The sequence below is a fragment of the Brevundimonas sp. LjRoot202 genome (assembly GCF_964253355.1).
In the GTDB taxonomy this organism is placed as follows: Bacteria; Pseudomonadota; Alphaproteobacteria; order Caulobacterales; family Caulobacteraceae; genus Brevundimonas.
In genome coordinates, this window is sequence record NZ_CAXUQW020000006.1 from 1 (window position 1) to 54,297 (window position 54,297).

General features: G+C 70.2%; 57 protein-coding genes (1 of these 57 only partly in view). 41 read left to right on the plus strand and 16 right to left on the minus strand.

The features are described 5' to 3' along the window. Nucleotides 1-454 precede the first annotated feature (454 nt). The 5 genes from ACSQ1L_RS11170 to ACSQ1L_RS11190 all read left to right on the plus strand — a co-directional run bounded on the left by ACSQ1L_RS11170 (nt 455) and on the right by ACSQ1L_RS11190 (nt 5,780). The gene (locus ACSQ1L_RS11170; RefSeq protein ID WP_435994820.1) at nt 455-2,554 is read left to right on the plus strand and encodes a malate synthase G; all 2,100 of its coding nucleotides are present in this window, start codon (nt 455-457) and stop codon (nt 2,552-2,554) included. Nucleotides 2,555-2,644: 90 nt separating this feature from the next. Then, complete coding sequence (locus ACSQ1L_RS11175) at nt 2,645-2,974, plus strand: PadR family transcriptional regulator (RefSeq protein ID WP_435994821.1); 330 nt, start codon at nt 2,645-2,647, stop codon at nt 2,972-2,974. 12 nt (nt 2,975-2,986) lie between these two features. Next, nucleotides 2,987-4,105, plus strand: coding sequence for a hypothetical protein (locus ACSQ1L_RS11180; protein WP_435994822.1), 1,119 nt, complete (start codon nt 2,987-2,989; stop codon nt 4,103-4,105). A 66-nt stretch (nt 4,106-4,171) separates the two neighbouring features. Continuing rightward, nucleotides 4,172-5,275, plus strand: coding sequence for a bifunctional transcriptional activator/DNA repair enzyme AdaA (locus ACSQ1L_RS11185; RefSeq protein ID WP_435994823.1), 1,104 nt, complete (start codon nt 4,172-4,174; stop codon nt 5,273-5,275). Continuing rightward, nucleotides 5,256-5,780, plus strand: a complete 525-nt coding sequence (locus ACSQ1L_RS11190; RefSeq protein ID WP_435994824.1) for a methylated-DNA--[protein]-cysteine S-methyltransferase — start codon at nt 5,256-5,258, stop codon at nt 5,778-5,780. Before ACSQ1L_RS11185 ends, ACSQ1L_RS11190 begins: the two co-directional genes overlap by 20 nt. A 6-nt stretch (nt 5,781-5,786) precedes the next feature. Here ACSQ1L_RS11190 and ACSQ1L_RS11195 read toward each other — a convergent pair whose 3' ends face one another. Next, nucleotides 5,787-6,227 (minus strand): hypothetical protein, encoded by a 441-nt coding sequence (locus tag ACSQ1L_RS11195; RefSeq protein WP_435994825.1) that lies wholly within the window; start codon nt 6,225-6,227, stop codon nt 5,787-5,789. A 238-nt stretch (nt 6,228-6,465) separates the two neighbouring features. Between ACSQ1L_RS11195 and nadA the strand changes: the two genes are divergently transcribed. The 6 genes from nadA (at nt 6,466) to ACSQ1L_RS11225 (ending at nt 11,403) form a co-directional block, all read left to right on the plus strand. After that, nucleotides 6,466-7,545, plus strand: coding sequence for a quinolinate synthase NadA (gene nadA, locus ACSQ1L_RS11200; protein WP_435994826.1), 1,080 nt, complete (start codon nt 6,466-6,468; stop codon nt 7,543-7,545). 109 nt (nt 7,546-7,654) lie between these two features. Next, the gene (locus ACSQ1L_RS11205; RefSeq protein ID WP_435994827.1) at nt 7,655-8,512 is read left to right on the plus strand and encodes a metalloprotease; all 858 of its coding nucleotides are present in this window, start codon (nt 7,655-7,657) and stop codon (nt 8,510-8,512) included. Beyond that, nucleotides 8,509-10,011 carry an L-aspartate oxidase gene (locus ACSQ1L_RS11210; RefSeq protein WP_435994828.1) on the plus strand — a complete coding sequence of 501 codons (1,503 nt, stop codon included), beginning with the start codon at nt 8,509-8,511 and terminating at the stop codon, nt 10,009-10,011. The genes ACSQ1L_RS11205 and ACSQ1L_RS11210 overlap by 4 nt, the downstream gene beginning before the upstream one ends. An 11-nt stretch (nt 10,012-10,022) precedes the next feature. Beyond that, the gene (gene nadC, locus ACSQ1L_RS11215) at nt 10,023-10,880 is read left to right on the plus strand and encodes a carboxylating nicotinate-nucleotide diphosphorylase (RefSeq protein WP_435994974.1); all 858 of its coding nucleotides are present in this window, start codon (nt 10,023-10,025) and stop codon (nt 10,878-10,880) included. 74 nt (nt 10,881-10,954) lie between these two features. Then, complete coding sequence (locus ACSQ1L_RS11220) at nt 10,955-11,170, plus strand: hypothetical protein (protein ID WP_435994829.1); 216 nt, start codon at nt 10,955-10,957, stop codon at nt 11,168-11,170. Nucleotides 11,171-11,172: 2 nt separating this feature from the next. Continuing rightward, nucleotides 11,173-11,403, plus strand: a complete 231-nt coding sequence (locus ACSQ1L_RS11225; RefSeq protein WP_435994830.1) for a hypothetical protein — start codon at nt 11,173-11,175, stop codon at nt 11,401-11,403. 4 nt (nt 11,404-11,407) lie between these two features. Here ACSQ1L_RS11225 and ACSQ1L_RS11230 read toward each other — a convergent pair whose 3' ends face one another. Further along, nucleotides 11,408-12,529 (minus strand): cell wall hydrolase, encoded by a 1,122-nt coding sequence (locus ACSQ1L_RS11230; RefSeq protein WP_435994831.1) that lies wholly within the window; start codon nt 12,527-12,529, stop codon nt 11,408-11,410. Nucleotides 12,530-12,974: 445 nt separating this feature from the next. On the opposite strand from ACSQ1L_RS11230, the gene ACSQ1L_RS11235 reads away from it, so the two are divergent. Together ACSQ1L_RS11235 and ACSQ1L_RS11240 are read left to right on the plus strand one after the other, a co-directional pair. Then, nucleotides 12,975-13,160, plus strand: coding sequence for a hypothetical protein (locus ACSQ1L_RS11235; protein WP_435994832.1), 186 nt, complete (start codon nt 12,975-12,977; stop codon nt 13,158-13,160). A gap of 161 nt (nt 13,161-13,321) precedes the next feature. Next, complete coding sequence (locus tag ACSQ1L_RS11240; RefSeq protein ID WP_435994833.1) at nt 13,322-13,684, plus strand: DUF6481 family protein; 363 nt, start codon at nt 13,322-13,324, stop codon at nt 13,682-13,684. 46 nt (nt 13,685-13,730) lie between these two features. Here the strand turns inward: ACSQ1L_RS11240 and ACSQ1L_RS11245 are convergent, their stop codons facing one another. Further along, nucleotides 13,731-17,702: a PAS domain S-box protein gene (locus ACSQ1L_RS11245; protein ID WP_435994834.1), complete on the minus strand. Its 3,972-nt coding sequence runs from the start codon at nt 17,700-17,702 to the stop codon at nt 13,731-13,733. Between the two features lie 225 nt (nt 17,703-17,927). Here ACSQ1L_RS11245 and ACSQ1L_RS11250 point away from each other — a divergent pair, with 225 nt between their 5' ends. The 4 genes from ACSQ1L_RS11250 (at nt 17,928) to ACSQ1L_RS11265 (ending at nt 21,776) form a co-directional block, all read left to right on the plus strand. After that, complete coding sequence (locus ACSQ1L_RS11250; RefSeq protein WP_435994835.1) at nt 17,928-18,407, plus strand: Dps family protein; 480 nt, start codon at nt 17,928-17,930, stop codon at nt 18,405-18,407. A gap of 72 nt (nt 18,408-18,479) precedes the next feature. Continuing rightward, nucleotides 18,480-19,682, plus strand: a complete 1,203-nt coding sequence (locus ACSQ1L_RS11255) for a cell wall hydrolase (protein ID WP_435994836.1) — start codon at nt 18,480-18,482, stop codon at nt 19,680-19,682. Nucleotides 19,683-19,763: 81 nt separating this feature from the next. Continuing rightward, nucleotides 19,764-21,287: a sensor histidine kinase gene (locus ACSQ1L_RS11260; RefSeq protein WP_435994837.1), complete on the plus strand. Its 1,524-nt coding sequence runs from the start codon at nt 19,764-19,766 to the stop codon at nt 21,285-21,287. Between the two features lie 81 nt (nt 21,288-21,368). Beyond that, the gene (locus ACSQ1L_RS11265) at nt 21,369-21,776 is read left to right on the plus strand and encodes a response regulator (protein ID WP_435994838.1); all 408 of its coding nucleotides are present in this window, start codon (nt 21,369-21,371) and stop codon (nt 21,774-21,776) included. Nucleotides 21,777-21,786: 10 nt separating this feature from the next. Here the strand turns inward: ACSQ1L_RS11265 and trxB are convergent, their stop codons facing one another. After that, nucleotides 21,787-22,797 (minus strand): thioredoxin-disulfide reductase, encoded by a 1,011-nt coding sequence (trxB, locus tag ACSQ1L_RS11270; RefSeq protein ID WP_435994839.1) that lies wholly within the window; start codon nt 22,795-22,797, stop codon nt 21,787-21,789. A 39-nt stretch (nt 22,798-22,836) separates the two neighbouring features. After that, the gene (locus ACSQ1L_RS11275; RefSeq protein WP_435994840.1) at nt 22,837-23,286 is read right to left on the minus strand and encodes a hypothetical protein; all 450 of its coding nucleotides are present in this window, start codon (nt 23,284-23,286) and stop codon (nt 22,837-22,839) included. 49 nt (nt 23,287-23,335) lie between these two features. Here ACSQ1L_RS11275 and ACSQ1L_RS11280 point away from each other — a divergent pair, with 49 nt between their 5' ends. Then, nucleotides 23,336-23,560, plus strand: a complete 225-nt coding sequence (locus ACSQ1L_RS11280; protein WP_435994841.1) for a hypothetical protein — start codon at nt 23,336-23,338, stop codon at nt 23,558-23,560. Between the two features lie 20 nt (nt 23,561-23,580). On the opposite strand, the gene ACSQ1L_RS11285 is transcribed toward ACSQ1L_RS11280, so the two are convergent. Beyond that, nucleotides 23,581-24,819, minus strand: coding sequence for a hypothetical protein (locus ACSQ1L_RS11285; protein ID WP_435994842.1), 1,239 nt, complete (start codon nt 24,817-24,819; stop codon nt 23,581-23,583). A gap of 123 nt (nt 24,820-24,942) precedes the next feature. Beyond that, nucleotides 24,943-25,794: a LysR family transcriptional regulator gene (locus ACSQ1L_RS11290; protein ID WP_435994843.1), complete on the minus strand. Its 852-nt coding sequence runs from the start codon at nt 25,792-25,794 to the stop codon at nt 24,943-24,945. A 95-nt stretch (nt 25,795-25,889) separates the two neighbouring features. On the opposite strand from ACSQ1L_RS11290, the gene ACSQ1L_RS11295 reads away from it, so the two are divergent. Both ACSQ1L_RS11295 and ACSQ1L_RS11300 read left to right on the plus strand, forming a co-directional pair. Further along, a complete protein-coding gene (locus ACSQ1L_RS11295) occupies nt 25,890-26,645 on the plus strand; it encodes a class I SAM-dependent methyltransferase (RefSeq protein ID WP_435994844.1) in 756 nt (251 codons plus the stop codon). Nucleotides 26,646-26,715: 70 nt separating this feature from the next. After that, nucleotides 26,716-27,321 (plus strand): YczE/YyaS/YitT family protein, encoded by a 606-nt coding sequence (locus ACSQ1L_RS11300; protein ID WP_435994845.1) that lies wholly within the window; start codon nt 26,716-26,718, stop codon nt 27,319-27,321. Here the strand turns inward: ACSQ1L_RS11300 and ACSQ1L_RS11305 are convergent. Continuing rightward, a complete protein-coding gene (locus tag ACSQ1L_RS11305; protein ID WP_435994846.1) occupies nt 27,296-28,927 on the minus strand; it encodes a peptide chain release factor 3 in 1,632 nt (543 codons plus the stop codon). The genes ACSQ1L_RS11300 and ACSQ1L_RS11305 overlap by 26 nt on opposite strands. A 159-nt stretch (nt 28,928-29,086) precedes the next feature. On the opposite strand from ACSQ1L_RS11305, the gene ACSQ1L_RS11310 reads away from it, so the two are divergent. Further along, the gene (locus tag ACSQ1L_RS11310) at nt 29,087-29,221 is read left to right on the plus strand and encodes a hypothetical protein (RefSeq protein WP_435994847.1); all 135 of its coding nucleotides are present in this window, start codon (nt 29,087-29,089) and stop codon (nt 29,219-29,221) included. Here ACSQ1L_RS11310 and ACSQ1L_RS11315 read toward each other — a convergent pair. The 3 genes from ACSQ1L_RS11315 to ACSQ1L_RS11325 form a co-directional block, all read right to left on the minus strand. After that, on the minus strand, nt 29,218-30,834 hold the full coding sequence (locus ACSQ1L_RS11315) for a DUF1570 domain-containing protein (RefSeq protein WP_435994848.1): 1,617 nt from the start codon (nt 30,832-30,834) through the stop codon (nt 29,218-29,220). The genes ACSQ1L_RS11310 and ACSQ1L_RS11315 overlap by 4 nt on opposite strands. Nucleotides 30,835-30,908: 74 nt before the next feature. Continuing rightward, nucleotides 30,909-31,289 carry a hypothetical protein gene (locus ACSQ1L_RS11320; protein WP_435994849.1) on the minus strand — a complete coding sequence of 127 codons (381 nt, stop codon included), beginning with the start codon at nt 31,287-31,289 and terminating at the stop codon, nt 30,909-30,911. A gap of 117 nt (nt 31,290-31,406) precedes the next feature. Continuing rightward, entirely contained in the window at nt 31,407-31,757 is a 351-nt protein-coding gene (locus tag ACSQ1L_RS11325) for a DUF1491 family protein (protein ID WP_435994850.1), read from the minus strand. An 80-nt stretch (nt 31,758-31,837) separates the two neighbouring features. Here ACSQ1L_RS11325 and ACSQ1L_RS11330 point away from each other — a divergent pair, with 80 nt between their 5' ends. From ACSQ1L_RS11330 to ACSQ1L_RS11370, 9 genes are all read left to right on the plus strand, one after another. Then, nucleotides 31,838-32,668 (plus strand): hypothetical protein, encoded by an 831-nt coding sequence (locus ACSQ1L_RS11330; RefSeq protein WP_435994851.1) that lies wholly within the window; start codon nt 31,838-31,840, stop codon nt 32,666-32,668. A 93-nt stretch (nt 32,669-32,761) separates the two neighbouring features. After that, on the plus strand, nt 32,762-34,402 hold the full coding sequence (fliF, locus tag ACSQ1L_RS11335; RefSeq protein WP_435994852.1) for a flagellar basal-body MS-ring/collar protein FliF: 1,641 nt from the start codon (nt 32,762-32,764) through the stop codon (nt 34,400-34,402). An 11-nt stretch (nt 34,403-34,413) separates the two neighbouring features. Beyond that, entirely contained in the window at nt 34,414-35,439 is a 1,026-nt protein-coding gene (fliG, locus tag ACSQ1L_RS11340; RefSeq protein ID WP_435994975.1) for a flagellar motor switch protein FliG, read from the plus strand. Nucleotide 35,440: 1 nt separating this feature from the next. Continuing rightward, nucleotides 35,441-36,109, plus strand: a complete 669-nt coding sequence (locus ACSQ1L_RS11345) for a flagellar assembly protein FlbE (RefSeq protein ID WP_435994853.1) — start codon at nt 35,441-35,443, stop codon at nt 36,107-36,109. Then, on the plus strand, nt 36,109-36,441 hold the full coding sequence (gene fliN, locus ACSQ1L_RS11350) for a flagellar motor switch protein FliN (protein WP_435994854.1): 333 nt from the start codon (nt 36,109-36,111) through the stop codon (nt 36,439-36,441). The genes ACSQ1L_RS11345 and fliN overlap by 1 nt, the downstream gene beginning before the upstream one ends. Before the next feature lie 62 nt (nt 36,442-36,503). Then, the gene (gene flbD, locus ACSQ1L_RS11355; RefSeq protein ID WP_435994855.1) at nt 36,504-37,898 is read left to right on the plus strand and encodes a sigma-54-dependent transcriptional regulator FlbD; all 1,395 of its coding nucleotides are present in this window, start codon (nt 36,504-36,506) and stop codon (nt 37,896-37,898) included. 2 nt (nt 37,899-37,900) lie between these two features. Continuing rightward, nucleotides 37,901-38,812, plus strand: a complete 912-nt coding sequence (bla, locus tag ACSQ1L_RS11360; protein ID WP_435994856.1) for a class A beta-lactamase — start codon at nt 37,901-37,903, stop codon at nt 38,810-38,812. Further along, on the plus strand, nt 38,809-40,923 hold the full coding sequence (flhA, locus tag ACSQ1L_RS11365; RefSeq protein ID WP_435994857.1) for a flagellar biosynthesis protein FlhA: 2,115 nt from the start codon (nt 38,809-38,811) through the stop codon (nt 40,921-40,923). The genes bla and flhA overlap by 4 nt, the downstream gene beginning before the upstream one ends. 54 nt (nt 40,924-40,977) lie before the next feature. Continuing rightward, nucleotides 40,978-41,532 (plus strand): SRPBCC family protein, encoded by a 555-nt coding sequence (locus ACSQ1L_RS11370; protein WP_435994858.1) that lies wholly within the window; start codon nt 40,978-40,980, stop codon nt 41,530-41,532. 1 nt (nt 41,533) lies between these two features. On the opposite strand, the gene ACSQ1L_RS11375 is transcribed toward ACSQ1L_RS11370, so the two are convergent. Continuing rightward, nucleotides 41,534-42,244, minus strand: coding sequence for a hypothetical protein (locus tag ACSQ1L_RS11375; RefSeq protein WP_435994859.1), 711 nt, complete (start codon nt 42,242-42,244; stop codon nt 41,534-41,536). Between the two features lie 113 nt (nt 42,245-42,357). Between ACSQ1L_RS11375 and ACSQ1L_RS11380 the strand changes: the two genes are divergently transcribed. From ACSQ1L_RS11380 to ACSQ1L_RS11390, 3 genes are all read left to right on the plus strand, one after another. Further along, complete coding sequence (locus tag ACSQ1L_RS11380) at nt 42,358-43,731, plus strand: sensor histidine kinase (RefSeq protein ID WP_435994860.1); 1,374 nt, start codon at nt 42,358-42,360, stop codon at nt 43,729-43,731. A 16-nt stretch (nt 43,732-43,747) separates the two neighbouring features. Beyond that, nucleotides 43,748-44,188, plus strand: coding sequence for an NUDIX domain-containing protein (locus ACSQ1L_RS11385; protein WP_435994861.1), 441 nt, complete (start codon nt 43,748-43,750; stop codon nt 44,186-44,188). A gap of 100 nt (nt 44,189-44,288) precedes the next feature. Then, a complete protein-coding gene (locus tag ACSQ1L_RS11390; RefSeq protein WP_435994862.1) occupies nt 44,289-44,474 on the plus strand; it encodes a CsbD family protein in 186 nt (61 codons plus the stop codon). A 20-nt stretch (nt 44,475-44,494) separates the two neighbouring features. On the opposite strand, the gene ACSQ1L_RS11395 is transcribed toward ACSQ1L_RS11390, so the two are convergent. Both ACSQ1L_RS11395 and ACSQ1L_RS11400 read right to left on the minus strand, forming a co-directional pair. Then, the gene (locus tag ACSQ1L_RS11395) at nt 44,495-45,007 is read right to left on the minus strand and encodes a hypothetical protein (protein WP_435994863.1); all 513 of its coding nucleotides are present in this window, start codon (nt 45,005-45,007) and stop codon (nt 44,495-44,497) included. A gap of 35 nt (nt 45,008-45,042) precedes the next feature. Then, nucleotides 45,043-46,221: a vWA domain-containing protein gene (locus ACSQ1L_RS11400; RefSeq protein ID WP_435994864.1), complete on the minus strand. Its 1,179-nt coding sequence runs from the start codon at nt 46,219-46,221 to the stop codon at nt 45,043-45,045. A gap of 119 nt (nt 46,222-46,340) precedes the next feature. On the opposite strand from ACSQ1L_RS11400, the gene ACSQ1L_RS11405 reads away from it, so the two are divergent. After that, entirely contained in the window at nt 46,341-47,420 is a 1,080-nt protein-coding gene (locus ACSQ1L_RS11405; protein ID WP_435994865.1) for an aspartyl/asparaginyl beta-hydroxylase domain-containing protein, read from the plus strand. Nucleotides 47,421-47,510: 90 nt separating this feature from the next. On the opposite strand, the gene ACSQ1L_RS11410 is transcribed toward ACSQ1L_RS11405, so the two are convergent. Both ACSQ1L_RS11410 and ACSQ1L_RS11415 read right to left on the minus strand, forming a co-directional pair. Beyond that, nucleotides 47,511-48,038 carry an N-acetyltransferase family protein gene (locus tag ACSQ1L_RS11410; RefSeq protein WP_435994866.1) on the minus strand — a complete coding sequence of 176 codons (528 nt, stop codon included), beginning with the start codon at nt 48,036-48,038 and terminating at the stop codon, nt 47,511-47,513. Nucleotides 48,039-48,054: 16 nt separating this feature from the next. Further along, on the minus strand, nt 48,055-49,059 hold the full coding sequence (locus ACSQ1L_RS11415) for a zinc-binding alcohol dehydrogenase family protein (RefSeq protein ID WP_435994867.1): 1,005 nt from the start codon (nt 49,057-49,059) through the stop codon (nt 48,055-48,057). Between the two features lie 85 nt (nt 49,060-49,144). Between ACSQ1L_RS11415 and ACSQ1L_RS11420 the strand changes: the two genes are divergently transcribed. The 7 genes from ACSQ1L_RS11420 to dxs form a co-directional block, all read left to right on the plus strand. Continuing rightward, on the plus strand, nt 49,145-49,522 hold the full coding sequence (locus ACSQ1L_RS11420) for a winged helix-turn-helix transcriptional regulator (protein ID WP_435994868.1): 378 nt from the start codon (nt 49,145-49,147) through the stop codon (nt 49,520-49,522). Continuing rightward, a complete protein-coding gene (locus ACSQ1L_RS11425; RefSeq protein ID WP_435994869.1) occupies nt 49,519-50,439 on the plus strand; it encodes a histone deacetylase family protein in 921 nt (306 codons plus the stop codon). Before ACSQ1L_RS11420 ends, ACSQ1L_RS11425 begins: the two co-directional genes overlap by 4 nt. 37 nt (nt 50,440-50,476) lie before the next feature. After that, entirely contained in the window at nt 50,477-51,130 is a 654-nt protein-coding gene (locus ACSQ1L_RS11430) for a histidine phosphatase family protein (protein ID WP_435994976.1), read from the plus strand. Between the two features lie 69 nt (nt 51,131-51,199). Continuing rightward, a complete protein-coding gene (locus tag ACSQ1L_RS11435) occupies nt 51,200-51,451 on the plus strand; it encodes an exodeoxyribonuclease VII small subunit (RefSeq protein WP_435994870.1) in 252 nt (83 codons plus the stop codon). Beyond that, on the plus strand, nt 51,451-51,816 hold the full coding sequence (locus tag ACSQ1L_RS11440; protein WP_435994871.1) for a tRNA-binding protein: 366 nt from the start codon (nt 51,451-51,453) through the stop codon (nt 51,814-51,816). Before ACSQ1L_RS11435 ends, ACSQ1L_RS11440 begins: the two co-directional genes overlap by 1 nt. Nucleotides 51,817-51,851: 35 nt before the next feature. Beyond that, nucleotides 51,852-52,721, plus strand: a complete 870-nt coding sequence (locus ACSQ1L_RS11445; RefSeq protein WP_435994977.1) for a polyprenyl synthetase family protein — start codon at nt 51,852-51,854, stop codon at nt 52,719-52,721. A 141-nt stretch (nt 52,722-52,862) separates the two neighbouring features. Next, nucleotides 52,863-54,297, plus strand: partial view of a 1-deoxy-D-xylulose-5-phosphate synthase gene (gene dxs, locus ACSQ1L_RS11450; RefSeq protein WP_435994872.1) — the 5' portion only. The gene runs 476 nt beyond the window's last position; the window shows 1,435 of its 1,911 coding nt (coding positions 1-1,435); it begins with the start codon at nt 52,863-52,865; its stop codon lies beyond the right edge, outside the window.

Below are 54,297 nucleotides of genomic sequence, written 5' to 3' on the forward strand. Positions count from 1 at the left end.
GACGGGGAGGGCGTCGGATCCACGTTCTCGATGACGGCGGGCTGTGGTCGAGCGATGAAGCCCGGGCGGAGGAGAGCCCGGGGGTCCTCGTCGGAGGTCGATGGATGGCCTCCGCTTGCTCGCCGCGCGCCTTCGGATGGAACCGCTACATGACTGAACACGGTCAGCACGTTCCGCCTTCCGGCCTCCCGGCAACGGGCGGTCCGGGACGCCGGTGAGGCCCGAGAAGGGCCGCCAGCCGGCGGGGCGAGTGGATAACGACCACGCGGGGCGGCAGTCTCGTCGAAACGGTAACACTACAACAGCACCGGGCGAGGCCCGGCCGCCCCGCACCCTCCCCATACCGCCTGTTCCGCAGGCGGCGAACAGGGCTGCCTGCTGCACTGCAAAATTCCCGCTCGACTTCCCCGAGGTCATCACGGAATGTTACGGCCTCGCCCCACGGGAGACGCCCATGCCGATGACGCCGCGCGCCGGACTGCAGGTCGCTGATGACCTCGCCGCCTTCATCGAGACCGAGGTCCTGCCCGGCCTCGACCTCGACGCGGACGCCTTCTGGACCGCGGCCGCCGGGGTCTTCGCCCGCTTCGCGCCCGAGAACCGCCGCCTGCTCGCCGTCCGCGACGCGCTTCAGGCCCGCATCGACGCCTGGCACGCCGACCGCCGCGGCCAGCCCCACGACCCCGTCGCCACGACCGCCTTCCTGCGCGACATCGGCTATCTGGCCCCCGAGCCCGCCCCCTTCGCCATCCGCACGCGCAACGTCGACGCCGAGGTCGCCACTCTCGCCGGTCCCCAGCTGGTCGTGCCCATCCTCAACGCCCGCTTCGTGCTCAACGCCGCCAACGCCCGTTGGGGCAGCCTCTACGACGCCCTCTACGGCACGGACGCGCTGGGCGACCTGCCCCGGGGCGGTGGCTACGACCCCGAGCGCGGCGCTCGCGTCGTCGCCCGCGCCAAGGCCTTCCTCGACGAGGCCGTGCCCCTGGCCGAGGGTTCCTGGGCCGACCTGACCGACCCCCGCAACGGCATCGCGCTCCGCGATCCCGGCCAGTCCGTCGGCCGCACCGACCGCACGCGCCTGTTCCGCCACCACGGCCTGCACATCGAGGTCGTCTTCGACCCAGAGCACCCGATCGGCCGTACCGACCCTGCCGGCATCTCCGACGTCGTGCTGGAAGCCGCCCTCTCCACCATCGTCGACCTCGAGGACTCGGTCGCCGCCGTCGACGCCGCGGACAAGGTCGCCGCCTACCGCAACTGGCTCGGCCTGATGAAGGGCGACCTGGTCGAAACCTTCGACAAGGGCGGCGAGCGCCTGACCCGCACCCTTGCGCCCGATCGCACGTTCACCGCCCCCGGCGACTCGACGATCAGCCTGCCGGGGCGCGCGCTGCTGTTCGTCCGCAATGTCGGCCACCTGATGACCACCCCGGCGATCCAGCTGCCGGACGGCTCGGAAGCGCCCGAGGGCGTCCTCGACGCCATCGTCACGTCGCTGATCGCGATGCACGACCTGAAAGGGCGGGGGGCGTTCGCCAACAGCCGGGCCGGTTCGGTCTATATCGTCAAACCCAAGATGCACGGTCCCGACGAGTGCGCCTTCACCGACGCCCTGTTCGACGCGGTCGAGGATCTGCTGGGCCTGCCGCGCCACACCCTCAAGGTCGGCGTCATGGATGAGGAGCGCCGCACCTCGGCCAACCTCGCCGCCTGCATCCACGCCGTGAAGGACCGGATCGTCTTCATCAACACCGGCTTCCTCGACCGCACCGGCGACGAGATCCACACGGCGATGCAGGCCGGGCCCGTGGTCCGCAAGGGCGACATCAAGTCATCGGACTGGATCACCGCCTATGAAGCCCGCAACGTCGCCATCGGCCTCGCCTGCGGCTTCGACGGCAAGGCCCAGATCGGCAAGGGCATGTGGGCCGCGCCCGACCGCATGGCCGAGATGCTCGACCAGAAGGCGGCCCATCCGAAGACCGGCGCCAACACGGCCTGGGTGCCCAGCCCGACCGCCGCCACCCTGCACGCGCTGCACTATCACCAGACCGATGTCTTCGCCCTCAGGGACAGGATCGCCGCCCGCCCGACGCCGGGTCTCGAACCCTTGCTGACCCCGCCGCTGGCGCAGGGGCGCAACTGGTCGGACGTCGAGATCGCCGAGGAGCTCGACAACAACGCCCAGGGCCTGCTCGGCTATGTCGTCCGCTGGATCGACCAGGGCGTGGGCTGCTCCAAGGTGCCCGACATCCACGACGTCGGCCTGATGGAGGACCGCGCCACCCTGCGCATCTCGTCCCAGCACATGGCCAACTGGCTGCTGCACGGCGTCTGCACCGCCGAACAGGTCGACGCCGCCTTGCTGCGCATGGCCGCGAAGGTCGACGCCCAGAACGCCGCCGACCCGCTCTACCGTCCCATGGCTCCCGACCCCGCCGCCAGCCTCGCCTTCCAGGCCGCCCGGGCGCTGGTGTTCGAGGGAACCGCCGAGCCCAACGGCTACACCGAGCCGCTGCTCCACGCCTTCCGCCGCCGCGCCAAGGGCTGAAATCCATGCTTGACGAACACGGGTTGACAGCGTCGCACAGTATGCGGCATACACTGTATGGCACACACTATGTGGCGGACAGGAAGCGGCATGAGCGTCGATCCGGACCTTTTCGAATCCATGCGGCTGGAGCTGCGGCGCGGCTCGCTGGTGCTGGCCGTGCTCGCCTGCCTCCGGACCGAGCGCTACGGCTACACCCTGCGCCAGGCCCTGGCCGCCGACGGGCTGGAGATGGAGGAATCCACCCTCTACCCGCTGCTCCGCCGGCTCGAGAGCCAGGGGCTGCTCGATAGCGAATGGCGCGAGGAGGAGAAGCGCAGGAAGCGCTTCTACGTCCTGTCCGCCGCTGGAACCGAAATGCTGGCCGCGCTGGCCGACGAATGGCGGGGGATCAACGCCTCGCTCGACAAGCTGCTCTGAGGGGAAACCGAGATGGACCTGATCGATCGCTACCTGAACGCCGTCGCCGCCCAACTGGGGCAGGACGAGCGCGCCGACATCATCGCCGAACTGCGCGACCTGATCCTCAGCCGCTTCGAGGCGAAGGAGGAGGAACTGGGCCGCGCCCTCACCGACGACGAGAAGGAGGCCATCCTGCACGAGATCGGCCATCCGCTCGTGGTCGCCGCCCGCTATCGCAAGGGCCCGGACTCGCTGATCGGGCCCGAACTGTTCCCCTACTGGCTGTTCGCCGTGAAGGCCGGCCTGCTGCTCATGCTGGCGGTGCAGGCGATCGTCCTGTTCGTCAATCTGCTCAGCGGCCCGGCCGACGCCGGCCAGTCGATCGGCCAGGCCGTCAACGGCTTCATCAGCTCGGGCCTGACCCTGATCGGCATCGTCACCGTGATCGGGGCGGTGATGGAGCATGTCGGCTATCGACCGGGCTGGATGAGCAAATGGCGGGTCAGCGAACTGTCGGCGTTCGGCCTGTCCGATCCCGCGACCTGGGGGGCGGCCATGGGCGGAACCCGGGCGGCGAAGGCGACGTGGACGCCGCGGGTCCGGCGGCTGCGCTGGCCGGGCGGAGAACACCTGTTCTCGTTCCTCGCCGTCGGCCTCTTCGTGCTCTGGTGGATCGGCGTGGTCCACTTCCCGGGCCTGGTGCATGTCGGTCTGGGGGGCGAAGAGGCGACCGTGACCGGCGCGCCGATCTGGACGACGCTGTTCGGCGCCATCCTGCTCTATGCGGTGGCCCAGATGGCGGTCGACCTGGCCAGCTTGGTCCGGCCGTATGCTGTGCGGATGCGCGCCGCGGCCCAGGTGGTGATCGCCGGCGCCGGCCTGTGGCTGACGTGGACGATCTTTGAGGCCGGCCACTGGTTCACCCTGACGCGTGACGGCGAAGAGGCGCGGATCGCGGGCGACTGGGTCATGCTGGACTTCGACACGCTGAGGACGCTGGGCGACGGCGCGCGGGATCTGGTCGGCGTGGCCAGCACCCTGTCGGTGATCATGGTCTGGGTGCTGGCCATCTCAGCGATCAGCCTGGTGTTCCAGATCGTCGCCAACCTGTGGCGGCTGGCCCAGCCGGACCGGCGGCCGTCCGCCTGACCGGCTGACCACGCCTGTGTCCGAAAACCGCGAGACTCCGGCGGCGGGAGGGCCCATCTTGCGGCCATGGAAAACGCTCGCGAACTCGATCAGGAGGCCTGCTATCGCGCCGTGCTGACGCGGGACGCGCGCTTCGACGGCCGCTTCTTCGGCTGTGTGAAGACCACCGGCATCTACTGTCGCCCGGTCTGTCCGGCGCGGACGCCCAAGCGTGAGAACATGGTCTTCGTTGTCTCCGCCGCCGCCGCCGAGGAGGCCGGCTTCCGCGCCTGCCTGCGCTGCCGGCCCGAGACGGCGCCCGACATGGGCGCCTGGCGCGGCACCTCCAACACCGTCAGCCGGGCCTTGGCCCTGATCGAGGCCGGGGCGCTGGACGAGGGCGATGTGGATGGACTGGCCGGCCGCCTCGGCGTCGGCGAGCGCCACCTGCGCCGGCTGTTCCGCCAGCACCTCGGCGCCGCCCCGGTCAGCGTGGCTCAGACCCGCCGGGTGCTGCTGGCCAAGGCCCTGATCCACCAGACCGACCTGTCGATGGCGCAGGTGGCCCTGGCCTCCGGCTTCGGCAGCGTTCGCCGTTTCAACGAAACCTTCCAGGCCCTGTACGACCGCCCGCCCTCGGCGCTGCGCCGGCGCGGCGAGAAGGTCCACGAGGGCGGCGTCCGACTGAGCCTGTCGTACCGCACCCCCTATGACTGGGACGCCATGTTCGCGGCCCTGTCGGCGCGGGGCGACACCGTCGAGGGCCGGACATGGTCGCGGGTGCTGACGACAGCGATCGACGGCGCCGACGGCTCCGTCTCGGTCGAGCCCGCGGAACCGGGCCGCGTCTCGGTCTGCATCGAGGCCGTCGACCTGAAGGCCTTGCCCGGGGTGCTGGCGCGGGTGCGGCGGGTGTTCGACCTGTCGGCCGACCCGGACGCCATCGGCCGCGACCTGGCGACCGATCCGGTGCTGAAGCCGCTGGTCGCGGCGCGTCCGGGGCTGCGCTTGCCTGGTGACTGGATCGACGACGGCGCCGAACCGCCGAACGACCGCCTCGACGATGAAATCCTCGCCCCGCGCGCCGAGTCCTGGCGGCCGTGGCGAGCCTATGGCGCCCTGCATCTGGCTGTGGCCGGGATCACGGGCGCGGACCTGATGGAGAAGACCGATGCGAAACGTGCAGCCTGAAACCCTGACCCTCGACCGGGTCGCCACCCCGACAGGCGAGGTCCTGCTGGTCGTCGACGCCGACGGCGCCGTGCGCGCGCTCGACTTCGCCGGCTACGAGGACCGCATGATGCGCCTGCTGCGCCGTCACTGGGGCGAGGCCGAACTGGTCGAAGGCCGCGCGCCGGCGGCGATCCGATCGGCGGTCGAGGCCTGGTTCGGCGGCGACCTGGCCGCCCTCGACGGCCTGAAGGTCAAGACCAACGGCACCGACTTCCAGCACGCCGTCTGGGCCGCCCTGCGCACCATTCCGGTGGGCGAGACGCGCACCTATGGCCAGCTGGCGGCGGCGATCGGCTCGCCGAAGGCCGTGCGCGCGGCGGGCCTGGCCAACGGCCAGAACCCCATCGCCGTCATCGTGCCCTGCCACCGCGTGATCGGCGCCAACGGGGCCCTGACCGGCTACGCCGGCGGGATCGAACGCAAGCAATGGCTTCTGGCCCACGAGGGCGCGCGGACGGCCTGAGCCGGGTCAGCTCCGCGCCAGATCGTTCCAGTAGCCGGTCCACGCCACCGACTGGGCCGACGCGACGCGGGTCGCCATGCAGATGGTGTAGTCCGGCGGCGCAGCGGCGGGCTGGCAATCCCAGCCTTCGACCCCGTCGGGTTGCTCCCGCACGACGGCCCCAAGGATCATGCCGTCGTCGATGATCAGGGAGACGTCCGACCCCCTGTCCGCCCCGGGCTGAGACCACCAGGCGCAAATGCGCTCGAACGGCATTCCGTCCATCTCTTCCGACGCGAGGCAGTCGGCCGGACGGAAGCGGCCCAGGACGGCGCGGCCTTCCGCCGTGTCCGCCCCAAGCCCCGCGGGATGGGCGGCGAGAACGGACAGGATTTCGGCGCGGACACCGTCGGCGTCGGCAGCGACCTGCGTATCGGCGGCGGGGTCGGCGGTCGTCCCGCTCGCCACCGGGGCGGGAGGCGGTTCGGCTGGAGTCTGAGGCCGATCGCCTGCATCTCCGCAGGCGATCAAAGCGAGGGGGCCGATCAGTGGTGCGAGGGTGGGCCAGCGCATGACGTCGTCCTCCTGTGGCGCCCTGAGTCAATCCGCGACGGCCGTCCGGGTTGCGCTTGTGTTTTTCCCGCGCGCGACTACATTCATTCCGACTTATGCTAATTTTGAGCATAAGTGCCGCGAGGAGGCGGATATGGCTGACGGCGCGTTCGGATTGTCAAAGGAACTGGAGCGGGCCACCGCCCCGGTCTGGGCCAAGGTCAAGGACCACGTCACGCCCATCGAGTGGCCGGCCCAGGCCGCGCTGATCCATGAGATCAACCAGCTCAAGCGGGAGCGCGACGCGGTCATTCTGGCGCACAACTACATGACGCCGGAAATCTTCCACGGCGTCGGCGACTACGTCGGCGACAGCCTCGGGCTGGCGAAGGAGGCGGCGAAGTCAAAGGCGAAGGTGATCGTCCAGGCGGGCGTGCACTTCATGGCCGAGACCTCGAAGATCCTGTCGCCCGAGAAGACCGTGCTGATCCCCGACCTGCGCGCCGGCTGCTCGCTGGCCGCCTCGATCACCGGCGCCGACGTGCGGCTGATCAAGCAGCGCTATCCGGGTTTGCCGGTGGTCACCTACGTCAACACCACGGCCGACGTGAAGGCCGAGACCGACATCTGCTGCACCAGCGCCAACGCCGTGCAGGTGGTCGAATGGGCGGCGCGGGAATGGGGCGTCGATCGCGTCATCCTGATCCCGGACGAATACCTGGCCCGCAACGTTGCGGCCCAGACCACCGTCGGCATCATCGCCTGGAAGGGCCGCTGCGAGGTGCACGAGCGCTTCACCGCCCGGGACATCGCCGACATGCGCGCGGCCTATCCGGGCGCGGAAATCCTCGCCCACCCCGAATGCCCGGAAGATGTGCTGGCGGCGTCGGACTTCGCCGGCTCGACGGCGGCGATGATCGACCACGTCACGGCCCGCAAGCCGAAGCAGGTGGTGATGATCACCGAATGCTCGATGGCCTCCAACGTCGCCGGCGACCTGCCCGGCGTCCAGTTCATCGGCCCCTGCAACCTCTGCCCGCACATGAAGCGGATCACGCTGGAGAACATCCGCGACTGCCTGCTCAACATGCAGTTCGAGGTGATGGTGCCGGACGACATGGCCGAGCGCGCCCGGCTGGCGGTGCAGCGCATGATCGACCTGCCGCCGCCGGCGATCCCGGCGCGCTATGATCTGGTCAAGGCGCGCCATCATGTGGCGGTGGAGCTGATCTGATGCACTACGTTCCGCCGGTCCGCGCGGTCGCCACGGTCGATCGCAGAACCCTGCGGCTTCTCGCCGTCCTGGCCTTGTGGCTCAGGTCGGAAAAGGCCACCTCACGGGCATGACCGAAACCAACGCCCCCCGCCCGCCGGGTCCTTGGGACCCGCGCCCCGAGGACGTCGCCCCGGCCCCGGCCCTGACCGCCGCCGATCCCGTCCGCGCCGCCGAGCCGCCGCTGGACAAGGGTCAGAACCCGGTCTGGGCCGTTCTTTCGACGCTGCTGCTGGGCGGCTTCATCTGGTTCGTGTCGGGGAGCTGGGTGATCGCCATCGCCGCGATCTGGGGCCTGCTGGTGCACGAATACGGCCACGTGCTGGCCATGAACCGCCTCGGCATGGGGCCGGCGAAGATCTACATCATCCCGTTCCTCGGCGGCGTGGCCAAGAGCCAGCGCCTGCCGCAGAGCGAATGGCATGGCGTGCTCGTGTCGCTGGCGGGACCGGCGTTCGGCCTGCTGGCGGCCATTCCGTTCTTCGCCCTGTTCCTGGGCACGGGGCAGGGGCTGTGGCTTCTCGGAGCCGCGGTCATCGCCCTGATCAACCTGGTCAACCTCGCTCCGGCGCCGCCGCTCGACGGCTCCAAGGCGCTTGGGCCGGTGCTGGCGCACATTCATCCGATGCTTGAGCGCCTGGCCATGATCGCCATAGGCGCGCTGGTGGTCTGGTGGGGCTTCACCACCGGACGGTGGGTTCTCGCCGCCTTCCTGGCGATCGCCCTGATCGGCCATCTGCGACGCGGCGCATGGCGTCCGGACGGCCGGCCGCTCAGCCGGCGCGAGTCCGTGTTCAGCGTGGGCCTGTTCCTCGCCACGGCGGCGGCCTGCGCGGGGGTCGGCGTCGCCGCCCTGATGCCGCTGGCGGAAGGCTCCCTGCCCAACGCCATGACCATCGCGGGCAGTTATCTGGGTATCGGCCGTTGAGCCGGATCGACCATGACGGACCGCTGATCATCGGCGGCGGACTGGCGGGGCTTTCAGCCGCCCTGGAGGCCGCGCCGCGCAAGGTCCTCGTGGTCACCCCGGCGCCGCTGCTGCAGGCCTGCTCCTCGGCCTGGGCCCAGGGCGGCGTCGCCGCCGCCTTGTCGGAAACCGACGCCCCGGCGCTCCACGCCGCCGACACCCAGGCCGCCGGCGCGGGCCTGGTCGAGGCCGAGGCCACGCGTCTGCTGACCGCCGACGGCCGCGCCACGGTGGAGTGGCTGGCCGCGCTGGGCGCGCCGTTCGACCGCGACGCCGCCGGCGGGTTCGCCGTTAGCCTCGAAGCGGCCCACTCGCGGGCCCGGGTGGCGCGGGTCGGCGGCGACGGCGCCGGCCGCGCCATCCTGTCGGCGCTGGTCGCGGCCACGCGCGCCGCCCCTCACATCGAGGTCTGGGAGGACGGTCGCCTGCGCGGCCTGATCCAGGACGCGAGCGGCCGCGTCCGCGGCGCCCTGATCGAACGCGACGGACGGCTGATCGAGGTGCTCGCGCCGGCCGTGGTGCTGGCGACCGGCGGCGCCGGCGGCCTCTACGCGCGGACCACCACCCCGGCCTCGCTGCTGGGCGAGGGGATGGCGCTGGCCTATCGGGCAGGCGCCGAGATCCTCGATCCCGAATTCGTCCAGTTCCACCCCACCGCGATCGATGTCGGCCTCGACCCAATGCCGCTGGCCACCGAGGCGCTGCGGGGCGAGGGGGCGCGTCTGATCGACGGGGCGGGGCGCTTCCTGCTGGGTGACGCCGACGACGCCGACCTGCAGTCCCGCGATGTCGTGGCCCGGGCGGTGCACGCCGCGCGGGCCGACGGGCGGGGGGCTTACCTCGACGCCCGCGCCGCCATCGGTCCAGCTTTCAAGCACGATTTCCCGGCCGTCTTCGCCGCCTGCATGCGAGCCGGGCTGGATCCGCGCGAGTCGCCGATCCCGGTTGCGGCGGCGGCCCACTATCACATGGGCGGGATCGCCGCCGGGCCGGACGGCCGCACCACGTTGGAGGGCCTGTTCGCCGTCGGCGAGTGCGCCGCCACCGGCGTGCATGGCGCCAACCGCCTGGCCTCGAACTCCCTGCTCGAGGCCGCCGCCTTCGGACGGCGCACGGGCCGGGCGGCCGCGCGGGCGCGGACCCTTCAGGGGCCGACCCTCGCCGCCCGTCCGTCCGTCGACCTGTCGCCGGCCGACCTCGCGACCCTGCGCCGGACCATGAGCGACGAGGCGGGCGTGGTGCGCGACGCCCACGGCCTGACCCGGGCGGTCGCCGTGCTGGATCGGCTGGAGGCGCGGACCCCGGGCGCGTCGCCCCTGGTCGCCGCCCGGCTGATCGTCGAGGCCGCGCTGGCGCGTCGCGAAAGCCGCGGCGGCCATTACCGCACGGACTTCCCCGCCGCCGCGCCCGAGGCCCGGCATACCCGTCTGCGGGCGAGAACTCCGGCGATGGCCGAATGAGCGAGGCGACCATGATCCGGCGACTGCCCGACCTGCTGATCGAACCGGTGGTGCGCAGGGCCCTGGCCGAGGACCTCGGTCGGGCCGGCGACATCACGGCCCAGGCCTGCATCCCCGAGGGCGCGCGCATGCGGGCGGTGTTCGCGGCGCGCAGGCCCGGCGTGCTGGCCGGGGTCGATTGCGTCCGGCTCGGCCTGCTGGCCCTCGATCCTTCGGCGACGCTCAACCCGCGACTCCGTGACGGCGACGCTTTCGAGGCCGGCGCGGTGCTGGTCGAGGCGGACGCCGACGCGCGGGCCTTCCTCGCCGCCGAGCGGACGGCGCTGAACCTGCTCGGCCGGCTATGCGGAATCGCCACCCTGACCCGCGCCTATGTCGAGGCGGTCTCCGGCACGGGGGCGCGCATCGCCGACACCCGCAAGACCACGCCGGGCCTGCGCGCGCTGGAGAAGCACGCGGTGGTCTGCGGCGGCGGCGTCAATCACCGCTTCGGCCTGGACGACGCCATCCTGATCAAGGACAACCACGTAGCCCTCTGCGGCGGCGTCGGCGAGGCCATCCGTCGCGCACGGGCGGCCGCAGGCCATCTGGTCAAGCTGGAGATCGAGGTCGACGGGCTGGACCAGTTCGACGAGGCGCTGGCCGAGCGGCCCGATGTCGTCATGCTGGACAATTTCACACCGGAGATGCTGCGCGAAGCGGTGGCTAGGGCCGGGGCCTCGCCCTTCGGCCGCCCGGTGCTGGAGGCGTCGGGCGGCGTCAACCTGCAGACCGTGCGGGCGATCGCCGAGAGCGGCGTCGACGTGATCTCCGTCGGCGCCCTGACCCATTCCGCGCCGGCGCTGGACGTGGGTCTGGACGTCATCTGAGCGGGAAGACCGAACGCCGCTACGGAACAGGCGACCCCCGGGACGGGTTTGACCGGGCACGGAAGGAGATTTCCATGACCCATCGACCCAAGGTTCCGAAAGAGCAGCGCAGCTTCGGCGACCACGGCGCCCGTTCCGTCAAGGAAGCGATGAATTCGGACCGCCGGGACCTGTCGACCGGCGCGCAGTCCGATCAGCCCGGCGACGCCGACGTCAACCTCGACACCCAGGGCCGGTTCGGCAACCTGCGCCAGAACCTGACCACTCAATGGAAGGTGCAGGACCGCTGATCATGGCCGACAACAATCCCCACACCCCCGAACCGGTCGACGAGAAGCGCTGGGGCGGCCCCGGCTCCAGCCACCAGAACGCGGACCGGGAACCGCCGACTTTCGAGGACCCGCGCGAGGGCGGCCCCACCAATCCCCGCAACAGCAAGGTTTCGGGCGGTGGCGGCGAACGCGACCTGAAGCACAGCCACGACGACGCTCATCGGTCGTCGAAGGGCGACCGGGACGCCTGACGCCTCAGGCGGTCGGGATTGCGGCGGCGGGCGCCGGGGCGGCCGGAGCGCCGGCGACGGCGGCGGGAGCCGCCACCGTGACCGTCGGCGCCGCCTTCGGCGCAGGGGGCGCGACCGGGGCGGCGGGCTCCGCGGAGGCGGGGGCCGCACGGCCTTCCTGGGCCAGCAGCAGGGTGTAGGCCACCGCGCCGGCGTCCCGGACCGCATTGGTCGGGTCCAGGCTGGCCTGGATCAGGCGCGGCGCATCGGCGTCGGTCGAGGGCCGGGCGGCGTAGGTGAAGGCCGCGCCCGAGCCGGAGCGGCCGCCGAAGCGGTAGAACAGGTGGTCGCCGACCTGGCTGACCCGCACGAGCGACGAGCGCCAGCGCGGCGAGACGCCGGTGGTGTGGAAATGGGTGGCGTTGCCGACGCCGGCGTAGACGGTCCCGGACAGGGCGGCCGAGGCGATGTCGCGGGCCCGGTTCCAGGCCGCGGTGTTGACGCGCCCGCGCATCGAGCCGTCGCAGGTGAAGCTGAACTGGCAGCCGGTGCGGCGTCCGGCGCCCTGAAACACCACGCCGCAGACGCTGTTGGGGAAGGCCCGGTGGCGAACCCGGTTCAGCACCACCTGGGCCACCGCCTTCATGCCCTCGCGGCCTTCGCCGCGGGCTTCGTAGTAGGCGGCCTGGGTCAGGCATTCGAGATCGCGCGAGGCGTCCAGCGCGCCGCCGAGCCGGAACGGCTGGGCCGGCAACGGGCCCGTCAGGCTGACGTGCCGCAGGCCGGCTTCGACGGGCTGGCCGCGCAGTTGCTCCAGCCGGGCGGTCAGCAGTTCCGCCTGCCGGTCGCGCTGGGCTGAGCCCGCGACGGTATAGGGGTCATGGCGCCGGGCGATGGCCAGGGCGCTTTCGTCCAGACCGCCGGCCGCGGCGGCCAGCGCCTCTTCGGTGAATCCGGCGGCGGTGGCGCTCTCGATTCGCTCGGCCTGGGCTCGCACCGTCGTCGCCTTCGCCGCCGCGCCGCCCAGATAGGCGCAGCCGATCGCCAGCCCCACCATCGCGCCGAACGTCGCCGCCGCCGCGCCGGGCCGGATTACGGCCTTGCGCTCGGCAGGGGAGGTCGCACGCGAATGCGAGGGGTTAGGCAAGGGCTCAATCCTGTTCAGCAGGGCGCAGCGCCGCCCCCGGGTAGTCTCGCGGCGGGGGCGACGCTTCGGTCGCGGCCCGGCTGCGGTAGATCGGCGGTCGGCGAAATGGGCCAGCCGTCGAGGACGCGCCTTAAGCCAGCCGTTTATGGCGGCAATGTGGTTGATTCGCAAGATTACCGGCCATTCCAACACAGTTTGTGGGTTTGCAGGTACACATTGGTTAATGTGCTTTTAAATTCAGAAAGAGGTCAAAGGTACTGCGCCCAATGCTGTATTTGATGACCATCATTTGACCTCATCAGGCTTCGGGGCCGTCTTGCAGGATTGAGTTTCGTCGGAAATATTGTCTTTACGGCGACGGGAACCGTGACGGTTGCTTGAGGGGCGCGGCCCGGAACACCTTGGCCGTGGCGGCGTTCTGGCTGAACCTCACAGGAGCCTCCCCATGAAACGTATCGTCCTGATCCTCGCCTCGGGCCTCGCCGCCGCCAGCGTGGCGGCCTGCGGCCAGACCATTGAGCAGAAGGCCGCCACCGGCGCTGTCGCGGGGGCCCTCGTGGCCGGGCCGGTCGGCGCTGCCGTGGGCGGCGCGGCGGGCGCGGCCGTCGGCCAGGCCCAGAAGCCGAACTGACACAGGTGTGAACCCGATTGCGGGGCGGAGCGTCATCTCCGCCTCGCAACCTTGATTTCCGTCCCCATATGGGCTTAGCCCACCCGGCGTTGGCTGAGCGCCGCTCGCCCCGCGCCGTTTGCGCATCCGACAAACAATCAAGGACATCGACGACCGCTCGCATGAGAGATCTGAAACAAACCGGCTTCACCGACCGCCTCACCGCCCAGCAGGAAGCCAAGAAGGCCCTGCTCGCCCGCTTCAAGCCCAAGCCCGCCGCCCCCGATCCGGAGTTCGAAAAGCTGCAGGAGAAGCGCGCCGCCGAGAAGGAGGCCCTGCGCCAGCAGCGCGAGCTCGAGAAGGCCGAGGTCCGTCGCCAGAAGGCCGAGGCCGAGGCTGCGCGCCTTGCGGCCGATCAGGAAGCGCAGGATGCGGTCGAGGCCGAGAAGCGCGCCGCCCGCAAGGAGCGCAAGCAACTCTCCAAGGAAGAGCAGAAGGCGGCCCGCGACGCGCGCTATGCCGCCCGCAAGGCGCGCCAGCGCTAAGGCTCTCGCGTACGGCTGAACCCCCGGCGGCGTCCGTTCGCGCGCGTTACGCCGGGTCGCCGTCGCCCAGCACCGCCGCCAGCTGCCGCCCGGAATAGGGCTTGCGGATGAACGGCCACGGCGCATCCGCCAGGGCCGCGTCGACATCGTCGCCGGCATAGCCGGAGGTCAGCACGATCCGCATCTCGGGCCAGGTGCGGGCGCATTCCCGCGCCAGTTCGATGCCGGTCATGCCGCCCGGCATGACCACGTCAGTCAGCATGACGTCGAACCGCTCCTGCCTGAGCCGTTCCAGCGCGTCCGGCGCGTTCTCGGCGGACCTGACCTCGAGCCCCAGGCCTTCCAGCAGTTCCTGGGCCACCGTCGCCACGCCCGGGTCATCCTCGACCAGAAGCAGCCGGCGCCCGGCGGTCACCGCGCGGACCTCCGTCGGCGGCGTTGCGGGTTCAGCCTCTTCCCGGGTCGCCAATGGCGGCAGGTACAGGCGCACCTCGGTGCCGCGGCCGGGGCTTGACGTCAGCCGCACGCCCCCGCCGCTCTGTCGCGCGAAGCCATACACCTGGCTCAGGCCCAGCCCCGTGCCCTTGCCGACCGGCTTGGTCGTGAAGAAGGGCTCGAAGACCCGCTCCATAACCTCGGACGTCATGCCCGTCCCGTTGTCCGAAACGGTGACGCAGACATAGTCGCCGGCCGGAAGCTCGGCGATCTCGCCGGTTCCTATCGAACAGTTCAGGGTCTGGATGCCGACCTTGCCCCGGTCGCCGAGAGCGTCGCGCGCATTGACCACCAGGTTCAGCAAGGCGGCCTCGAACTGGGCCGGGTCGACGCTGACCCGGGCGCCGCCGCGCCGCAGCTTCAGCTTGAAGTCTATGGCCTCGCCGACCGCCCGGCGCAGCAGGGGCTCGCTCTCGCGGATCAGGCCATTCAGGTCGGTCGGCTCGGGCCGCAGCGCCTGCCGCCGCGAGAAGGCCAGCAACTGGTGCGTCAGGCGTTCGCCGCGCCGGGCCGCCGAGAGCGCGGCCTCGCCAAGCTTCTTCTGGCGCGCGGCGTCGTCGGGCGCTCTCAGCATCATGTCGAGCGCGCCGATGACCACCGTCAGCAGGTTGTTGAAGTCGTGCGCCACCCCGCCGGTGAGGCGTCCCACCGCCTCCATCCGCTGGGCGTGCATCAGGTCCGCCTCCGCCTTGGCCTTCTCGGCCAAGGCCTCGCCGACGCGTTCTTCGAGAAGTTCGTTGATGCGTTTGAGGTCATCCTCGGCCCGCTTGGCTTCGGTGACGTCGATGTTGGCGCCGACGTAGCCCTGGAAATGCCCGGCGCCGTCAAAGCGCGGCACGCCCTCGCAACGCAGCCAGCGCAGCCCGAGCATCGGATGGTTGACGCGGATCAGACTTTCGAACCGGTCGCGATTGTCGAACGCCCGCCTGTAGGCCGTTTCGAACCCGGCCACGTCATCGGGATGGGCCAGACGCCGCCAGCCCTCGTCCAGCGCCTCCTCGCCCTCGATCCCGAAGAAGCTTTTGTAGCGGCGGTTGGCGAAGGTGACCCTGGCGTTCTCGTCGCTCATCCAGATCAGCGCCGGAGCGCTGTCCGCGACCGTCCGGAAGCGGGTCTCCGATTCCTGAAGCCGGGCCTGCGCCTCACGGATGTCGGTGACGTCGAAGGCGACACCGACGAAGCCGATGATCTCGCCGTTGGGGCCGAACCGGGGCCGCGAGAACGATTTCAGCCATCGGTATTCGCCATCATGGCGAAGGTAGCGCGCCTCCAGCGAGAACGGCTGGGCGGTGGCCTCGCCGGCCAGCGATTCCTCGAGAACGCGCTCCTGGTCGTCCGGGTGGATGATCTCACGCCAGTCGAGCTGCCGCGCCTCTTCATAGGCGCCGCCGTGGTAGGCGACGTACGCCTGGTTGACGAAGGCGCGGGTACGGTCCTGCTGGGTCACCCAGATCAACACGGGCGCGGTGTCGGCGATGGCGCGGAAGCGCTCCTCGCTTTCGCGTACCTCCGCCTCGGCCCGGGTGCGTTCGATCTCGGTCCAGGTCCGCCCCGCGACCTCCTGCAGCAGGTCCAGTTCGTCGTCCGTCCATGCCCTGACCCTAGAGTCGTGCACGTAGAGGAAGGCCCTCAGACGTCCGCCCCGGATCAACGGCGCCCGCATCAGGGACCGGGTTTGCAAACGGTCGAAGATCTCCACAGCGCCCTTGGTGCGACGATCCTTCCGGACATCGGAAATACGGACGGCCCGCCCGGTGGCCAGTTCCGAGATCAGTGGCGCGGCGAGATCGTCCAGCGAAAACTGGCCTTGGGCGCTGGTGACGTCCGCCGTCCAGTCGCGGCTCATCGACACCAGTCGCCGCTCCTGGTCGACCTCGCCGTACCCGACGCGCCGGACCTGCAGCTCGGCGCCGAGCGCCAGTTCCACCTCGGCCATGATGGCGTCGGGAGAGGTCAGGTCGCGCAGCGAGTCGGTCAGCGCCAGGAGGAATGACTGCCGCCGCTCCTGGCGCGCGATCAGCTCGATGGCCTCATGGGTGTCGGTGACGTCGAACGACAGGCCGACATAGCCCATGAACCCGCCGTCGGTGTCGAACCGGGGGTTCACCGCGACGCGCATCCAGCGCCAGGCTCCGTCGGCGCGATGGAACCGCGCCTCGAATCCGTAGGGCTGACGCTGCGGTCGGTGCCGAGCCTGGATGGCGCTCACCCCCGGAACGTCGTCGGGATGGATCGCCTCGCGCCAGACGTGGCCCAGAATATCATCCGGGGGCCGCCCGTAGAATTCGACCAGCGCGGCGTTGACGAACTCCACCGCGCCCTCGGTATTGGTCAGCCAGACAGGCGAGGGGGCGGTATCCGCCATCAAGCGGAAGCGCGCCTCGCTCTCGCGCAGGGCGGCCTCGGCGGCCTTGGCGCCCGAGATGTCCACCACGACAGCGATGAATCCCTCGACCGAGCCCCCCGGACCGGTCAGGGCCCGGATGCTGATGACCACCCAGACGATCGAGCCGTCCTGGTGAATGTAGCGCTTCTCGAGTTGCGCCCCGCCCGTCTTGAGCGCCTCGGCGAGCGCCCGTCGCGTCGGTTCGACATCGTCGGGATGGCTGACGGCCTCGGTGGTCAGGCCGACGACCTCGCCGTGAGGAATCCCGAGAATCTCCGCATAGCGCGCGTTGGCGCTGAGGATCGTTCCGTCCAAGGCGACGCGGGCGATGCCGGCCGAGGCCTGGTCGACCATGGCCTGAAGTTGGCCTTCCCGCTCGCGCAACGCGGCCTCGGCCGCCCGCGCCTCGGTAACGTCGACGTTGACGCCGATCATCCCCATAAAGCGGCCGTCGGGGTCTAGCCGCGGCCGCGCCCCGGTGTGCAGCACTCGCCAGGTCCCGTCGGCCCGCCGGAACCGGGCTTCGACCTCGAACGGCGCAGCTCGCTCGATCGCCTCGCGCGTGACGCCGGCGACCCGCTCCCGATCATCGTCGTGAACGAAGGCGGTGAAGTCGAAGGTCCCGTCCACGTCCGTGACGCCCCAGAACTGCTTGAGGGTCTGGTTGAGGTGCACGCAGCGGCCCCGCTCGTCGCTCATCCAGAGCATGACCGGCGCCTGCTCGCTGACCAGACGCAAGCGGCTTTCGCTTTCGCTGACCCGCTCCGCCGACAGGCGCAGGGCGTCGAGCGAGGCGTCGAGCCGCCAGAGAACTTTTCTCAGCGAGGCCGCGACGAGGGTGGCGAACAGGCCCACGACGATGAAATTCGTGGTGGTTATCAAGCCGAGCCGGGTGTCCACCCCGACGTCGACCGCTTCGCCGCCGGCCACCGCCCAGCCGCCGAACAGGCAGACGAAGACCGCCACCACGCCCGCGGTGCGTCCCCCCGCCAGCGCGGCCACCACCACGGCGGGCAGCAGGATCATGAAGCCCGCGACGTCGGCGTAGAAGCCGGACAGGGTCGCGCGCACCAGCAGCATGACGACGGCGCAACCGATCCCGATCAACACGGACACCCACCAGACGCGGGACCGCACGCGGGCGAGCCGCGTCAACCCGCCGTCGATGTCCACTAACCGTCGAAGCACCCCGACCGCGCCCATTCAGCCCCCGCTCGCGCGCACGCGACTTCCCGCAACGTATTGGCCTTCTTTGCGTTCCAGCAAGCGTGGCGTTTGGATTGGACGGCCGCTCCAACTTGCGCGGGCCTCCGGCGTGCCTAACTCCAGAGGCGACCTCGCCTCACGCCCCAAGGAGTCTCCATGACCGCGACGATCGATACAGGCCTTACGAAAACCGAGCGCACCGACGTGGCGCAGGAGCTGACCAAGGTCCTCGCCGACAGCTTCGCGGTCTATCTGAAGACCCACGGCTATCACTGGAACGTGCGCGGTCCGGAGTTCTTCAGCTTCCACAATCTGCTGGAGCAGCAGTATCGCGACATCTGGGCGGCGCTGGACGAGATCGCCGAGCGGATCCGCGCCCTCGGCGTCCTGGCGCCCCAGAGCTTTTCGGGCTTCGGCAACCTGACCTCCATCAAGGACGGCGATCCCGAGAAGGAGGCGACCGCGATGCTCAAGGAACTGCTCAAGGACCACGAGACCCTGATCGCCACCGCCCGCCGGGCCTTCGACGCCGCGGACGCGGCAGGCGACGAGGCCTCGGCCGATCTGATGACCCAGCGTCTGGCGGCGCACGAAAAGTTCGCCTGGATGTTGCGGTCCACCCTCGGAGGACGCTGAGCCTTGACCGAGCGGCGATTTTCGGCCTGAAAACCGCCTCGCTTGAGGGCTATCCCGCGTCGCCGTCGGAACATGGAGCTGAACTTGGCCGGGATCGACTGGACATCGATGCTGAAGAGGAGCCGCCGCCTCGCCGCCGCCGCGCCCGCGGCGCTGGCGGCCGTCGGCGTGGCCATGGCCGCCGGCTCCACCGTGCGTCCCGAGATAGACCGCCGCGCGGAAGCCGTGCGCCAGCTGACCGACGGTGACCTGAGCGACAGGGGCCTGGCCGCGATTACCGCGCGCATGACCCCGTCGCAGCTGGCCCTGGCCATCCGTCACGATCCGAGCGAGCGCCGCCCGGCCCTGTACGGCCTCACGCCGGGCTGGGAAAGCCTGTCCCTGGGCGGCAAGCCCTCGCTGGACTTCGGCGCCTCGGGCCTCGAAGCGCAGAAGCTGAACGCCGCCATGCCCGCCTCGGGCCTGCTGCGGGCGGCCCGGCCGTTCGCGTTCAAGCCGGCCACCGCCGAGGACCGTCGCCGGGCGATCCGCTGCCTGACCCAGGCCGTCTACTACGAGGCGGCGCTCGAGCCGACCGAGGGCCAGGAGGCGGTGGCGCAGGTGGTTCTCAACCGCGTGCGCGATCCGAACTACGCCGACTCCGTCTGCGGCGTGGTGTTCGAGGGCGCCGAACGGATCACCGGCTGCCAGTTCAGCTTCACCTGCGACGGCTCGCTCGGCCAGGCCCCGGTGGCCTGGGCCTGGAACCGCGCCGCCCGCGTCGCCGAGCGCGCCCTGGCCGGCGGCGTCGCCGTCAAGGTCGGCACCGCCACCCACTACCACGCCAACTACGTCCACCCCTGGTGGGCCCCGACGCTGAACAAGCTGACCCAGATCGGGGCGCACATCTTCTATCGCTGGAAGGGCGTCTACGGCGAGCCGGCCGCCTTCCGGCAGGCCTATTCCGGACGCGAGCCGCGGATCGACGAGGCCCGGTTCGCCCGACCCCGCCTCGAGGTCGTCCCGGCGATGGATGCCGAAGCCGCCCTCGCGGACGCGGCGGCCAAGGGCGAAAGCGCCATGCGGACGGTCGAGATCGATGGACAGACGCGCGTCGTCGGCATCGTGTCCCTAGGGGGGCGTCAGCAGCCGACGCCCGAGCAGATCACCGAGATCAACCAACGCCTCGCCGCGTTCGAAGCCCCGCCCAGGCCCGCGGCGACGCCGGCTCCCGCTGCGCCGCCGCCCGGCGTCACGGTCATGCCGGTCGAAGAAGTCGGTCGCCCGGGCGCCTGATAATCTTCAGCCCATTGCAACGCTATCGGGTCGTTCGCATTGATGTGAACCGGCGCGCGGCGCGCCCCTTCAGAGGTCCGTTTGACTGTCACCCTTGACCAGAAGCCCGGCTGGGCTGAGGCCGACCGTCTCGCCGCCCTGCGGGCGTACGACATCCTCGACACCCCCCGCGAGACCGCCTTCGACGACATCGTGAATCTGGTCGCGCGGGTCTTCGACGCGCCGATCGCGGTCGTGAACCTGATCGACGAGGGTCGACAGTGGTTCAAGGCCGAGACCGGTCTGGGCGTGCGCGAGACGCCGCTGGATACGTCGTTCTGCGCCCACGCCATCCTGATGCAGGACCGGATGGTGGTGCCGGACGCCACCCGGGACGAGCGGTTCGCCTGCAATCCGCTGGTGACCGAAGCGCCGTATCTGCGCTTCTACGCCGGCGAGGTGTTGAAATCCGCCGAAGGGCTGCCGATCGGCACCCTGTGCGTGCTCGACGACAAACCCCGGCCTGAGGGGCCGACGCCGCTGCAGATGAACGCCCTGCAGGTCCTGGCGGCGCAGGTCATGACCCAGCTGGAACTGCGCCGGTCGCTGTCCCGGCAGCGTCAGTCAGAATCGCAGTTCCGCGCCATCGCGGACTCGATGCCCCAGATGGTCTGGTCGACCCTGCCCGACGGCTTCCACGACTACTACAACGCTCGCTGGTACGAGTTCACCGGCGTGCCGGAAGGCTCGACCGACGGCGAGGGCTGGAACGGCATGTTCCACCCCGAGGACCAGGACAGGGCCTTCGCCCTCTGGCGCCGCTGCCTGGAAACGGGCGAGCCCTACGAGATCGAATACCGCCTGCGCCGCCACGATGGCGTCTACCGCTGGACGCTGGGCCGGGCCCGCCCGATCCGCAACGAGGTGGGCGAGATCGCCCGATGGTTCGGCACCTGCACCGACATCGACGACCTGAAGCGTTCGGATCAGGCCAAGGAGCTGCTCAGCCAGGAGCTCAGCCACCGCATCAAGAACATCTTCGCCGTGGTCTCCGCCCTGATCGCCCTTTCGGCCCGTCAGCATCCCGAAGCCAAGGACTTCGCCATGGCGGTGCGGACCCGCATCAACGCCCTCGCCCGGGCCCATGAGTTCGTCCGACCGCATACCGAGAGCTCGAAGCCGACGGTGGGGTCGATGACGCTGCACGCCTTTCTGACCGACCTGTTCAAGGCCTACAGCGAGCTCTCGGGGAAGACGCGGGTGGCGCTGACGGGCGATGACGCCACCTTCGACGATCAGGCCGCGACTTCAGTCGCCCTGCTGTTCCACGAACTGGCCACCAACGCGGCCAAATACGGGGCGTTGTCATGCGATGGGGGCCGCGTCACCCTCGACACCCGCCGCCTGGGCGACCGCTTCGTCCTGACCTGGACCGAAACCGGCGGCCCGCCGGTGGAGGGCCCCCCGAGCAAGGAGGGTTTCGGCTCCTCGCTGGCCACCCTGTCGGTCGAGGGGCAGCTGGGCGGCCGACTGGAGCGCAACTGGCTGCCACAGGGCCTGCAGGTCGTCGCCGACCTTCCCGCCACGGCTCTTTCCCGCCGCCGTGCAGCCCAAAACGTCGCATGACGGAACTGGCCCGACCGTTGCACGCTCCTTTGAAAGCTCGCCGTATGTTCGGCGGCGTACGCCCCTGGCCTGATTGACTGAATGACCGCCCGCATCCTGATCATCGAAGACGAGGCCCTTGTGGCCATGGAGCTTCGCTTCGTCCTGGAGGACCTGGGGTACGACGTCGTGGCCACGGTCGCCGACGCGCGCTCGGCCCGCGAGGTCGTGCGCGAGACGGAGATCGACCTGGCGCTGGTCGACATTCACCTCTCCGACGGGCCGACGGGCGTCGCCCTGGGCCGCGAACTGGGCCAGGATCTCGGCGTGTCGGTGCTGTTCATGACCGCCAATCCGGGCATGGTGCGCGAGGGCGTCGCCGGCACGATCGGCGTGCTGTCAAAGCCGACCGATGAACGCGCGGTGCAGAAATCGGTCGACTACGCCTTGCGTCGTCGGCAGGGCCAGCCCGTCCTGTATGCGCCGCCGGAGCTGCAGCTGTTCGGCTGAGCCGGCCGGCTTACCAGACGCCGATCTTCTCGGCTTCCTTGTGCGAGATCGGGTGGCCCTGGGCCTTGTGGTCCTGCTCGGCCAGGAAGCGCACCGCCTCCAGCGCCGCCATACAGCCCATGCCCGCCGCCGTGACCGCCTGGCGATAGATGTCGTCGGTGACGTCGCCGGCGGCCCAGACGCCCTCGATCGCCGTCGCCGCCGTTCCCGGCTGCACCACCAGGTAGCCGCCCTGCTTGGTCTCCAGCTGGCCGGCGAACAACTCCGAAGACGGCGCGTGGCCGATGGCGATGAACACCCCGTCCGCGGGGATTTCCCGCGTCTCGCCGGTCTTGACGTTCTTCACCCGCGCGCCCGTGACGTTGACGCCGCCGAAGGCGTTGGTCTCGCCGAGGATCTCGTCGATGGCGTTGTCCCAGACCACCTCGACCTTGGGGTTCGAGAACAGGCGGTCCTGCAGGATGCGCTCGGCCCGGAACTCGTCGCGGCGGTGCACGACGGTGACCTTGGAGGCGAAATTGGTCAGGAACAGCGCCTCCTCGACGGCGGTGTTGCCGCCGCCGACGACGATGACGTCCTTGCCGCGATAGAAGAAGCCGTCGCAGGTGGCGCAGGCCGAAACGCCGAAGCCCTGGTATTTCGCCTCGCTCTCGAGGCCCAGCCACTTGGCCTGGGCGCCGGTGGAGATGATCACCGTCTCGGCCAGCATCTCGGTTCCGCTGTCCAGCGTCAGGCGGAACGGCCGCTGCGAAAGGTCGGCCTTGACCACGATGTCCTCGATGATCTCGGTGCCGACATGCTCGGCCTGGGCGCGCATCTGCTCCATCAGCCACGGGCCCTGGATCACGTCGGCGAAGCCGGGATAGTTCTCGACGTCGGTGGTGATGGTCAGCTGGCCGCCGGGCTGCAGGCCGGCGATGACGACGGGGCTCAGCAGGGCGCGGGCGGCGTAGATGGCGGCGGTCCAGCCGGCGGGGCCGGATCCGATGATGGCGACGCGAACGGTGCGGGGAGTGCTCATACGCCTATCTAGGCGCTGATTCCGTCAAAGGGGAGGGTGTCACTGCTCTCGCTGGTAGGGCTGGAAGCCGCAGTCCTCGGGCGTGACCAGCACATAGACCACCTCCGGTTCGGCCTGGCCCGGCTCGGCCGCCACCACCACCCCGTCGTGCTCGGCGAACCAGACGACGTCGGTGCGGTTCAGAATGCGCGGCAGGCCGTACTTCACATAGTCGCGCCCGGCGACGGTCAGCGGGGCGTCCTGGCGGTACCAGTCCCGGTCCGCGGCGGCGCTGAACGGCGTATCCTCCAGTCCGCCCCAGCCGCTCATCGTGGCGTAGGCGCGGCCGTAGAAGTCGGTCTCATAGTGATCGAAATACCCGATCAGGATCGGGAACATCATTCCCGCACCCGGCGTGTATCCGCAGCCGATTTCGAGTTTCTGGGGTTGCGCGTCCGGGCCGGGATACGTCTGCAGGGCGGCGGCGAGGACTAGGGCTGTGATCATCATGCCCGGATGCTAGTCTGCGACCGTTCGTCCCGGCAAGCAGGAGTCAGATATGGAAGGCCGCAGCTATCTGGGCATCGGCATCGCCCTTGGCGTCGCCATCGGCTCCGCCATCGGCGTGGCGATGGACAATCTGTCGATGGGCATAGGAGTCGGCATCGCCATCGGCGTCGCAATCGGTATCGCGATGGACGGGAGCGGCAAGCGCGGCGAGAACGGTTCAAAGAACGGCCCGGCGTCCTCCAGCGGCCGCGATGCCGACAACCCCGGCGACTGACGCCCTGCCGGACGTCAGCGTCAGGCCACCGTCTCCGGCGTGGCCAGCACGGCGCGCTGCATCAGGGACGACACGCCCCACTCGCGGGCGGTCTCCATCGCTTCGGCCAGCATCAGCCCGACCGCGCGCGGCTCGGTCGCGGTCAGCCGCCCCTTGGCCATGGCCAGATGCGCCATGCCGAGCTGGTCGGCGGCCCAGTCGAGCGGCTCGATCCGCGTCGCGTCCATCAGCCGGCGCCGGACGATGGCCTCCAGGCTGGTCAGGGCCTCCACGTCGTCCATGGCCTCGGCGAGCGCCGCCTCGGCGGCCAGCCGCCGCTCACGCGCCAGCGCCCCGAGGATCAGGCCGGGCTCGCGGGTCAGGGTCTCGGCCTCGGCCAGCAGCAGCAGCGGCGTCTCGGCCTGCGCCTGCACCATGCGCACGGCCACCCAGTCCAGCGGGCTGTGGTCGGGCGTGAACTGGTCCACGGCGGCGTCGAACAGCGCCTGCCCCTGAATCTTCGCCGCCTCGTTCCGGGCCAGGGTGGCCAGCGCCATCAGGCCGGCTCCGGCCAGGGCCAGGGCCCGCGCCCGGGTCAGGGGGCGGTAATCGGGCGAAGCGCTCTCGACCAGGGCGCGCAGGTCGCGCCCGGCCTGGTCCAGCAAACGGCCGTCGCGCCGCGCCACTCCGGCTTCCAGCGCCAGCGCCGCCCGGTCCAGCCGCAGTTCGTCGCCCGCCGTGGGCGGCAGGGCGCGCGCGCCGTGGAGCGCCGCGTCCAGCAGGGCCGCCGCGTCGAGCAGGTTGTTCGGCTGACCCGACAGGCGGGCGCGCCGGGCGCACAGCCGGGCGTGCAGCGCCGCCGCCGCCGCCCGGGTCGAGGGCCGCTCGGCGGTCAGGGACTGGGCGTCGGCCAGGGCCGCGGTCAGGGTGGCCGGGCCGCCGAACAGGTCGAAGCGCAACAGGTGGATTTCGCCGGACTCGATTGCAGCGGCGGCGGTCTGGTCGGGGGTGGCCGTGTGCCGCGCCGCATCGGAGGCGCACTTCGCCGCCCGCTCCAGGCTCTCGCGCCGGCCGGTGCGGCGGGCATGCTCGCGCCACAGCGCCGCGGCCCGCATCCAGCTTTCGAACGGGCGGGGGCAGGACACGCGGCCGGCGTCCACCGTTTCGCGGCGCGCCTCGGCCTCGACCAGGTCCGCGCCGATCAACTCCAGCCAGCCGAGGTCGTCGCTCTCGCGCGCCTTGTCGAACAGCTTCCTCAGGTCCCGGCCGAATTCGAACATGGGGTGACCCGCGCTCCGTCCCGCTTCGGGACTGACAGCCGTCCCTCTCGCTGCCATTGCAAACGCAACGCCGCGCCGGAGGTTCGACTGCGCCGTACGGGTGTTGGCCTGGGTCGGCGGAGCCTAGGTGTTCCGGCCCTGATTCTCCAGCCAGGCGAGCAACCGCCGCACCGAAGGCCCCGCCTCGCCCCGGCGGTGAAAGGCGGCGAACACCGCCCCGTCGCTGACGAAGCCGTGGGGGGCGGACAGCCGTCCGGCGGCGAGGTCGGCCTCGACCAGCGGCCGCTGCGCCACGGCGGCCCCCAGTCCCGCCGCCGCCGCCTCGATCATGGTCTGCTGGTGATCGAACTCGATCGGGCCGCCGGCCGGGGCCGACCGTCCCGTCAGCCTGGTCCAGCTGACCCACGCCGACGGATGCGAACGTGAAACCAGCCGGATGTCCGGCGCGCCGCCGGGGGCCGTGACCATGCCGATCGTATTGTCCATGAACGGCGTCGCCTCCACGCCCTCGGGACAGGCCGTCTCCGGCACGAGCATGCGGATGGCCAGGTCGGCGCCGCCGAGGGTGCGGTCCAGCGCGGCGTAGGACTCGGTCAGCTCCACCACGACGCCGGGCGCGGCGGCGGCGAAGTCGGGCAGGCGAGGGATCAGCCAGCGCGCCGCCAGGGTCGACAGGCACGACACCCGCACCCGCCGCCCGGCCCGGCCGCGCCCGGCCACCGCCTGCTCCAGCGCCGCGAAGGCGGGGGCGATCTCCTTCCACAGCCGCTCGGCCTCGGCCGTCGGCCGGCGGGCGTTGCGGGGGCCTTCGAACAGGGGGTGGCCGAGGGTCTGCTGCAACAGGCCGATCTGGCGGCTGACCGCGCCGTGGGTCACGCCGAGTCGTTCCGCCGCCCGGCCCATGCCGCCCAGCCGCATGGTCGCCTCGAAGGCCTGGAGCGCCTTCAGCGGCAGGGCGGGAGCGGGTGGCTTCATGTGCGGAAAACTCACGAACAGCGTCCGATAAGTCGTTAGGCCGCCGACGGCAAGTCAGGGCATTCCGCTCGCCAGCCAACCGGGATGAGACTGACATGATCCGCGCCGTCGACTACGGTCAACGCCAGCACCAGGGCTATCAGGCGGGGCGGGAATTGCCCGCCGCCAGCCGGGACCTGTGGGCGGGGGCGTTCGCCGCCCGGGCGCCCGTCGCCCGTCCGTTGACCTGCCTCGATCTCGGATCGGGGACCGGCCGCTTCACCCCCTTGCTGGCCGAGATCTTCGGCGGCCCGGTCTACGGGGTCGAACCCTTTGAACGGATGCGCGCCCAGGCCGAGGCGGCGCCCCACGCCGACGCCGTGCGCTATCTGGCCGGGCGGGCCGAGGCCATTCCCTTGCCGGACGCCGCCTGCGACCTGGTGCTGATGTTCCTGTCCTTCCACCATGTGCAGGATCGGCCCGCGGCCGCGCGCGAAATCCGCCGCGTGCTCAGGCCCGGCGGCCGGCTGCTGATCCGCAGTCATTTCTCGGACAGAATGCCGGAAATCCACTGGCATCGCTGGTTCCCGACCGCCCGCGCGGTGGAGTTGAAGATGTTCCCGACCCTCGCCGAGGTCACCGACCTGTTCGGTTCGGTCGGCTTGCAGCCCATGGCCCTCGACATCGTCCGCGAGACTTTCTCGGACAGCCTGGCCGAGTCGGCGCGCCGCCTGAGGACCCGGGCCATCTCCACCTTCGAGCATCTCGACGAGGCGGAGATCGTCGAGGGCTTCCGGCGCATGGATGCGGAGATCGCCGCCGGGCCCGAAGGACCGACATACGGCGACTGCGACCTGCTGGTCCTCGGCTAAGCACGGCGCTGGCGGGCCGGGCGCCTTGCAAAGGTCCAAGGCCTCGGTCTTTGTGCGCTGCATCATGTTGATGCGTCGCCTGATTCAGCTCCACCTCGGTTTGTGCCTGTTCGGCTTCGCCCTCGCCCTGATGGTGCGCGCGACCCTGGGCCTCGATCCGTGGAACGTCTTCCAGCAGGGTCTGGTCGGTCTGACGGGGCTGACCCTCGGCCAAGTTTCCATCGTCATCGGCATTGTCGTCATGCTGGCCTGGATTCCGCTGCGCCAGAAGCCGGGCTACGGCACCATCGCCAATATCTTCATCATCGGGCTGGTGGTGGACGCCTCCCTGGCGGCGCTGCCGGAGTTCGAAGGCCTGGCCTTGCGGATCGTCCTGATGGTGGCCGGCGTCGTGCTCAACGCCGTTGGGTCCGCGGCCTATATCGGCGCGGGCATGGGGCCCGGACCCCGCGACGGGTTGATGACCGGCCTGCACGAGAGACTGGGCTGGTCGATCCGCGTTTCCCGCCTCAGCATCGAGGCCACGGTGCTGGTGGCCGGCTGGCTGCTGGGCGGCGTGGTCGGGGTCGGAACGGTGCTCTACGCCGTGGCCATGGGGCCGCTGGTGCAGTTCTTCCTGCCGATGTTCACCCTGTCGCCGCCCCTCAAGGTCAGCCCCGCTCCTTCGTCTTCGTGAAGGCCACGTTCGGGAACCGCTCCATCACATAGCCGGTCTCCCAGCTCGACTTGGCCAGGAAGACGGGGTCGTCGTCGATGTCGCGGGCCATCTGGCCGCGGTACTTGCCCATGAAGTCCTCGAGGTCGGCCCTGGTCCCGCCGATCCAGCGCGCTTCCGCGAAGGGCGACGGCTCGAAGATGACCTCCAGCCCGTATTCCTCGCCCAGCCGGTCGGCCATGACCTCGAACTGCAGCTGGCCGACGGCGCCGACGATGAAGTCCGAGCCCATCTCGGGCCGGAACAGCTGGGTCACGCCCTCCTCGGCCAGGCCGTCGAGCGCCTTCTTCAGGTGCTTGGCCTTGAGCGGATCCTTGACCCGCACCCGCTGCAGGATTTCCGGCGCGAAGTTGGGCAGGCCGGCGAAGCGGATCAGGCCGCTCTCCGACAGGCTGTCGCCGACGCGCAGCACGCCGTGGTTGGGAATGCCGATGACGTCGCCGGCGTAGGCGTCCTCGGCCAGTTCGCGGTCCGAGGCGAAGAACATGATCGGCGCGTTGACGCTCAGCTGCTTGCCGGTGTTCTGCACCTTCAGCTTCATGCCGCGGGTGAATTTGCCCGAGGCCATGCGGAACATGGCGATGCGGTCGCGATGGTTGGGGTCCATGTTCGCCTGGACCTTGAACACGAAGCCGGTGACCTCGGCCGCGCCCGGCTCGACGGTGGTCGGAACCGGCTCGGCCGCATTGCGCGTGCCGGCGGGGGCGGCCTTGTGCGCCTTCATCACCTTGGGCGGCGGGGCCCATTCGCCGATCGCGGCCAGCAGCTCGTCGATGCCGAAATGGCGCAGGGCCGAGCCCCACAGCACCGGCGTCATATGGCCTTCGAGGAAGGACTGGCGGTCAAAGGCCGGATAGCCGCCCTCGACCAATTCCTGCGCCTCCATCAGCGCCTCGTGCTCGCCCGCCTCGAAATATTGCGCGGCGTCGGCCAGCGGCAGGGCTTCGGGGTGGGGCACGTCTTCGGCCGACCCGGCCGGCTTCTTGGCATAGGGCTGGAACCGGCCCGTGCCCATCTCGACCATGCCGCGCAGGCGGTTGCCGCTCTCGGCCGGCCACCAGATCGGGGCGGGGTCGAGCTGCAGCCGTGACGCGATCTCGTCCAGCAGGGCCATCGGGTCCTGGGCCTCGCGGTCCAGCTTGTTGATGAAGGTGATGATCGGAATGTCGCGCAGGCGGCAGACCTCGAACAGTTTCAGGGTCTGCGGCTCGATGCCCTTGGCGGCGTCCAGCACCATGATGGCGCAGTCGGCGGCGGTCAGGGTGCGATAGGTGTCTTCCGAAAAGTCCTCGTGGCCCGGCGTGTCCAGCAGGTTGAACATCTTGCCGTCGTGCTCGAACGTCATCACCGACGCCGAAACCGAGATGCCGCGCTCCTTTTCGATCTTCATCCAGTCGGACTGGGTGCGCCGGTTCTCGCCGCGCGCCCGCACCGCCCCGGCCGCGCGGATGGCTCCGCCGGCCAGCAGGATGTGCTCGGTCAGCGTCGTCTTGCCGGCGTCGGGGTGCGCGATGATGGCGAAGGTCCTGCGGCGCAGGGCCTCCTGTTCGAGAGTGAGCTTCGACATGTTCGATCCGTTGGGCGGCGGGAGTTACCGCGTGCGGGCCCCGATGTCACCCGATGTGAATACCCCCTCGCAACGAAGGGCTTTCCGAGTCATTGTCCTGTCAGGCGAGACGACCCGGTCACGCAATCGGGCGCCGCCTTTGGAAACGAAGGAACGGACATGGCGCTCAACCACACCGTCGATCCAACGTCGAAACGCGAGGGACCTCACCCCGCCCTCAGCCTGGTGGTCGGCTTCGGAGTGATCATCCTCGGCGCGACCGTGGTGCACGTGGTCTTCAACGTGCTGGTCTAGGCGTCGTCTCCGGCGTCAGACGGCCGCTCCGTTTCGTCCTCAGCCGGCGGGGCCTCGTCCACAGGCGCCGCCTCGCCGCGCGCCGTGGCGATCATTTCGCGGGCGCGGCGCGTGTAGCTGCTGCGGTGGGGACTGTTCGACACGGGCAGCAGCACGGCGACCGCCTCGGCGTTCAGCGACCGCGCCATGTAGGCGTGCCCCAGCCTCAGCCGCGCGTCGAAGGACTGCGGGGCCAGTTTCACCGCCACTTCCAGGGTCGAGATGTCGTTGTCAGTGGGATAGCGCGCCTGGCCCTGGCGAGCCCGGTTCAGGCCCAGGTAGACGCGAAAGTCCAGCGGGTCGGCCTCGTAGGCCCGGGCCAGGTAAGCTGACGCAGCCCGGCGGCGCCCCATGGCGCTTTCCCCGGTCTCCTTCTCGGCGAGATCGAGCAGGGCCATGCCGGCCAGACGCAGGGCGTCGGCGTCGGTTGAGCCTTCGGTCAGGAGCGGTTCCAGCGCCGTGAACGCCGCCTCCGGGTCGTCGGACAGCCGGTGGGCCCGGGCTTCGACCAGCATGGCCATTCGCTCTCCGGGATAGCGCTCCGCCGCCGCGAAGGCGTCGCGGATCAGGTCGGCGCGATGTTCGGCGTCCTCGCGCGCCTCACGCGCCTTTTGCGCTTCGGACTTCTGCGTCTGGCCATCGTCGTCCGGCGGTTCCTGTTTCACGGGTTCGCGATCGAGACGCAGGTCCAGCCAGGCCATGTGGCTTCCGGCCGGCGACAATGAGGTCACCGTCACCTCCGGCTCGGCAATGTCGATTTGCGGGGTCAGCATGTCGATCGCGCCCGAGGCGTAGAGGCGCACATCCGTCTGCAGCTGGGCCGGCGTCCGGCCGGTCGCCGCCTGCATGGCCGCCACCGACTCCTCGCCCCGGACCACGGCGTTCAGATAGTCGCTCAGCATCCGGGTCCGCTCCGGCGTGCTCATGAAGTAGTGCGTCATCGCCCAGGCCTGGGCGTAGTAGGAGGACGCCCGGTAGCGGCCCGAGGCCGTGTAGCGCCACGTCAGCACGTCCTCCATCCGGGCCCAGGTGTTGGCGCCGCCGCTCAGCGAATTGATCCGGCCCGGGTGGTGACGTCCGAACTGGATGCGATCGGGCCGGACGTCGGCGGTGGAGTAGTATTCCGCGAAGCCCTCCACGAACCACGACGGGTAGGCGTTGGACACCATCTGGAACATGAAATGGTGGGCGTACTCGTGGAACAGCACGACGTCGCCGGAGATGGCGCTGGTGTCGACCACGGCGTGAATGCGACCGCTGTTGGGGGAGTAGTAGCCCCCCACCGAGGCGCCGATGCCCGGATACGCCTCTTCCATGTCGCGGCGGCCCTCGGCGATGAAGATCTCCAGCTTCGGGATCTCGTGATCGACCACGATGGGATAGTAGGCCCTGAGCAGGGCGTCGAACCGCTCCACCTTCTGGGCGTAGGTGCGAATGGTGCGCTCCGACACGTCGCCGTAGACGATGAAGTGGGTGGTCTCGGCGCGCCGCCATTCAGCGCTTGCGGCTCCGGCGGCGCAGGCGGCCAACAGCGCCACGGCGACAGCCAGCACGCGCTTGCCCTTGATGAACATCTCTCTCCCCCCACGATCCCCGCGGACAACCTACCGTCGGGAAGGAGTCGGCGACAAGCCGGAGCGGGTGCGCCTCAGGCCGCCAGGCGCATCCACACCGCCTTGTCGGCGGCCACGGCGTCCAGCTTGCCCCGGACGGCGCGGGTCTTCAGCTGGCGCATCACCGGATCGGGCAGGGCGCAGAACTGCGGCTCGACCAGATCGGGATCGCAGGCCGCAGCCGGGGCCGCGAACAGGGCGGCGTTGACGTCGGGCGAGCGGTCATGGATCAGCCACGCCAGACGGCGCGCGCGCTCCGGATCGTTGTGGTGCAGCAGCGGGTCCTCGGCGAACAGCTCGCAGCCCAGGGCCAGCACATAGTCGAAGCCCAGCTTCTCGAAACGGCGCGCGTCGCCGGGCGTGACCGGGCAGGTCTCTTCCAGGTCGAAGACCACATCGTTCAGAAGAAACAGCATCGAAAGCATCCGCCATCACCGGGCTCGTTCTGGACCCGTTATCGATGACCCTACCGACCGTCGCTTGCGGTTCCGTTCCCGAACGTCGTTAAGGATTTCGCACCGGCGGCCGGCGCGTTAACCCTCCGGTTTGATCTCGGGCTCCGCCACCTTCTCCGTGATGAAGTGCCGCCCCTCCCGGTCCTCGATCTCGATGATCCAGAGGTCCGGGTCGTAGCGGATCTGGCGCTGGAGATAGTCGTCCAACTCGCTCTCGAACGCGCTCTCGACCGGCTGCATCCACAGCCGCTCGCCGTCCGGTCCGAAAGCCTCACTATAGAGTCTGGCGCGGCGCGTGGAGGTGTCGAAGGCCTTGACGATCACCGTCCCCGCCCGGGCGTCGCCCTTGCGCGCCACGGTGGCGAAGGCCCCGGCCAGTTCGGCGCGTCGGATCAGGGCGGCGGCCCACAGGTCGGTGGAAAGAAGCAATTCGCTAACCCTGCTCGGAAACCGGACCGGAACCCATGGCGGGTAGGGTGCGGCTTATGACGATAAGGCAGAAAGCCTTCATGACCAAAGCCATCCTGCTCGCCGCCGCCGTGCTGGCGGCGCCGGCGATCGCGCGGGCGGAACCCGCCGACACCTATTACGAGCGCGCCTTCGTGGTCGCCGCCGACGCGCGCTGCAGCCTGTTCGCGCCCGAGATAGACGCGGCCCTGACCGCCGCCACGGCCCAGGCGCGGGGCGCCGCCCTCCGCTCCGGCGCGGCCGAGGCCGACCTCAACGCCGTCGCCGTCCGCGCCCGCTCCCGGGCCGAAACCGTGTCGTGCCGGGACCCGCAACTGGCCATGGTGCGCGAACGCGTCGACGGGGCCTTCTCCAGCTGGATTCGCACGCCCCGCATGACCTTTCCCGGCGCGGCGCGACCCTGGGTCGCCGACCGAACCGCCTGGACCCGCCCCGGCTGGCGGCTGATGCAGGCTTCGACCGTCGGCGCCTCGCCGGTGACCTTCGGCTACGGCGACGACGGATCGGCCCTCACCGCCGTCGTCTCGTTCGTCGGCCGATCGCGCCCCAACGCCGCACGGATCGTCTTCCGCGACGACGCCAGCGCCCCGCGGGCGTGGCTGGCCGGAGAGGGGCTGGCCCCCGCCTCATCGCGCGCCAGCGTATGGGCCACCGGCGTCTCGGCAGCCGATCCCGCCCTGCTGCCCGAGGGCCGGCGGGCCGGCGAAGCCTGGCGCTTCCCGGCTTCGGCCGCCGACCGGCTGGCGCGTCTCGATCCGCGCGAGACCTTCCTGGTCGAGTTCCATTTTCGCGACGGCAGCGTCGCCGCGGCCCGCTTCGAAGCCGGCGATTTCGCGGCCGGCCGCGCCTTCATGGCCATGGGCGCGCTGTAAGACGTCGGCCCCTTAACGCCGCGTTTACCAAGCAGGCGGCAGTTTCTGCCTAGCGGGCGTGTTCGGTCTCCCGCGAGTATCGGGGCGGGGCGCGTGGGCGGCTTTACGGCGGCGTTGCAGAGATTTGGGATCGGTCGACTGACCGTGGTGCTGGGCGTCGCCGCCGGCGTCGCGGCGGTGCTGGTCGCCGTCATGCTGCGCATCGGCCAGGCCCCCGACGCCCTGCTGTACTCCAACCTCGACCTGCGCGAGGCCTCCGAGATCACCACGGCGCTGGACAGCGCCGGCATCAAATATTCCTCGAAGGGCGACGGCTCGACCATCTTCGTCAGCCGCGACGAGGTCGGCGAGGCCCGCCTGCTGGTCGCCGGCAAGGGTCTCGTGACCTCCGGTTCGGTGGGCTACGAGATCTTCGACAACCAGTCGGTGCTGGGCCAGACCGAGTTCCAGCAGAACCTCAACGAAAAGCGCGCCCTCGAGGGCGAGCTGGCCCGCACCATCATGAGCATGCGCGGCATCACCTCGGCCCGGGTGATGATCGCCCTGCCGTCGCGCCAGCTGTTCCAGGCCGCCGCCGTCGATCCGACCGCCGCCGTGGTCGTCGGCGTCACGGGCGGGACCCTGACCGGCGCCCAGGTCCAGGCCATCCGCAACGTGGTCGCCTCATCGGTGCCCAATCTGAAGCCCGAGAAGGTCACGCTCACCGACACGGCCAACCGCACCCTCGCCGCCGGCTCGGACGACGCGGGCTTCAGCGCCGCCTCGGCCGAAGAGGCCAAGTCGTCGGCCGAAGCCCAGCTGCAGGCCCGCATCAAGGACATCGTCGAGGGCGTCGTCGGTGTCGGCGCCGCTCGCGTCCAGGTCACCGCCGACATCGATCACAGCCGCTCCACCACCCAGGAGCAGCGCTTCGACCCGGACGGCCAGGTCGTGCGCTCGACCTCGATCAACGGTTCGGAAAGCGCTGACACCACCGGCGTCAACGACGGCGGCGCGACGGCGATCAACAACATTCCCGGCGGCGAGGCCCCGGCCGCCACCCCGATCGGCTCGCGCGACACCCAGAACACCGAGACCACCAACTACGAGATCTCCAACACCACCACGACCACGATCAAGGAGGCCGGCGAGGTCAAGAAGCTGGCCGTCGCCGTCGCCGTCGACGGCAGCTACGCCCCGCCCGCCAACGGCGAGGGCGAGCCGACCTACACCCCGGTGTCCGAAGAGGTCCGCGCCAAGATCGAGGCCCTGGTCAAGGCGGCCGTGGGCTTCGACGCCGAGCGCGGCGACGTGGTCCAGGTCACCGCCGTCCGCTTCAACCGCGACGTGGCGGCGGTCGGCGGCGTCGAGGCGGGCTCGTCCCTGTTCAACTTCACCAAGAACGACCTGATGCGCGGCGTCGAGCTGCTGGTGTTGCTGATCACCGGCGTGCTGCTGATTTTCTTCGTCCTGCGCCCCCTGCTGAAGAGCGCCACCGGCGGCGGACAGGCCCAGCTGACCGGGCCGGGCGGCGTGCCGGTGACGCCGTTGCAGACCACGATGATGGCCGCCGGCGGCATGCAGATGGCCCAGCTGACCGGCCCGGCCGGCCCCTCCGAAATGGAGCAGCGGCTCGACATCGCCCGCATCGAGGGTCAGGTGAAGGCCTCCTCGGTCAAGAAGGTCGCCGACTTCGTCGAGAAGCATCCTGACGAGTCGACCTCCATCCTCCGCAGCTGGGTGCACGAAGGCTGATGGCCGCCCGGATGGTCACCAAGAAGCCGGCGGTCGAGGACGTCAGGAAACTGACGGGTCCCGAGAAGGCGGCCGTCATCCTGCTGTCGCTCGGCGAGGATCACACCCGCCTGTGGCAGAGCCTGGACGAGGACGAGATCAAGGAGATCTCCCAGGCGATGGCCTCGCTCGGCACCGTCTCCTCCACGGTGGTCGAGGAGCTGATGGTCGAGTTCGTCTCGGGCATGAGCGGCTCGGGCGCGGTCATGGGCAGCTACGAGCAGACCCAGCGCCTGCTGGCCTCCTTCATGCCCGGCGACCGCGTCGACGCCCTGATGGAGGAAATCCGCGGCCCGGCCGGTCGCACCATGTGGGACAAGCTCGGCAATGTGAACGAGGCGGTCCTCGCCAACTATCTGAAGAACGAATACCCGCAGACGGTCGCGGTGGTGCTGTCCAAGATCAAGCCGGACCACGCCGCCCGCGTCCTGACCAGCCTGCCCGAGGACTTCGCCCTCGAATGCGTCCAGCGCATGCTGCGCATGGAGCCGGTGCAGCGCGAGATCCTCGACAAGATCGAGCAGACCCTGCGCACCGAGTTCATGTCCAACCTGGCCCGCACCTCCAAGCGCGACAGCCACGAGATGATGGCCGACATCTTCAACAGCTTCGACCGCCAGACCGAGGCCCGCTTCATCGGTGCGCTGGAAGAGCGCAACCGCGAGGCGGCCGAGCGCATCCGGGCCTTGATGTTCGTGTTCGAGGACCTCGCCAAGCTGGACCCCGGCGGCATCCAGACCCTGCTGCGCGCCGTCGAGAAGGATTCCCTGGCCCTGGCCCTGAAGGGCGCGTCGGAATCCCTGCGCGAGCTGTTCTTCTCCAACATGTCCGAACGCGCCTCCAAGATCATGCGCGAAGACATGGAGACCATGGGTCCGGTCCGGCTCAAGGACGTCGACCAGGCCCAGATGGCCATGGTCCAGGTGGCCAAGGATCTCGCCGCCAAGGGCGAGATCATGCTGGTCGGCCAGGGCAGCGACGACGAGCTGATCTACTGACATGACCGCTCAACCCCTCAGCACCCCGTTCACCTTCGACACCGAGTTCGACGCCGCGGGCGTCGTGGTCCAGCCGTCCGCCTTCCGCCCGGTCAAGCGCGCCTTCGCGCCCAACGAGGTGGAGGCCCTGGTCGCCCAAGCCCGGCTGGAGGCGCGCACCGAGGCGCTGGCCGAGACCGAAAGCCTGCGGGCCATGGCGCTCTCGACGATCGGCCAGACCCTGACCGACGCCGTTCCCGCCCTGGCCCGGATCGCCCGCGCCCACCGCGAACAGGCCGCCGAACTGGCCATGGCCGCCGCCCGCGTGGTGGCCTCGGCGGCGCTCGAACGCTTCCCGGCCGGACCGCTGCAGGCGGCGCTGGAGGCGCTCGGCCAGGAGATCGACGCCTCGCCCCGGCTGGTCATCCGCACCGGCGACCTCGACGACGCCAACCGCGCCCGGATCACCCAGCTGTGCGACGACTCCGGCTTCTCCGGCGTGGTCGCCTTCCGCGAGGAGCCGGGCCTGCCGCCCGCCTCCTTCCAGCTGGAATGGGCCGACGGCCGCGCGGAGTTCGACGCCGACGCCGCCTTCGTCCGTATCGGCGAGGCCCTGGCCTCCGCCCTGGCCGCCGAGGCCGGGCACGCCGAACCCCTCACCCCCGACACTTCACTGGAAGGAAGGCCGTAATGGCGTCCGACACCATGGCTCTGGAGGAGTTTCCGGACTCCACCGCGATCACCGTCCACGACGACGCCACCGACAAGACCGCCACCGATCTGGCGCCGGTCTTCGACGTGCCGGTCAACATCTCGGCGGTGCTGGGCAAGGCGCACATGTCCGTGGCCCAGCTGCTGAAGCTGAACCGCGGTTCGGTGCTCGAGCTGGACCGCAAGGTCGGCGAGGCCATCGACATCTTCGTCAACAACCGGCTCGTCGCCCGCGGCGAGGTGGTCGTGGTCGAGGACCGGCTGGGCGTGACCATGACGGAAATCATCAAGACCGAAGACAGCAACGCCTGACGGCGTCGATCCGGGCCCGCGGACGCGGGCCCTCGTGCGTAGAAGATTAAGGGAGAAGACCCATGCGGCTTCTGGTGGTTGGCAGGCTCAGCGGACAGCTGGCGACGGCGGTGAAGATGGCCATGGCGCACGGCGCCAAGGTCAGCCACGTCGAGCGCGGCGATCAGGCGACGGAGCAACTGCGCCGGGGGCAGGGGGCCGATCTGCTGATGGTCGACTACCGGGTCGACATCGCCGCCCTGATCGCCGCCAACGAGAACGAACGCATCCACGTGCCGGTGGTCGCCTGCGGCGTCGACGCGGACGCCACCGACGCCGCCAACGCCATCCGGGCCGGGGCCAAGGAGTTCATCCCCCTGCCGCCCGAGGCCGACCTGATCGCCGCCGTGCTGTCGGCCGTGGCCGACGACGAGCGTCCGCTGATCTCGGCCGATCCGTCGATGAAGCACGTCATACAGCTGGCCGACCAGGTGGCCCGCTCGGAAGCCTCGATCCTGATCACCGGCGAAAGCGGCGTCGGCAAGGAGGTGATGGCCCGCTACCTGCACGCCGGGTCGAAGCGGTCGGAACGGCCGTTCATCAGCGTCAACTGCGCCGCCATCCCCGACAACCTGCTGGAATCCGAGCTGTTCGGCCACGAGAAGGGGGCCTTCACCGGCGCCATGGCCCGCCGCATCGGCAAGTTCGAGGAGGCCGACGGCGGCACCCTGCTGCTCGACGAAATCAGTGAGATGGACGTCCGCCTTCAGGCCAAGCTGCTGCGCGCCATCCAGGAGCGGGTCATCGACCGCGTCGGCGGGACCAAGCCGGTGCCGGTCAACATCCGCATCATCGCCACCTCGAACCGCGACCTGGCCAAGTCGGTGGCGGAAGGGACCTTCCGCGAGGACCTGCTCTACCGCCTCAACGTCGTGAACCTGCGCCTGCCGGCCCTGCGCGAGCGGCCGGGCGACATCGCCGTGCTGGCCGACCACTTCGTCAAGAAATACGCCGCCGCCAACGGCGTGCCGGTCCGCCCGATCTCGGTCGACGCCAAACGCGCCCTGGTCTCGCACCGCTGGAACGGCAACGTCCGCGAGCTGGAGAACGCCATGCACCGCGCCGTGCTGCTGGCGGTCGGGCCCGAGATCGACGTGGACGCCATCCGCCTGCCCGACGGCCAGCCGCTCACGGCCGGGTCGTTCGGCGCGGCTCACGACGCCGGCCCCGCCGCCCACGCGGCGCACACGGCCGACGCCGTCACCCGCGCCCACGTCGGCCAGACCGTGGCGCAGATGGAGAAGACGCTGATCCTCGACACCCTGTCGCACTGCCTCGGCAACCGCACCCACGCGGCCAACATCCTCGGCATCTCGATCCGCACCCTGCGCAACAAGCTCAACGAATACGCCGACGAGGGAACCAGCATCCCGGCGCCCCAGTCGGGCGTCGCCGCCGCCGGCTACGCGGCGGCCTGAGCATGATCCTCCGCACGGACCGCAGAAGCGTCCTGACCGGCCTCGGCGCGCTCGGCGTCATGGGCTGCTCGCGGCAGGCCGCTCCGCCCCCGGCGAGCCCCGGGCTTCAATCCGGCGCCATCGACCTGTCGTCGCTGGAAGCGCGGCACGGCGGACGGCTCGGCTTCACCGCCCACGACGTGGCCTCGAACCGTCTGCTGGCGTGGCGCGGCGACGAGCGTTTCGTCTATTGTTCGACGTTCAAGATGTACCTCGCCGCCGCGACCCTGCTGCGCGTGCAGGCGGGAGAAGAGCGCCTGGATCGCGCCATCCCGGTCACCCGCGCCGACATGGTCAACCACGCCCCGGTGACCGAACCGGCGATCGGCTCGGCCCTGACGGTCGAGCGGCTCATGCAGGCGGTGGTCGAGGTCAGCGACAATCCCGCGGCCAATCTGCTCTTGAAGGCGTTGGGCGGGATCGAGGCCATGCGCGCCTTCTACCGGGGCATCGGCGACGACAGCACCACCGTCGACCGCTTCGAACCTGAGATGAACCGCCTCGACGGCGACAAGGACACCATCACGCCGCGCCAGTCGGCCGCGAATATTCGCCGTCTGTTCATCGATCCCGCGACCCCGCTTTCGGCCGGATCCCGCGAGATGCTGCTGCGCTGGATGGTCGACTCGCCCACCGGCATGGGCCGCATCAAGGCCGGCGTGCCGGCCGGCTGGCGCGTGGCCCACAAGACCGGAACCGGCGGCTATGGTCCGACCAATGACATCGGCCTCGTGTATCCGCCATCCGGCGATCCCGTGATCATCGCCGCCTATTTCCACGCCACCCGCGTCACCACCGAGGCGCAACGGGAGGCCGTCATTGCGGACGCCACCCGCATGGCCCTTCAGGCCCTCGGCCACGGCGCCGCCGCATGAGCGACGCCGCCGCCACCATGATGAAGGACGGCATGGCCCGTCCCAGCGGGCGCGACATGCTCGGCTGGGTCGCGCGCGGCGAGGTCGGCATGGCGGTCGGCGTCATCGGCGTCATCCTGCTGCTGATCCTGCCGATCCCGGCCTTCCTGATGGACATGCTGCTGGCCATTTCGCTGGTCTCCAGCGTGCTGATCCTGATGACCGCGGTGATGATGAAGCGGCCGCTGGACTTCGCCATCTTCCCGACCGTCCTGCTGGTCTCGACCCTGTTCCGCCTCGGCCTCAACCTGGCCTCGACCCGGCTCGTGCTCAGCCACGGCCATGAGGGGCCCGGCGGCGCCGGTCAGGTGATCCAGGCCTTCGGCAGCCTGATGATGGGCGGCAGCTTCATCATCGGCATCATCATCTTCGCCATCATTCTGGTGGTGAACTTCGTGGTCATCACCAAGGGCTCGACCCGGATCGCCGAGGTCTCGGCCCGCTTCACCCTGGACTCCATGCCGGGCAAGCAGATGGCCATCGACGCCGACCTGTCGTCCGGCCTGATCACCGAGGACCAGGCCAAGCTGCGCCGCAAGGAGCTGGAGCAGGAATCGACCTTCTTCGGGGCCATGGACGGCGCCTCGAAATTCGTCCGCGGCGACGCCGTCGCCGGTCTCATCATCGTCTTCATCAACGTCATCGGCGGCATCCTGATCGGGGTCATCCAGCATGGGATGCCGATCGGCGGGGCGGCGGACAGCTATATCGCCCTGAGCGTCGGCGACGGTCTGGTCACCCAGGTTCCGGCCATCATCATCTCCATCGCCGCCGGCTTTCTGGTGTCCAAGGCCGGCGTCGAAGGCACCGCGGACAAGGCGCTGGTCGCCCAGCTGGCCACCAATCCGGTCAGCCTCGGCGTCGTTTCCGGCGCGGCCGGTCTGATCGGCCTGATCCCCGGCATGCCGCTGATCCCGTTCGCGGCGTTGGCCATCGGGGCCGGCTTCATGGCCTGGCGGCTCGGCCGTCAGCGGCTCAAGCCCAAGCCGAGCGAGGCCGAGATGGCCGCCGCCGCCTCGAGCCCCAAGGAGGATGTCGAGGAGCCGATCGGCACCGCCCTGACCATCGACGAGGTCAAGATCGAGCTCGGCTATTCCCTGCTGTCGCTGATCAACGATCTGGAGGGCCGCCGACTGACCGACCAGGTCCGCGCCCTGCGCCGCTCGCTGGCCCAGGAGTACGGCTTCGTCATGCCGTCGGTGCGCATCCTCGACAACATGCGCCTCGGCACCCAGGGCTACGCCATCCGCATCAAGGAGATGGAGGCCGGCTCGGGCGAGGTCCGCCTGGGCTCGCTGATGGCCATGGATCCCGCCGGCCGCCAGGTCGAACTGCCCGGCGAGCACACGCGCGAGCCCGCCTTCGGCCTGCCGGCCACCTGGATCGATGAAAGCCTGCGCGAGGAGGCCACTTTCCGCGGCTACACCATCGTCGATCCGTCGACGGTGCTGACCACCCACCTGACCGAGATTCTCAAGGAGAACATGGCCGAGCTGCTCTCCTACGCCGAGGTGCAGAAGCTGCTGCGCGAACTCGGTCCGGAAGAGAAGAAGCTGGTCGACGAACTGATCCCCTCGGTGGTCACCGTCACCACCCTGCAGCGGGTGCTGCAGTCGCTGCTGCGCGAGAAGGTGTCGATCCGCGACCTGGCCGCCATCCTCGAGGGCCTCGCGGAGGCGGCGCCGCACACCTCCTCGGTCACCACCCTGGTCGAGCACGTCCGCGCCCGTCTCGCCCGCCAGCTGTGCTGGCAGCACAAGGGCGACGACGGCGCCCTGCCCATCGTCACCCTGTCGCCGGACTGGGAGCAGGCCTTCGCCGAGGCCCTGGTCGGGCAGGGCGAGGACAAGCAACTGGCCATGGCCCCGTCGAAGCTGCAGGACTTCATCCGCGCCGTCCGCGACGTGTTCGAGCGCGCCGCCATGGCCGGCGAGACCGCCGTCCTGCTGACCGGCCCGCAGGTCCGGCCCTACGTCCGCTCGATCATCGAACGCTTCCGCGGCCAGACCGTGGTGATGAGCCAGAACGAGGTCCACCCCAAGGCGCGGCTGCGGACCATCGGGACGGTCTAGGGAAGCCGGCGGCTCGGGGGTATAAGGGGCGCAGATCCCAGGGAGGGTTGCCCCATGCGTCTCGTGGTCCTTGTCGCCGCCCTGACCGTGCTGACGGGCGGTCCCGCCGTCGCCCAGGCGTCCGGCCCGCTGGAAGACACGTCCAGCGTCGAGGCGAACGGCCATCGGATCATCCAGCTGTCGGTCGAGGTTCCGGCGCCCCCGTCCGAGGTCTGGTCCGCCCTGACCACGTCCGAGGGCTGGCGCCGCCTGGGGGTCAGCTTCGCCCAGGTCGATTTCCGGACCGGCGGGATGATCGAGACCGGCTACGCTCCGGGCGCGGCGGCCGGCGCCGCGGGCAACATCCGCAACCAGATCGTCGCCTATGTGCCCGGGCGGATGCTGGCCATCCGCAATGTGCAGGCGCCGCCCGGCTTCCCGCACGCGGCCGAGTTCGCGGAGACCGCGACAGTCATGGAGCTCGACCCGGTCGGGGAGGATCGGACCCGGGTGACCCTGACGGCCACCGGCTTCGCGCCGGGGCCGGCCTTTGACACGCTCTATGGCTTCTTCCTGCGCGGCAACGGCCAGACGCTGGAGATGCTGCGGGACAGCTTCGCGGCCGAGTGACCTATTCCGCCTCGGTCCAGCCTCCGGCCGAGGCATTGCGGGCCACGTCGTTGGCCGGGCGGGCCACCAGTCCCGACTGGGTGATCCACACCTCGTACCGCGCCCCGTCGGCCATCGGCATGTAGGCGCCGCCGCCGTAGAGGGTGTCGACCGCGTCGACGTATTTCCGGTATTTCCGCGCCGTGTCCCAGGCGCTGACCGTCCACGGCAGCCAGCCCGGCCGGGCGTCGCCGCCCGTGAGCGGATGCACGCTGCGCGCGCCGTTGATCTCCTGCTCGATCGAGCGGTAGCGGCCCGACAGCCGGTCGAGCCGGTATTGCGTGTCGAGCCCCAGAACATTGGCCCACGGCTTCCACTTCAGCACCTGGGCCTCGATCCGCCACTCGTCGCCGTGCAGCGGATACAGGTTGCTGACCGCCGGCGCGTCCTCGCCCCGCTGCGGCTGCATCACCGTCGCCTCAAAATACTGCGGACCCAGCTGGCGGGTCTCGATCGTCGCCACCGGCCGCTCATGGGTCAGCCGCGCATAGGTCTGGACGTCCAGTCCCAGCAGGGCCGCGATCAGGGCTGCGGCGATAAAGCCGGCCCCCCCGATCCCGCCGAGCAGCCCGGTGAAGAACCGCCCCCTGAACAGACCGCCCAGCCCGCGAAACAGCAACACCAGCCCGATCAGTCCGATCAGCGCCGGCGCGATCCACCACCACCAAACCATGTCGTTACTCCCACCCCTGCGGACCGATCTTTAGCCTAAATCCGCGAAAGAGGGACGGTTTCCCTCCCCGCGCGACTGGACAGGCCCAAACACGGCGCTAATGCTCGCGCCTGATGTTTTCGGCCTTCCGCCCGTCCCTGCCGGCCCTCCTCCAGTTCGCGCGGACGCCGAGCATCGGGCGAACGATCGTGGCCCTGCTGGCCGGGGCCATCGCCCTGCTGCTGACGGTCAACATCGCCACCTTCGTCATGATTCAGCGCACGGCGGCGTTCAACGATCAGGTCGAGCGGTCGCAGCAGGTTCGCCGGGCCGCCCATGACCTGCTGCTGTCGCTGGTCGACGCCGAGACCGGCCAGAGGGGCTTCCTGCTCTCCGGCCGCCCCGAATTCCTCGATCCCTACATCCGCGCCGAGGTCCTGGCGCCCGAGGAAATGCGGGAGCTCGAGCACCTGACGGCGGGCGATACCGAGCTCGGGCCGCACGTCGCGACCATGCTGGAGGCGGCCCGGGAGAGGCTGGTCGAACAGGAGCGCACCGTCACCCTGGCGCGCACCGGCCGGGTGGGGCAGGCGGTCCAGATGGTGCGTGCGGGCGAGGGCCAGTCGCTGATGGACGCGATCCGGACCGAGGTCGCCGCCATCGACGAGATCGAGAACGAACGACTGACGTCGAGGACCCGCCAGTCCGAGCGCGGCTCGCGCCTGACGCTGGGGGCCAACGCCCTCGGTGGTCTGCTGGTGGTGATCCTGGCGGCCATCACCGTCTGGCTGGTCCGCCGATATGTCGGCGAAATCCAGGCCGCCCGCGAGAGCCTCGACCGCATGAACGCCGGCCTGGAGGGGCAGGTCCGCGACCGCACCGCCCAGCTGACCCGCGCCCGCGACCGGGCCGAGGCCATGCTGCGCGAGGTCAACCACCGCGTCGGCAACTCCCTGCAGCTGGTCTCCAGCTTCATGTCGCTGCAACTGCGCGACCTCGCCGACGAGGGCGCCCGCGAGGCGCTCCGGGAGGCGCAGGCCCGGATCGAGGCCGTGGCCCACGTGCACCGCCGCCTCTACACCTCCGACGACATGACCTCGGTGGCCATGGACGAATACCTCGAGGGCCTCGTCGCCGAACTGGGCAAGTCGCTGGCCCCCGGCGCCGGCTCCCCGACCCTGACGCTGACGGCGGCGCCCCTGAACGTGTCGACCGACCAGGCCGTATCGATCGGCGTGATCGTCACCGAACTGGTCACCAACGCCGTCAAATACGCCTACGGCCCCGGCCAGGCCGGCGAGATCCGCGTCATTCTCGCACCCGACGCCCGCCGCGGCCGGGCCCTGCTGACGGTCGAGGACGACGGCCCCGGCCTCGGCGGCGGCCAGCCGCGCGGCACCGGCCTCGGCGGCAAGATCATTTCGGCCATGGCTTCGGGCCTGCGCTCGGCGGTCGAGTACGACGCCTCCCACGCCGGCGTCCGCGCCCGGCTCGCCTTCGACCTCTAGCGATACGGCCCCGCCCATGCTCCAGTTCGGCGACCGCGATCCGGCCCTAGACTACCGCTCCCGGCCCACCGCCTTCGGCCTGGTCTTCCACGACGGCAAGCTGGCCTGCGTCCGCGTCGATCGGGGCGAGGCCAGCTATTACGACCTGCCCGGCGGCGCCATCGACGGCGACGAGACCGGTGAACAGGCCCTGGTCCGCGAGTTCGTCGAGGAGACCGGCATGGCGGTCCGGCCCTTCGCCCGCATCGCCGAGGCGGCCCAGTATTTCCGCAGGTCCGACGGCACGCCGATCAACAACATCGGCGGCTTCTGGATCGCCGAACAGCTCTCGCTCGACCCCGCCGCCAAGGTCGAGCCGGACCACGAGCTCGTCTGGCTGCACCCGCACACGGCGCTGAACGAGTTGCGCCACGACGCCCACGCCTGGGCCGTCGCGGTGTGGCTGCGGCGCAAGTGACGGCGCGCGGCCAAGCGCCGCCTTACGGAACATCCGACTGATCCCGCTCGCTTTCCTGACCCCGGCCGCCAATCCGGCGGCCTCATCAGGAGTAGTGTCGATGCCCCATCATGATCGTATCGAAGGCGCCGCCAGAAACATGGGCGGCAAGGCCAAGGAGGCGGCCGGACATGTCACCGGCGACGAAAAACTGAAGGCCGAGGGCAAGGCCGATCAGATGTCCGGCAAGGTCCAGAACGCCGTCGGCGGGCTGAAGGACACCCTGCGCGACGACAAGCGCCACTGAGCGCGGCGTGGGCGGCGGCGCTAGTCGTCGTCGCCGCCCAGGCGAATGCGCAGCCCGTCCTCGGCGGGTTCGCTCCCGTCGGCGGGCCGGCATTCCTCGGTCCAGATCACACCGCCCTCGCGCAGCGCCCGCGGCCGGGTTTCGCAGGTCCGGTCCACCAGCCGGGCCGTCGCCGGACCCGACCGGCTCGGCGCGCCGCACTGCAGGGCGTAGCGGTCGCCCGCCGCCTCCTGGCGGCAGTTGTCCGCCGCGACGCCGGCCGCCAGCCCGACCGGCAGGGCGTCGCCCAGATTGGCCGCCAGGGCGCTGCGCACCCGCGCCTGGCACGTCTCCATGCTCTCGTCGGCGCCGCGCACCAGCGGACTGCATTCCGAGCGCTCGTAGCCGTACGGGTCTGATCGCGCCCAGTCCGGGATGGCCGGCACGGCGGCGGGCGTCTCGACGGCGACCGGCTCAGGCGGGGCGGGCGCCTGCCACACTACTTGTCCGGCGGCGGCTTGCTGAAGGATGACGGCGGCGACGAGGGCGAGCATGGCGGACCTCCCGATACGTTCACCGTGAAGTTAGCCTATTTGGCGAGCGCCCGCATCGCCTTCTCAAGTCCCTCGAGCGTCAGCGGATACATCCGCTCGTCGACCAGTTCGCGGATCATCCCGACCGAGGCCGAATAGCTCCAGTAGCGCTCGGGCGACGGATTCAGCCACGCCACCTTGTCCCACTGCTGCGCGGCCCGCTTCAGCCACACCGCCCCGGCCTCCTCGTTCCAGTGTTCGACCGAGCCGCCCGGCATGGTCACCTCGTAGGGGCTCATGGTCGCGTCGCCGACGAAGATGGCCCGCCAGTCGGCCGGGTATTTGTGCAGCAGCTCCCAGGTCGGCAGCTTCTCGGTGTGCCGGCGCCGGTTGTCCTTCCACACCCCCTCGTAGAGGCAGTTGTGGAAGTAGAAGAACTCCAGGTGCTTGAACTCGGTCTTCGCGGCCGAGAACAGCTCCTCGCACATCTTCACATGGGCATCCATCGAGCCGCCGATGTCGAGGAACAGCAGCACCTTGATGGTGTTGCGTCGCTCGGGCCGCATGTGGATGTCCAGCCAGCCTTGCCGCGCCGTGCCGTCGATGGTGGCGTCCATGTCCAGCTCGTCCGGCGCGCCCTGCCGCGCGAAACGGCGCAGGCGGCGCAGGGCGACCTTGATGTTGCGCGTGCCGAGTTCGACCTGATCGTCCAGATTGCGGTACTCGCGCTTCTCCCACACCTTGACCGCGCGACCCTGCCGCCCCGGCCCGCCGACGCGCACGCCTTCGGGATTGTAGCCGCCGTGCCCGAACGGGCTGGTTCCGCCGGTGCCGATCCATTTCGAGCCGCCCTCGTGCCGGCCCTGCTGCTCTTCGAGACGCTGCTTCAGCGTCTCCATCAGCTTCTCGAACCCGCCCAGCGCCTCGATCTGGGCCTTCTCCTCGTCGGTCAGGTATTTCTCGTTGAGCAGCCGAAGCCAGTCCTCGGGCACGTCCAGCGCCGGTTCGTCGCCCGCGCCGACGGTCTCGATCCCGGCGAACACCTTGCCGAACACCTGGTCGAAGCGGTCGTAATGCTTCTCGTCCTTGACCAGCACCGCCCGCGACAGGTGGTAGAAGTCGTCGACCTTCCGCCCCGCCACGTCCTTGTCCATGGCCTCCATCAGATGGAGCCATTCCTTCATCGACACGGGCACTTTCGCGTCGCGGAGGGCGGTGAAGAAGGGCAGGAGCATCCAGGTCGTTCCGGAACGTGAGGCGGCGCGCAGGCCATCATAGCGCGTTCCCCGCTTCCAGGCAGCCGCGCGTCATCGGCGCTTGAAGGTCCGAACGCGCGGCGTCTAGGAAGGACGCCATGACGGATATGCGCACCACCATCGACCAACTGGCCGCAAAGGCCATGGCCGCCATCCAGGGCGGAGACGCGGCCGGGGCGCACGCCGCCGTCGACCGGGCGCTGCAGATAAGCCCGCAGGATCTCCGCGCCCTCCTGACCAAGGCGGACGTGCTGGCGGCGCAGGGCGCGGCGCGCGAGGCCAACATGTACTACGGCGCCGTCCTGCAGCGGGCGTCGGCGGGCGTTGCAGCCGGCATGCCCCAGGACCTCGCCGCCGGCGTCGCGCGGGCCCGCGCCTTCCGCGAGCGGCTGGTGGCCGAGCGGGGCGCCATACTCCAGCAGGCGTTGGCGGGGGCCGGCTACGAGGCTGGACGGTCCGATCCGCGCTTCACCCACGCCCTGGACCTGATGATGGGCAGGCGGAAACCGTACATGCCGCAGCCCAAGACCCTCTATTATCCAGAGCTTCCCGTCCGCCAGTTCTATCCGCGCGCCGACTTCCCCTGGCTGGACAAGGTGGAGGCCGCCGTCGACGCAATGACGGAAGAACTGCACGCCCTGCTTCACGAGGACGCCGGCTTCACGCCCTATCTGCAGAGCGCGCCGGGCCTTCCGAACCAGCCGGACTATCCGCTGATCGACAGCATGGACTGGAGCACCGCCTTCCTGTGGAAGGACGGCGAGGAGACGCCGAACGCCGCCCGTTGCCCGCGCACGATGGCGGCGCTGGCCGACGTGCCGCTGTGCCGGGTGAAGGGGCGCTCGCCCCAGGTGATGTTCTCGCAGCTGAAGCCCGGCGCCCATATCAAGCCGCACCACGGCTTCGTGAACACCCGGCTGATCTGCCATGTGCCCCTGATCGTCCCGCCGGGCTGCCGCTTCCGCGTCGGCAACGAGGTGCGCGAGTGGGAGCGGGGCAAGGCCTGGGTGTTCGACGACACGATCGAGCACGAGGCGGTCAACCAGAGCGACCGCACCCGCGTGGTTCTGATCTTCGACATCTGGCGGCCGGAACTCAGCGAGGAGGAGCGGGGCCTCGTCGCCACCCTCCTCGAGACGCTGGACGCCCATTCCCCCTCCCGCCGCGAAGGCGACTGACGCCGGTCAGCCCGCGAGCCGCCCGATCTGCTGCTCCGCGTCCGAAGGTCGTGCATGGCGGGCGAACCGTCGGGTCCGCGGCCGGTTCCGTCAGCCGCGCCGCAGAATGAACTCGTCGTCCAGCCACCGCCCGACCGGATACTGATACGTCCCGGCCTTCTCGAACCCGTAGGCCGCATACAGCTTCTGGGCCTTCAGGTTGCCGCTCCAGACGCCGATCCACAGCGGCCCGTCGCTGTGGGCGTCCATCCAGTCCAGCGCCACCGCCAGCAGGTTCGTCCCCAGCCCCAGCCCCTGCGCCGTCTTCGACACATACAGCCGCCGCAGCTCGGCGTGGCTGGCCCGCGCCTCGGGATGCGGGAGGGTGTTCGGCCCGGTGTTGGCGAAGGCCAGCAGTTCGCCTTCCTGCTCCGCCACCCACCACGCCGCGCCCGGCTCCTTCAGCTTCGTCCGGATCGTCTCCGGGCTGAAGCTGGCGTCGAGAAAGGCTTGCAGATCGTCGGCCGGATAGGGGATGCCGAACCCCGCCACGAAGGTGTCGATGAAGGTCTGCCGTCCCAGCTCGCCCAGCGCGGCGGCGTCGGCTTCGGTGGCGGGGCGGATCACGGCGTCGGTCATGATCCGCCCCTTAACGTCAGAATCCGGTCAGGGCGAGCTTGCCGATCGTTGTCCCGCTCTCCAGCCGCCGGTGGCCCTCGCGCAGGGTTTCCGCCGACAGCGGGCCCAGCACCTCGGTCAGGGCGCTGCGGATGCGTCCGGCGTCGACCAGCGCCGCCACCTCGGACAGGATTTCATGCTGCCGGATCATGTCGGGCGTGCCCTGCACCGACCGCGTGAACATGCTTTCGAGCGCCAGGCCCACGGACCTGGATTTCAGGCTGTCGAACGGACCCGGAGGGAGGTCGTCGATCATGCCGATCACGCCCTGCGGGGCGACGGCCCGGACCAGGGCCTCGAAATGCCGCGGCGTCTGGGTCAGGGAGGCGATGTATTTCGGGGCGCGCTCGCCGGCGGCGGCCAGCGCCTCGTCCAGCGGCCCGCTGTGATCGATCACCGCATGAGCGCCAAGGTCGAGACACCACGCCCGCGTCTCGGGACGCGAGGCGGTCGCCACCACGCGCAGCCGCGTCTTCGCCCGGGCGATCTGGATCATGGCCGAGCCGACCCCGCCGGCGCCGCCGACGACCAGCAGCGTCTCGTCCTCGTCCGCGCCCGCCCTCATCCGGTCGAACAGCAGCTCCCACGCGGTCAGCGACGTCAGCGGCAGGGCGGCGGCCTGGGGAAAGTCGAGCGATCGAGGCTTCGGGCCGACGATCCGCTCGTCGACCGCCTGCCGTTCGGCGTTCGAGCCGGGGCGGTTGATCTGCCCGGCATGGAAGACCTCGTCGCCGACCTTGAACAGGCTGACCCCGGGGCCGACCGCCGTGACGACGCCGGCGGCGTCGTAGCCGAGAATGTCGGGCGCGCCGTCGCCGGGCGTGCGGCTGAGCCGGACCTTGTAGTCCACCGGGTTCAGGGCGACGGCCCTGACCTCGACCAGCAGGTCGCGGGGCCGCAGTTCGGGCTCGGGGGCGTCGATCTCGACGAAGGCGGACGGATCGGTGACTGGACGCGGACCCGGGGTGACGATGGCTTTCATGTCTGGACTCCATTGTGGGTCCCGCCCAGCTGATGCATCCTTTCACGATCTACAAGTACGCCACTTTTGTGCAGGTAGTGCCCAAATGGATACCGCCTCCCGCCTTCACCAGAACCCGATCCGTCGCCGTGTGCGCGGCGGCGAGTGCGTCGTGGACGCCGCCCTCGACGTGATCGGCGGCAAGTGGAAGGGCATGATCGTCTACCAGCTGCTCGACGCGGGCCCCCTGCGCTTCAACGCCCTGCGCCGTGAGGTCGGCGACATCACCCAACGCATGCTGACCAAGCAGTTGCGCGAACTCGAGGACGACGGCCTGGTGGCGCGCACCGTCTACGCCGAGGTGCCGCCGCGCGTGGAGTATCGGCTGACTATGGGCGGCGCGGCCCTGGCCCCCGTCATCATCGCCCTCAAGGCATGGGGCGAGGACCACCTGCGCGCCCCCACGACCCGGGAAGCGGCGTGACCGTCACCCTCTTCACCCACCCCGACATGATCGGGCACCGGCCCGGCGCCGGCCACCCCGAACGGCCCGAGCGGCTCAAGGCGGTGCTCGACGCGCTCGACGACGCCGGCCTGTCCGGCGACCGCCGCGCCGCCGCTGAAGCATCCATCACCGACCTCGAGCGCCTGCACCCGGTCGCCTATGTCGCCAACCTGATGAACGCCGCCCCGATGGACGGGCTGAATGCGCTCGACGCCGACACCGTGCTGTCGTCGGGCAGCGTCCGCGCCGCCCGCCTCGCCGCCGGGGCCGTGATCGACGCGGTCCGCGCTGTCGCCCGGGGCGAGACCGTTCGCGCCTTCGCCGCCGTCCGCCCGCCCGGCCACCACGCCGAGCCCGGCCGGGCCATGGGCTTCTGCCTGTTCTCCAACGTCGCCATCGCCGCCCGCGTGGCCCAGTCGGAGGGCCTGGCCCGCGTCGCGGTGGTCGATTTCGACGTCCACCACGGCAACGGCACCCAGGCCGCCTTCGAGGCCGACGACAGCCTGTTCCTCGGCTCCATCCACCAGATGCCGCTCTATCCCGGCTCGGGCGCGGCGTCCGAGACCGGCGTCGGCAACATCGTCAACGCCCCTGTGCCGCCCCACGCCGCCCGCGAGGCGTGGCGCGCGACCTTCTCCGGCGCCCTGATGCCGGCGCTGGAAGCCTTCCGTCCCGACCTGGTCCTGGTCTCGGCCGGCTTCGACGCCCACCGCCGCGATCCGCTCGCCCACCAGAGCCTCGAGGCCGAGGATTTCGCCTGGGCCACCCGCGCCGTGGTCGAGGTCGCGCGATCGTGCTGCGGCGGCAAGGTTGTTTCCTCGCTCGAGGGCGGTTACGACCTAGAAGGGCTCGGCCGTTCGGCGGTCGCCCATGTCCAGGCTTTGGGGGAGGACTAGGGGGCCGGATCGCAAAATGCTTTTCCGCCCGTCGCTCATGTCAGCTCCTGCCCGCGAACCCTTGCCCGATCACCCCGCCCCGGCGCCGCTTCCCCGGCCGGCGGCGCTCGTCGCCGTCCGCCCGGGCGCCATCGTCCTGGCCCGTCACGGCGAGCCGGCCCTGTCGCGCAAATGCCTGCTCACCTCCGACCAGTATCGTGACTGGTGGGCGAAGTACGAAGTCGGCGGCCTGCGCGCCGGCCAGACCCCGCCGCCCGAGCTGCTGGCCACGGCCGAGGGTGCGGGCGCCATCTACGCCTCGACCCGCCCGCGCGCCCAGGAAACCGCCGCCGCCATCGCCGCCGGCCGCGAGGTGATGAGCGACGCCCTGTTTATCGAGGCCCCCCTGCCGCCGCCGCACTTCCCCTCGTGGTTCAAGCTGCCGCCGAAATACTGGGGCGCGGTGGCCCGCATCTGGTGGCACGCCTTCAACCACCACGAGGGCCAGGAGACCCGCCGCGAGGCCGAGGCCCGTTCCGAGGCCGCCGCCCGGGCCCTGATCGCCCGCGCCGAGTCCGGCCAGGACGTGCTGGTCCTCGCCCACGGCTATTTCAATCACATGGTCGGCAAGCGGCTGAAGGCCGACGGCTGGAAGCTGGTCGAGAACCAGGGCTACAAATACTGGTCCCAGCGGCGCTACGAACGGCGCTGACGCCGGAAAACGGATCACCTTGATCCTTGTCGTTGAAGCCGCGCGTCCGCCCCTCTAGGGTCGCCGCCAATGACAGACGCCGCCGCCCCCATACCCGCCGAGCTCAGCTTCGAGGACGCCCTCCAGCGTCTCGAACAGATCGTCTCCCGCCTCGAGTCCGGCCAGGCCCCGCTCGAGGAGTCGATCGCCCTCTATGAGGAGGGCGCGCGCCTCAAGGCCCACTGCGAGGACCGGCTCAAGGCCGCCCAGCTGCGGGTCGAGAAGATCGTCGTCGGCGCGGACGGCCAGGCGAAGGGCGTCGAACCGGCCGGGTTCGACTGATGTCCGGCCCCGCCCACCCGGGCGCCGCGCCAACCATCGCGTTCGACGACTTCCTCAAGGTCGACATCCGCGTCGGCCGGGTGGTCTCCGCCGATCCCTTCCCCGAGGCGCGCAAGCCGGCCTTCAAGCTGGCCATCGACTTCGGCCCCGACATCGGGGTGAAGAAGTCCTCGGCCCAGATCACCGTCCACTACGCGCCCGACCAGCTGGTCGGCCGCAAGGTCGCCGCGGTGGTCAACTTCCCGCCGCGCCAGATCGGCCCCTTCATGTCCGAGGTCCTGACCCTCGGCTTTCCCGACGCGGCGGGCGAGGTGGTCCTCGTCGGCGTCGACCGTGACGTCCCCGTGGGCGGGAGGCTGTTCTGAACGTCCTGGCCGCCAATTCTCCGGAACAGGACGTCATCGACCGGGTGGCCGAGAGCGCCGACCTGGTCACCGTCGCCCTCGACGAGCTGCTGCCCCGCGCCGACGGCCCCGAATCGCGCCTGACCGAGGCCATGCGCTACGCCGCCCTGGGCCCCGGCAAGCGGCTGCGCCCCTTCTTCGCCCTTGAGGCCGCCGCCCTGTTCGACATCGAGGAGCGACCGGTCCTGCGCGCCGCCTGCGCCCTCGAATGCGTCCACGCCTACAGCCTGGTCCACGACGACCTGCCGTGCATGGACGACGACGACGTCCGTCGCGGCCGCCCCACCGTGCACCGCGCCTATGACGAGGCCACCGCCGTCCTCGCCGGCGACGCCCTGCAGACCGCCGCCTTCGACATCCTGCTGCACCCCGACACCCACGAGGACCCGGCGGTGCGCTGCGAACTCGCGGCCCGCCTGTCGCTGGCCTCGGGCGCGCGCGGCATGGCCGGCGGCCAGATGATCGACCTGCTGGGCGTGCGCGACGACCTCGGCGGCGTCGCCCGCATGCAGCGGCTCAAGACCGGCGCCCTGTTCACCTACGCCTTCGAGATCCCGCTGATCATCGCCGACGCCCGCGAGGTCCACCGCCAGGCCCTCATCAGCTTCGCCCACGACATCGGGCTTGCCTACCAGATCGTCGACGACCTGCTCGACGTCGAGGGAGACGAGGACATCCTCGGCAAGGCCGCGCGCAAGGATCACGCCCAGGGCAAGACCAATTTCGTCACCCTGCTGGGCGTCGAGGCGGCGCGGCACAGGGTCGCGCACCTGGCCGACCAGGCTCGCGCCCACCTGGACGTGTTCGGCCCGGACGCCGATATCCTCAAGGCCAGCGTGGACTACGTCCTGCAGCGGCGGTCCTGACGAAAGCCCACAGCGACGACATGGACTCTCGCGTCCGCTCCGCCCCCGGGGTAGACGATTTTACAGACCCGTTTGACCCGACGCGCAGCGAAATGCGCTACAGCGTGTTGGAAGACAAAAGGCCCAGGTTCAAAACCCCGCATGCCCGAAACCCCGCTTCTCGATCAGGTCCACGTCCCCGCCGACACCCGGGCCTTCGACATCCCCCAGTTGCGCCAGCTGGCCGACGAATTGCGGGCCGAGACCATCGACGCCGTTTCGGTGACCGGCGGCCACCTCGGGGCCGGCCTCGGCGTGGTCGAGCTGACCGTCGCCCTGCACCACGTCCTGGAGACGCCGAAGGACATCCTGATCTGGGACGTCGGCCACCAGTGCTATCCGCACAAAATCCTGACCGGGCGCCGCGACCGCATCCGCACCCTGCGCCAGCCCGGCGGCCTGTCGGGCTTCACCAAGCGCTCCGAGAGCGAATACGACCCCTTCGGCGCCGCCCACGCCTCGACCTCGATCAGCGCCGCCCTCGGCTTCGCCGCCGCGCGCGACCAGAAGGGCGAGACCAACCGCGTCGTGGCCGTCATCGGCGACGGCTCGATGTCCGCCGGCATGGCCTATGAGGCGATGAACAACGCCGCCGAGACCACCGATGGCCAGCTGATGGTCATCCTCAACGACAACGACATGTCGATCGCCCCGCCCGTCGGCGGCATGAGCGCCTACCTGGCCAAGCAGGTCTCGGGCGGCGCCTATCGCAATTTCCGCCGCTTCGGGAAGTCGGTCGCCGAGCATCTGCCGCGCCCGTTCCGCAACGCCGCCCGCAAGGCCGAGGAATACGCCCGCGGCATGATCGTCGGCGGCACCTTCTTCGAGGAGCTCGGCTTCTACTACATCGGCCCGATCGACGGGCACGACATGGACAACCTCGTCCCCATCCTGAAGAACGCCGCCGCCATCACCGACCGGCCGGTGATCGTCCACGTCGTGACGCAGAAGGGCAAGGGCTACGCCCCGGCCGAGAGCAGCGCCGACAAGCTGCACGCCGTCGCGAAGTTCGACGTCGTCTCCGGCAAGCAGTCGAAGTCCGTCTCCAACGCGCCCAGCTACACCAAGGTGTTCGGGACCGAGCTGATCAAGCGGGCGACAATCGACCCCTCCATCGTCGCCATCACCGCCGCCATGCCGTCGGGCACCGGGCTGGACCTGTTCGGCCAGGCCTTCCCCGAGCGCACCTATGACGTCGGCATCGCCGAACAGCACGCCGTCACCTTCGCCGCCGGCCTCGCCGCCGACGGCATGAAGCCGGTCTGCGCCATCTATTCGACCTTCCTCCAGCGCGGTTACGACCAGGTCGTCCACGACGTCGCCATCCAGAAGCTGCCGGTCCGTTTCGCCATGGACCGGGCCGGCCTGGTCGGCGCCGACGGGGCCACCCACGCCGGCTCGTTCGACATCGGCTACATGGGCGCCCTGCCGGGGATGGTGCTGATGGCGGCGGCGGACGAGGCCGACCTCGCCGCCATGATCGCCACCTCGCTCGAGATCGACGACCGCCCTTCCGCCTTCCGCTATCCACGCGGCG

Coding starts and splice junctions, on each gene's coding strand:
- ACSQ1L_RS11170 (WP_435994820.1), top strand. CDS start 455: ATGCCGATGACGCCGCGCGCCGGACTGCAGGTCGCTGATGACCTCGCC.
- ACSQ1L_RS11175 (WP_435994821.1), top strand. CDS start 2,645: ATGAGCGTCGATCCGGACCTTTTCGAATCCATGCGGCTGGAGCTGCGG.
- ACSQ1L_RS11180 (WP_435994822.1), top strand. CDS start 2,987: ATGGACCTGATCGATCGCTACCTGAACGCCGTCGCCGCCCAACTGGGG.
- ACSQ1L_RS11185 (WP_435994823.1), top strand. CDS start 4,172: ATGGAAAACGCTCGCGAACTCGATCAGGAGGCCTGCTATCGCGCCGTG.
- ACSQ1L_RS11190 (WP_435994824.1), top strand. CDS start 5,256: ATGCGAAACGTGCAGCCTGAAACCCTGACCCTCGACCGGGTCGCCACC.
- nadA (WP_435994826.1), top strand. CDS start 6,466: ATGGCTGACGGCGCGTTCGGATTGTCAAAGGAACTGGAGCGGGCCACC.
- ACSQ1L_RS11205 (WP_435994827.1), top strand. CDS start 7,655: ATGACCGAAACCAACGCCCCCCGCCCGCCGGGTCCTTGGGACCCGCGC.
- nadC (WP_435994974.1), top strand. CDS start 10,023: ATGATCCGGCGACTGCCCGACCTGCTGATCGAACCGGTGGTGCGCAGG.
- ACSQ1L_RS11220 (WP_435994829.1), top strand. CDS start 10,955: ATGACCCATCGACCCAAGGTTCCGAAAGAGCAGCGCAGCTTCGGCGAC.
- ACSQ1L_RS11225 (WP_435994830.1), top strand. CDS start 11,173: ATGGCCGACAACAATCCCCACACCCCCGAACCGGTCGACGAGAAGCGC.
- ACSQ1L_RS11235 (WP_435994832.1), top strand. CDS start 12,975: ATGAAACGTATCGTCCTGATCCTCGCCTCGGGCCTCGCCGCCGCCAGC.
- ACSQ1L_RS11240 (WP_435994833.1), top strand. CDS start 13,322: ATGAGAGATCTGAAACAAACCGGCTTCACCGACCGCCTCACCGCCCAG.
- ACSQ1L_RS11250 (WP_435994835.1), top strand. CDS start 17,928: ATGACCGCGACGATCGATACAGGCCTTACGAAAACCGAGCGCACCGAC.
- ACSQ1L_RS11255 (WP_435994836.1), top strand. CDS start 18,480: ATGGAGCTGAACTTGGCCGGGATCGACTGGACATCGATGCTGAAGAGG.
- ACSQ1L_RS11265 (WP_435994838.1), top strand. CDS start 21,369: ATGACCGCCCGCATCCTGATCATCGAAGACGAGGCCCTTGTGGCCATG.
- trxB (WP_435994839.1), bottom strand. CDS start 22,797: ATGAGCACTCCCCGCACCGTTCGCGTCGCCATCATCGGATCCGGCCCC.
- ACSQ1L_RS11275 (WP_435994840.1), bottom strand. CDS start 23,286: ATGATGATCACAGCCCTAGTCCTCGCCGCCGCCCTGCAGACGTATCCC.
- ACSQ1L_RS11280 (WP_435994841.1), top strand. CDS start 23,336: ATGGAAGGCCGCAGCTATCTGGGCATCGGCATCGCCCTTGGCGTCGCC.
- ACSQ1L_RS11285 (WP_435994842.1), bottom strand. CDS start 24,819: ATGTTCGAATTCGGCCGGGACCTGAGGAAGCTGTTCGACAAGGCGCGC.
- ACSQ1L_RS11290 (WP_435994843.1), bottom strand. CDS start 25,794: ATGAAGCCACCCGCTCCCGCCCTGCCGCTGAAGGCGCTCCAGGCCTTC.
- ACSQ1L_RS11295 (WP_435994844.1), top strand. CDS start 25,890: ATGATCCGCGCCGTCGACTACGGTCAACGCCAGCACCAGGGCTATCAG.
- ACSQ1L_RS11300 (WP_435994845.1), top strand. CDS start 26,716: ATGCGTCGCCTGATTCAGCTCCACCTCGGTTTGTGCCTGTTCGGCTTC.
- ACSQ1L_RS11305 (WP_435994846.1), bottom strand. CDS start 28,927: ATGTCGAAGCTCACTCTCGAACAGGAGGCCCTGCGCCGCAGGACCTTC.
- ACSQ1L_RS11310 (WP_435994847.1), top strand. CDS start 29,087: ATGGCGCTCAACCACACCGTCGATCCAACGTCGAAACGCGAGGGACCT.
- ACSQ1L_RS11315 (WP_435994848.1), bottom strand. CDS start 30,834: ATGTTCATCAAGGGCAAGCGCGTGCTGGCTGTCGCCGTGGCGCTGTTG.
- ACSQ1L_RS11320 (WP_435994849.1), bottom strand. CDS start 31,289: ATGCTGTTTCTTCTGAACGATGTGGTCTTCGACCTGGAAGAGACCTGC.
- ACSQ1L_RS11330 (WP_435994851.1), top strand. CDS start 31,838: ATGACCAAAGCCATCCTGCTCGCCGCCGCCGTGCTGGCGGCGCCGGCG.
- fliG (WP_435994975.1), top strand. CDS start 34,414: ATGGTCACCAAGAAGCCGGCGGTCGAGGACGTCAGGAAACTGACGGGT.
- ACSQ1L_RS11345 (WP_435994853.1), top strand. CDS start 35,441: ATGACCGCTCAACCCCTCAGCACCCCGTTCACCTTCGACACCGAGTTC.
- fliN (WP_435994854.1), top strand. CDS start 36,109: ATGGCGTCCGACACCATGGCTCTGGAGGAGTTTCCGGACTCCACCGCG.
- flbD (WP_435994855.1), top strand. CDS start 36,504: ATGCGGCTTCTGGTGGTTGGCAGGCTCAGCGGACAGCTGGCGACGGCG.
- bla (WP_435994856.1), top strand. CDS start 37,901: ATGATCCTCCGCACGGACCGCAGAAGCGTCCTGACCGGCCTCGGCGCG.
- flhA (WP_435994857.1), top strand. CDS start 38,809: ATGAGCGACGCCGCCGCCACCATGATGAAGGACGGCATGGCCCGTCCC.
- ACSQ1L_RS11370 (WP_435994858.1), top strand. CDS start 40,978: ATGCGTCTCGTGGTCCTTGTCGCCGCCCTGACCGTGCTGACGGGCGGT.
- ACSQ1L_RS11375 (WP_435994859.1), bottom strand. CDS start 42,244: ATGGTTTGGTGGTGGTGGATCGCGCCGGCGCTGATCGGACTGATCGGG.
- ACSQ1L_RS11380 (WP_435994860.1), top strand. CDS start 42,358: ATGTTTTCGGCCTTCCGCCCGTCCCTGCCGGCCCTCCTCCAGTTCGCG.
- ACSQ1L_RS11385 (WP_435994861.1), top strand. CDS start 43,748: ATGCTCCAGTTCGGCGACCGCGATCCGGCCCTAGACTACCGCTCCCGG.
- ACSQ1L_RS11390 (WP_435994862.1), top strand. CDS start 44,289: ATGCCCCATCATGATCGTATCGAAGGCGCCGCCAGAAACATGGGCGGC.
- ACSQ1L_RS11395 (WP_435994863.1), bottom strand. CDS start 45,007: ATGCTCGCCCTCGTCGCCGCCGTCATCCTTCAGCAAGCCGCCGCCGGA.
- ACSQ1L_RS11400 (WP_435994864.1), bottom strand. CDS start 46,221: ATGCTCCTGCCCTTCTTCACCGCCCTCCGCGACGCGAAAGTGCCCGTG.
- ACSQ1L_RS11405 (WP_435994865.1), top strand. CDS start 46,341: ATGACGGATATGCGCACCACCATCGACCAACTGGCCGCAAAGGCCATG.
- ACSQ1L_RS11410 (WP_435994866.1), bottom strand. CDS start 48,038: ATGACCGACGCCGTGATCCGCCCCGCCACCGAAGCCGACGCCGCCGCG.
- ACSQ1L_RS11415 (WP_435994867.1), bottom strand. CDS start 49,059: ATGAAAGCCATCGTCACCCCGGGTCCGCGTCCAGTCACCGATCCGTCC.
- ACSQ1L_RS11420 (WP_435994868.1), top strand. CDS start 49,145: ATGGATACCGCCTCCCGCCTTCACCAGAACCCGATCCGTCGCCGTGTG.
- ACSQ1L_RS11430 (WP_435994976.1), top strand. CDS start 50,477: ATGTCAGCTCCTGCCCGCGAACCCTTGCCCGATCACCCCGCCCCGGCG.
- ACSQ1L_RS11435 (WP_435994870.1), top strand. CDS start 51,200: ATGACAGACGCCGCCGCCCCCATACCCGCCGAGCTCAGCTTCGAGGAC.
- ACSQ1L_RS11440 (WP_435994871.1), top strand. CDS start 51,451: ATGTCCGGCCCCGCCCACCCGGGCGCCGCGCCAACCATCGCGTTCGAC.